Annotated in this window: 49 protein-coding genes and 1 pseudogene (1 of these 50 running past the window's edge); 11 read left to right on the top strand and 39 right to left on the bottom strand. The window is 42.7% G+C overall.

Annotated elements, in window-relative coordinates; genetic code table 11:
• The 6 genes from J5566_RS04455 to J5566_RS04430 form a co-directional block, all read right to left on the bottom strand.
• Positions 1 to 965, bottom strand: the beginning of a protein-coding gene (locus tag J5566_RS04455; protein WP_208562264.1) for a ZmpA/ZmpB/ZmpC family metallo-endopeptidase. It extends 4762 nt beyond the left edge of the window; 965 of the gene's 5727 nt are visible here — the first part of the coding sequence; the start codon lies at positions 963 to 965; the stop codon falls past the left edge of the window.
• 156 nt (positions 966 to 1121) lie between these two features.
• Positions 1122 to 1757 (bottom strand): Maf family protein, encoded by a 636-nt coding sequence (locus tag J5566_RS04450; RefSeq protein WP_208562263.1) that lies wholly within the window; start codon positions 1755 to 1757, stop codon positions 1122 to 1124.
• A 185-nt stretch (positions 1758 to 1942) separates the two neighbouring features.
• The gene (locus tag J5566_RS04445) at positions 1943 to 2878 is read right to left on the bottom strand and encodes a hypothetical protein (RefSeq protein WP_208562262.1); all 936 of its coding nucleotides are present in this window, start codon (positions 2876 to 2878) and stop codon (positions 1943 to 1945) included.
• 246 nt (positions 2879 to 3124) lie between these two features.
• Positions 3125 to 5362 (bottom strand): DNA internalization-related competence protein ComEC/Rec2, encoded by a 2238-nt coding sequence (locus J5566_RS04440; RefSeq protein WP_208562261.1) that lies wholly within the window; start codon positions 5360 to 5362, stop codon positions 3125 to 3127.
• A complete protein-coding gene (locus J5566_RS04435; protein ID WP_208562260.1) occupies positions 5346 to 5996 on the bottom strand; it encodes a helix-hairpin-helix domain-containing protein in 651 nt (216 codons plus the stop codon). The genes J5566_RS04440 and J5566_RS04435 overlap by 17 nt, the downstream gene beginning before the upstream one ends.
• A 67-nt stretch (positions 5997 to 6063) precedes the next feature.
• Positions 6064 to 6807, bottom strand: coding sequence for a lysophospholipid acyltransferase family protein (locus J5566_RS04430; protein ID WP_208562259.1), 744 nt, complete (start codon positions 6805 to 6807; stop codon positions 6064 to 6066).
• 91 nt (positions 6808 to 6898) lie between these two features.
• Here J5566_RS04430 and J5566_RS04425 point away from each other — a divergent pair, with 91 nt between their 5' ends.
• The 3 genes from J5566_RS04425 to J5566_RS04415 are packed head-to-tail and all read left to right on the top strand — an operon-like array spanning position 6899 to position 8265.
• A complete protein-coding gene (locus tag J5566_RS04425) occupies positions 6899 to 7648 on the top strand; it encodes a tRNA1(Val) (adenine(37)-N6)-methyltransferase (RefSeq protein WP_208562258.1) in 750 nt (249 codons plus the stop codon).
• A complete protein-coding gene (locus J5566_RS04420; RefSeq protein WP_208562257.1) occupies positions 7638 to 7907 on the top strand; it encodes a GIY-YIG nuclease family protein in 270 nt (89 codons plus the stop codon). Before J5566_RS04425 ends, J5566_RS04420 begins: the two co-directional genes overlap by 11 nt.
• Positions 7897 to 8265: a potassium channel family protein gene (locus tag J5566_RS04415; protein WP_208562416.1), complete on the top strand. Its 369-nt coding sequence runs from the start codon at positions 7897 to 7899 to the stop codon at positions 8263 to 8265. The genes J5566_RS04420 and J5566_RS04415 overlap by 11 nt, the downstream gene beginning before the upstream one ends.
• Here the strand turns inward: J5566_RS04415 and J5566_RS04410 are convergent.
• The 24 genes and pseudogenes from J5566_RS04410 to yycF form a co-directional block, all read right to left on the bottom strand.
• Positions 8262 to 9392 (bottom strand): chloride channel protein, encoded by a 1131-nt coding sequence (locus J5566_RS04410; protein WP_208562256.1) that lies wholly within the window; start codon positions 9390 to 9392, stop codon positions 8262 to 8264. The two genes, J5566_RS04415 and J5566_RS04410, sit on opposite strands and share 4 nt — an antisense overlap.
• A gap of 124 nt (positions 9393 to 9516) precedes the next feature.
• A complete protein-coding gene (locus J5566_RS04405) occupies positions 9517 to 10029 on the bottom strand; it encodes an HdeD family acid-resistance protein (protein ID WP_208562255.1) in 513 nt (170 codons plus the stop codon).
• Between the two features lie 26 nt (positions 10030 to 10055).
• Positions 10056 to 10658, bottom strand: coding sequence for a TetR/AcrR family transcriptional regulator (locus J5566_RS04400; RefSeq protein WP_208562254.1), 603 nt, complete (start codon positions 10656 to 10658; stop codon positions 10056 to 10058).
• Positions 10659 to 10760: 102 nt separating this feature from the next.
• Entirely contained in the window at positions 10761 to 11372 is a 612-nt protein-coding gene (locus tag J5566_RS04395) for an FMN-dependent NADH-azoreductase (RefSeq protein WP_208562253.1), read from the bottom strand.
• A gap of 120 nt (positions 11373 to 11492) precedes the next feature.
• Positions 11493 to 11900 (bottom strand): GNAT family N-acetyltransferase, encoded by a 408-nt coding sequence (locus J5566_RS04390; RefSeq protein ID WP_208562252.1) that lies wholly within the window; start codon positions 11898 to 11900, stop codon positions 11493 to 11495.
• A 220-nt stretch (positions 11901 to 12120) separates the two neighbouring features.
• Entirely contained in the window at positions 12121 to 18390 is a 6270-nt protein-coding gene (locus J5566_RS04385) for a mucin-binding protein (protein ID WP_208562251.1), read from the bottom strand.
• A 361-nt stretch (positions 18391 to 18751) separates the two neighbouring features.
• Positions 18752 to 20323 (bottom strand): DEAD/DEAH box helicase, encoded by a 1572-nt coding sequence (locus J5566_RS04380; protein WP_208562250.1) that lies wholly within the window; start codon positions 20321 to 20323, stop codon positions 18752 to 18754.
• Between the two features lie 301 nt (positions 20324 to 20624).
• Positions 20625 to 21624: pseudogene (locus J5566_RS04375) on the bottom strand (LacI family DNA-binding transcriptional regulator).
• Positions 21625 to 21777: 153 nt separating this feature from the next.
• Positions 21778 to 22968: a glycoside hydrolase family 88 protein gene (locus tag J5566_RS04370; protein WP_208562249.1), complete on the bottom strand. Its 1191-nt coding sequence runs from the start codon at positions 22966 to 22968 to the stop codon at positions 21778 to 21780.
• A gap of 36 nt (positions 22969 to 23004) precedes the next feature.
• Positions 23005 to 23382, bottom strand: coding sequence for a PTS sugar transporter subunit IIA (locus tag J5566_RS04365; RefSeq protein ID WP_208562248.1), 378 nt, complete (start codon positions 23380 to 23382; stop codon positions 23005 to 23007).
• A 379-nt stretch (positions 23383 to 23761) separates the two neighbouring features.
• The gene (locus tag J5566_RS04360) at positions 23762 to 24145 is read right to left on the bottom strand and encodes a PH domain-containing protein (protein WP_172044294.1); all 384 of its coding nucleotides are present in this window, start codon (positions 24143 to 24145) and stop codon (positions 23762 to 23764) included.
• An 86-nt stretch (positions 24146 to 24231) separates the two neighbouring features.
• Complete coding sequence (locus J5566_RS04355; RefSeq protein ID WP_208562247.1) at positions 24232 to 25833, bottom strand: ATP-binding cassette domain-containing protein; 1602 nt, start codon at positions 25831 to 25833, stop codon at positions 24232 to 24234.
• A gap of 355 nt (positions 25834 to 26188) precedes the next feature.
• Positions 26189 to 27733 (bottom strand): peptide chain release factor 3, encoded by a 1545-nt coding sequence (locus tag J5566_RS04350; RefSeq protein WP_105107860.1) that lies wholly within the window; start codon positions 27731 to 27733, stop codon positions 26189 to 26191.
• A gap of 144 nt (positions 27734 to 27877) precedes the next feature.
• On the bottom strand, positions 27878 to 28564 hold the full coding sequence (locus tag J5566_RS04345) for a TIGR02206 family membrane protein (RefSeq protein WP_208562246.1): 687 nt from the start codon (positions 28562 to 28564) through the stop codon (positions 27878 to 27880).
• Positions 28565 to 28648: 84 nt separating this feature from the next.
• Positions 28649 to 30016 carry a UDP-N-acetylmuramoyl-tripeptide--D-alanyl-D-alanine ligase gene (locus J5566_RS04340; protein WP_208562245.1) on the bottom strand — a complete coding sequence of 456 codons (1368 nt, stop codon included), beginning with the start codon at positions 30014 to 30016 and terminating at the stop codon, positions 28649 to 28651.
• 201 nt (positions 30017 to 30217) lie between these two features.
• Positions 30218 to 30886: an ABC transporter ATP-binding protein gene (locus J5566_RS04335; protein ID WP_208562244.1), complete on the bottom strand. Its 669-nt coding sequence runs from the start codon at positions 30884 to 30886 to the stop codon at positions 30218 to 30220.
• 9 nt (positions 30887 to 30895) lie between these two features.
• On the bottom strand, positions 30896 to 31966 hold the full coding sequence (locus J5566_RS04330; RefSeq protein WP_208562243.1) for an ABC transporter permease: 1071 nt from the start codon (positions 31964 to 31966) through the stop codon (positions 30896 to 30898).
• On the bottom strand, positions 31957 to 32346 hold the full coding sequence (locus J5566_RS04325) for an OsmC family protein (RefSeq protein WP_208562242.1): 390 nt from the start codon (positions 32344 to 32346) through the stop codon (positions 31957 to 31959). Before J5566_RS04325 ends, J5566_RS04330 begins: the two co-directional genes overlap by 10 nt.
• A 102-nt stretch (positions 32347 to 32448) precedes the next feature.
• Positions 32449 to 33495 carry a D-alanine--D-alanine ligase gene (locus tag J5566_RS04320; RefSeq protein ID WP_208562241.1) on the bottom strand — a complete coding sequence of 349 codons (1047 nt, stop codon included), beginning with the start codon at positions 33493 to 33495 and terminating at the stop codon, positions 32449 to 32451.
• Positions 33496 to 33577: 82 nt separating this feature from the next.
• Positions 33578 to 34174, bottom strand: coding sequence for a recombination mediator RecR (gene recR / locus J5566_RS04315; protein WP_014637682.1), 597 nt, complete (start codon positions 34172 to 34174; stop codon positions 33578 to 33580).
• Between the two features lie 8 nt (positions 34175 to 34182).
• Positions 34183 to 36255 carry a penicillin-binding protein PBP2B gene (pbp2b, locus tag J5566_RS04310; RefSeq protein WP_208562240.1) on the bottom strand — a complete coding sequence of 691 codons (2073 nt, stop codon included), beginning with the start codon at positions 36253 to 36255 and terminating at the stop codon, positions 34183 to 34185.
• Positions 36256 to 36393: 138 nt separating this feature from the next.
• Complete coding sequence (locus tag J5566_RS04305; protein ID WP_208562239.1) at positions 36394 to 37197, bottom strand: MBL fold metallo-hydrolase; 804 nt, start codon at positions 37195 to 37197, stop codon at positions 36394 to 36396.
• A 6-nt stretch (positions 37198 to 37203) separates the two neighbouring features.
• Entirely contained in the window at positions 37204 to 38553 is a 1350-nt protein-coding gene (vicK, locus tag J5566_RS04300; protein WP_208562238.1) for a cell wall metabolism sensor histidine kinase VicK, read from the bottom strand.
• Entirely contained in the window at positions 38546 to 39250 is a 705-nt protein-coding gene (yycF, locus tag J5566_RS04295) for a response regulator YycF (RefSeq protein WP_202848347.1), read from the bottom strand. Before yycF ends, vicK begins: the two co-directional genes overlap by 8 nt.
• A 175-nt stretch (positions 39251 to 39425) precedes the next feature.
• On the opposite strand from yycF, the gene J5566_RS04290 reads away from it, so the two are divergent.
• The 6 genes from J5566_RS04290 (at position 39426) to J5566_RS04265 (ending at position 43588) form a co-directional block, all read left to right on the top strand.
• Positions 39426 to 40187: an amino acid ABC transporter ATP-binding protein gene (locus J5566_RS04290; protein WP_208562237.1), complete on the top strand. Its 762-nt coding sequence runs from the start codon at positions 39426 to 39428 to the stop codon at positions 40185 to 40187.
• Positions 40188 to 40197: 10 nt separating this feature from the next.
• Positions 40198 to 41037 (top strand): transporter substrate-binding domain-containing protein, encoded by an 840-nt coding sequence (locus J5566_RS04285; protein WP_208562236.1) that lies wholly within the window; start codon positions 40198 to 40200, stop codon positions 41035 to 41037.
• Positions 41038 to 41051: 14 nt separating this feature from the next.
• Positions 41052 to 41750 carry an amino acid ABC transporter permease gene (locus tag J5566_RS04280; RefSeq protein ID WP_208562235.1) on the top strand — a complete coding sequence of 233 codons (699 nt, stop codon included), beginning with the start codon at positions 41052 to 41054 and terminating at the stop codon, positions 41748 to 41750.
• A gap of 14 nt (positions 41751 to 41764) precedes the next feature.
• Positions 41765 to 42424, top strand: a complete 660-nt coding sequence (locus tag J5566_RS04275; RefSeq protein ID WP_208562234.1) for an amino acid ABC transporter permease — start codon at positions 41765 to 41767, stop codon at positions 42422 to 42424.
• Positions 42425 to 42546: 122 nt separating this feature from the next.
• Entirely contained in the window at positions 42547 to 42822 is a 276-nt protein-coding gene (locus J5566_RS10665) for an acyltransferase family protein (RefSeq protein WP_208562233.1), read from the top strand.
• Positions 42764 to 43588, top strand: coding sequence for an acyltransferase family protein (locus tag J5566_RS04265; RefSeq protein ID WP_208562232.1), 825 nt, complete (start codon positions 42764 to 42766; stop codon positions 43586 to 43588). Before J5566_RS10665 ends, J5566_RS04265 begins: the two co-directional genes overlap by 59 nt.
• Positions 43589 to 43670: 82 nt before the next feature.
• On the opposite strand, the gene thrS is transcribed toward J5566_RS04265, so the two are convergent.
• The 6 genes from thrS to ccpA all read right to left on the bottom strand — a co-directional run bounded on the left by thrS (position 43671) and on the right by ccpA (position 50130).
• Positions 43671 to 45620, bottom strand: coding sequence for a threonine--tRNA ligase (thrS, locus tag J5566_RS04260; protein WP_208562231.1), 1950 nt, complete (start codon positions 45618 to 45620; stop codon positions 43671 to 43673).
• Positions 45621 to 45770: 150 nt separating this feature from the next.
• Positions 45771 to 46088 (bottom strand): MazG-like protein, encoded by a 318-nt coding sequence (locus J5566_RS04255; RefSeq protein ID WP_208562230.1) that lies wholly within the window; start codon positions 46086 to 46088, stop codon positions 45771 to 45773.
• A gap of 259 nt (positions 46089 to 46347) precedes the next feature.
• Positions 46348 to 46722 (bottom strand): hypothetical protein, encoded by a 375-nt coding sequence (locus tag J5566_RS04250; protein WP_208562229.1) that lies wholly within the window; start codon positions 46720 to 46722, stop codon positions 46348 to 46350.
• Between the two features lie 11 nt (positions 46723 to 46733).
• Entirely contained in the window at positions 46734 to 48047 is a 1314-nt protein-coding gene (locus J5566_RS04245) for a glycosyltransferase family 4 protein (RefSeq protein ID WP_208562228.1), read from the bottom strand.
• The gene (locus tag J5566_RS04240) at positions 48048 to 49046 is read right to left on the bottom strand and encodes a glycosyltransferase family 4 protein (protein WP_208562227.1); all 999 of its coding nucleotides are present in this window, start codon (positions 49044 to 49046) and stop codon (positions 48048 to 48050) included.
• 82 nt (positions 49047 to 49128) lie between these two features.
• Entirely contained in the window at positions 49129 to 50130 is a 1002-nt protein-coding gene (gene ccpA / locus J5566_RS04235) for a catabolite control protein A (RefSeq protein ID WP_279630952.1), read from the bottom strand.
• 169 nt (positions 50131 to 50299) lie between these two features.
• Between ccpA and J5566_RS04230 the strand changes: the two genes are divergently transcribed.
• A complete protein-coding gene (locus J5566_RS04230; protein WP_208562225.1) occupies positions 50300 to 51385 on the top strand; it encodes a M24 family metallopeptidase in 1086 nt (361 codons plus the stop codon).
• A 40-nt stretch (positions 51386 to 51425) separates the two neighbouring features.
• Here J5566_RS04230 and tgt read toward each other — a convergent pair whose 3' ends face one another.
• On the bottom strand, positions 51426 to 52568 hold the full coding sequence (tgt, locus tag J5566_RS04225; RefSeq protein ID WP_172028712.1) for a tRNA guanosine(34) transglycosylase Tgt: 1143 nt from the start codon (positions 52566 to 52568) through the stop codon (positions 51426 to 51428).
• 289 nt (positions 52569 to 52857) lie between these two features.
• On the opposite strand from tgt, the gene J5566_RS04220 reads away from it, so the two are divergent.
• Complete coding sequence (locus tag J5566_RS04220) at positions 52858 to 53736, top strand: DUF975 family protein (RefSeq protein WP_208562224.1); 879 nt, start codon at positions 52858 to 52860, stop codon at positions 53734 to 53736.
• A 13-nt stretch (positions 53737 to 53749) separates the two neighbouring features.
• Here J5566_RS04220 and J5566_RS04215 read toward each other — a convergent pair whose 3' ends face one another.
• Positions 53750 to 54997, bottom strand: coding sequence for an iron reductase (locus J5566_RS04215; RefSeq protein WP_208562415.1), 1248 nt, complete (start codon positions 54995 to 54997; stop codon positions 53750 to 53752).
• Positions 54998 to 55128: 131 nt separating this feature from the next.
• Positions 55129 to 57420, bottom strand: a complete 2292-nt coding sequence (locus tag J5566_RS04210) for a hypothetical protein (protein ID WP_172066364.1) — start codon at positions 57418 to 57420, stop codon at positions 55129 to 55131.
• Positions 57421 to 57671 lie beyond the last annotated feature (251 nt).

Below are 57671 nucleotides of genomic sequence, written 5' to 3'. Positions count from 1 at the left end.
TTGTTGGCTTTTACAGTAGCGGTATCGACTGCCGTTGATTTCTCAAAAACACCTGTCAGAATAGTATCGAGATTGGTCTGGACGGTTCCAAAATTCTCTCGCATATCCAGCTGGTCCATATAGACCTGTCGCTTGCGATTGGCCAACTCTTCAGCCGTTGGCTCTTGCCCATTCTTCTCTCTCTTCAACTCCTGGGCAATAGCCAAGCCATCTAAGAAACGTTCCGTATGATTTAAGCCATCATAGAGACTTTCATAGGTGACTGCTTTTAGGTCAGATGAAACAGCAGTGACCAAATCAGCTACATTTTGACTGTTCTTAATTGTTGGGGTGTTGGCTGTAGTGGCCGCTTCTACTTGACTGGTACCATCTGCATAGACTTCTTGCACTTGGGTCACGGTTTGCTGGGAAAGGCTGGTCACTAGTTCCCCATTGGCATCCAATGGTAGACTGGCAATCACTGTTTGATCTGCCACACTCCGTGCCATTCGACTACGGAATTGTGGTTGTGACACAGGTACTGCCTCTGGTGTTGGCACTTCTTCTGAGATATTGTCAGTCTGATCCAGTCCTACTGGAGACTCAGTGATAGCTTGGTCTGGGAGGACTGGTGCTTCCGACATCCCCTGGCTTACTGCGACCTCTACCTCATCCAGACCTGCTTCTGCGATAGGTTGCTCTGCTGAAGTTACCGCTACTGGTGTTGGCACCGTCTGACCTTCAAGAGACTGCTCAACAGGTACTGGATCCTGCGACGAATTTTCCACTAGGGTTGGGGTAGCAGAAAGGCTCGCTTGACTTTCCTCGACATTACTAACTTGCTGAATTGACACTTCCTCACTGGACAATTCAGCAGCCTGAACGGTTGCCGAATTGGTTACAACAAACCCGATCGAAAGTGCTACAGAAACCACTCCTACAGCGTACTTCCGAATTCCAAAATGAATCTTTCTCTCTCCTCGCATATATCCTCCAACTTCGACTTGATATATCTATGATATCAATGTTAATATACAACACTTATTCTATCATACTCCATTTACAGTCTCCTAAAAATAAGCCCTGCCTTCTAAATGCTAGAAGGCAGGGCCGAACATTATGTATCACTACAATCTAATAACTTACTGTCGCTCCGCTATTCTTCGAGCAGTCTCCGCAACTGGCAGGCCAATAATGGTGTGAATATCGCCTGCCACATGGCTAATAAAACGGGGATCCAGTTCCTGAAAACCATAAGCACCAGCCTTATCCATGGGCGATCCAGAAGCCAGATAGCTGTCAACCGCTTCCTGCAAGTCGGGATACCAGTCCACAAACTCAATCTCCGCAACAGTATAGAAAACTTCCAGATAATTCTTTGCCCGCAAGCAGACAGAAGTCACCACTTCATGCTTCTTACCGAAGTAGGACAGGAGCATGGCACGTGCTTCCGTCTCATCGCCAGGCTTGTTATAAACCTGATCTTCAAAAACGACAATGGTATCCGCAGAAATATAGAGCACTCCCTCTTCCAAGTCGCAATCTGACTTGGCCTTGGAAATCTCACAACAGGTCTTGGCAGCCCGCGTCAGAAAATCATCTGCGGCAAAGCGTTCCATAAACAATTCCTCGATTCCTCGCTCATCTACCTCAACCGCAGCAATCTCAGGCTTCAAAAATTCCAATAATTGCTTACGACGGGGCGAGGTGCTCAAGAGGACAACTTTCTCAATCAGAGGCTTTGTTCCATCTTTCTCATAATCAACAATATACTTCATAGCTACTCCTTATCTGTTGTTTTCCATTATAACAGAATTTCCAAGTAGTGACTATCACTCCTTCACCGTTTCAATCTTCCACTCCTTCCAGCCTCTAAAGCGAATGGCTCCTTGCTGGTCGATGCAATACTAAACAAATGATTAGCAAGAAAAAATTTAAAAGGTCACATCAAAAAATGCGACCATTATTTTTTCAGAATAGAGTACATTGTATTAGCGATTGCTAGGTTTTTCGCAAACTTTATCTCTTGTTGAAGCATTTCTTGGTGCTGGTTTACTTGCATATATTGACGTTCTTGGTAAAATAAGTTGATAGCCTCTTGAAGACTATTTACTCTTCCTTGACGGTAATATTGATACAGTGTTCCAAAGAATAATGTACTACTTTCACTACCTTGTTGCTGAATTAGCGGATGCTCTTTCGCCTTTCGTAAGGTAAATTCAGCTGCTTCTTGAGCTAGCTGTAGTTGTTGATGAACTACTTTCTGATTGGAAAGTTTATTTTTTTGCAAATAGATCCAAGCTCCAATTGGTACAGCTGGTATTATGAGTACTTTGACATAATCAAAAATACTATAATAAGAAATTTCAGGAATAATTTTAAACATCACTAAGATTGAAAGGGCAATAATCGGTAAAACCCATCTCCCTTTTTTCCTATTCCACTCTCCGGTTTCTCTTATTTTTTGCAACCATAGTGCTACCGACTCATACCTACTGATGAGAATCGTTGCATCAATAATAAACTGCTGCATAACATCAGTCTCACTATGAGACTTCCTCAAAGTTTGGTAAAAAGTTGCAAACCAATTTTCAGAGGAACAAACTTCACTTACTAAAGGTTTTTGAAATAAACCATCACCGAACATGGCACTAGATCGATTATAGGTTTCAAGAATCTCCAAATCTCTTGAAGAAAAATGAATCTTACCCTGCAAATATTCTTCATATGACGTAGTTAATTCATCCCAATCGTTCCTAAATCGAGGGGGTACACTATAGTCAACTTGCTCTTCTAAAACTCTTTGTTTTTGAAAACTCGTTTCCTCCATCCACTTTCTTATCTTTGCATAGTCCTCAGGAGTATAAGACCCTAATTCTGTCCAAATCAAATCACTCATATACCATCACTCCTTAGTGTTACCTATTTTCAATCCACTTATTAGAACAATTTTGACATTGATAGTATGTCTCTGGTTTCTCTCCACTTGAAAATAGTAATCCCGAGTGATTATCTCCAATTTTAACAACACTATGACTTCCACATTTTGGACACATACTTTTTCCCTCCAACAGTACTATTAGGAAGTATTGACTGGTAAGTCAATACTTGATATGCATAGTATATCAAGCTTTTTCTAAAACCATCACTCCTTCACCGTCTCAATCGTCCACTCCTTCCAGCCTCTAAAGCGAATAGCTCCTTGCTGGTCTGTGCGATAGACTTGAATATTGCGACTATCAAATCGTTCCAAGGTTTCTTGGTGGGGGTGTTTGTAGCGATTGTTTTCTCCAGCTGATATCAGGGCAATCTTGGCACCGATATGGTCTAAAAATTCTGGATAGGAAGAGCCTTTTGAACCATGGTGACCGGCTTTGAGGACATCGACAGGCAGATTAGGATAGGTTGCTATCAAGTCCAACTCCCCTTGCTCCAGATCTCCTGTAAAGAGAAAGTTAGTTTCCAACAAGCGACCGTAAAGAACAATAGAGTCATTATTGCCACCGTCTCCTGTCTCATCTGGATAGAGGACTTCCAGATAGGAGTCAAAAATCGGCAAGCGGTCGCCCACTTTCACCACATGGACAGGCACATTGATTTTTTTCAGAGTTGCTACAAAGTCAGGCACCGTCAGACTTCCCGGCGACACGACAATCCGACCAATTTGCACCTGCTTAGCCACTTCCAGCACATCGCCCACATGGTCAGTATCGGTGTGAGTCAGCACTAGACTATCAATCCTGTCCACGCCCCGACTATGCAGATAGGGAATCAAAGTCCGCTCTGCATTTGCCTGCCGAGATCGCTCCTGCCACGCTTCCTTGGCCGCGAAATCGACTCGACCGCCCACATCAATCAGGACCGTCCGCCCCCGCATATCCCGCAAAAAGATGCTGTCCCCCTGCCCGATGTCCACCACCGTCACCTCGTTTTCCAGCGGGTGTTTGGTGATGAAAAATAGCAGAGCGAGGACCAGGCTTAGTCCTAGGAGCCATTTCTTCCTCCTGTGGAAATCATAGAGTAAGAAAAGACAGACCAGCAAAAGCAAGAGGACCAGCTCAGACGGCTTGCCCAGTATCCAAGGTCGCAAGCCCAAATCCGCCACCCAGACAATGATTTTTTCCATAAAGACAAAAAATCCGTTGACCCAAGTCATCTTGACAACTGGCGACAGGAGAAAAATGACCGACAAGCCTGGCAAGAGCAGAACATCAAAGACAAAGGAAAATAAAAAAGTCAAGAGAATAGACAGGGGCTGAAAGGCATAGAAATAGGTCATGAGCACCGGCAAAATTCCTAGCGAAATACTGAGGCTCTCCACCGCGGTCTTTTTGACCTGCCCCAAGTCTTCAAAATCAAAAACCGTCAGCAAAAAAGCATAGGTAAAGGTCAAGACACCGCCAGCTGTCAACAGAAATCGGGGCAGAATCAGGAGACAGACAAAGACCGTCGCCGCAAAGTTGTCCAACTTCCGCAAGCCCAGATTACCCAGAATTTTTTGGACCAAGGACCGCACTACCGACACAGAAAAGCCAGTTAAGCCCGCATAGACAAGGGAAAAGGGAATCTGCAACTTATTCACCGTTTCCTTGGTCAAGCCCAAACGCAGTAACATCCAACGAAACTTGTCGATGAAAAATCCAACCTGCATACCAGACAGGGCAAAGAGATGAATGATTCCTAGACTGGAATAGAGGTCGCTCATCTGGTCGAAATTACTATCCAGCTCACCAAATAAAAGCCCTGTCATGTAGTGACTCATAGGAGCTGGAAAATTGGTTTTGATATAGACCAAGGCCTGCCTCCGCCAGCTTGACAGCCAGTCAAAGACATTCCATGACTGGACTGGGACAATCTTCTTTATCGCAGAAATCTTAACTGTCCGATAGATGCCCTGTGTTTTCAGATAGGCCTGATAGTCAAAGCCCTTGAAATTCCGCTGACCAGCTGGCAGACTGACCTCTGCTTCCACTTCTAGCTGGACCAGATCTGTCAGCGTTTGAAAATAAGCTTGCTCCTCCTGACTGGCTAATTTGTAAAACACCTGATAGGTTTCTCCGTCAGCCCGACCACGAAAAGACAAGTTGTCGCCATTGATGTCTATGGTATCTGGAATGACCTGCACAGTTGTGACTTGCTCTGGGGCTGACTGGTCTGTCCGCTCCCATTGGACCTTTTGGTAGCAGAAAAACAGACCACATAGGGCTAAAAGCGGTAGCGTCTTGAGAAAAACTGTCTCGCCTTGCCGAATCCAAAAAACAACTGCTGCCAAACTCAACAGGCCCATTGTCAACAAGGAGAAAGAGTGGACTGCAAAGTAGGCCGCCACCACCAAAAGAGCCAGGTGAATGGGCTGACAGGGGAGCTTACTCAACCGTGACATAAGGTCGGATACTTTCCATTGTCTTGTCGCCGATACCCGATACATTGTTGAGGTCGTCTACCGACTGGAAGCCGCCGTTGGCCTCACGATAGGCGATAATGTCCGCCGCCCGCTTGGCACCTATGCCCGAAATGGTCTGCAGGTCTGCCTCGGTCGCCGTGTTGAGATTGACCTTGCTTTCATTTCCTTTTTGAGAAATAGCCGAGCTGGCAGTCGTGCTAGCCACCACCGAGATATTTTCTTCCTTGCTGGCCACATAGACCACCGCTTCGTCGCTGAGCTTCTGAGCCAGATTGACCGACTTAGGATCTGCCTGACTGGTCAAGCCGCCAGCCGCCTCAACAGCATCATTGACACGCGCACCAGCTTCTAAAGTGTAGAGTCCTGGTTTTTCCACCGCTCCCTTGACATCAACGACCAGCTGGCTGGGCTCTTCACTGGTTTCCGAGCTAGACTCCTCAGCCTGCTCCTGACTGCTCGACGTTTGCTCGGTCTGGGGAAAATCAGTTAGACCTGTCTGGTCAGACTTAGCCGGCTGATTGAAGAATAAAAATGTTCCTACAAGCACAACAGCTACTAATGGAATCGCAAACTGCCATTTGTATTCTTTAAGTAATTCTTTGTATTTCTCCATATTCTACCTCCACTTGTTTTATTCGAAAAACATACAAAAAAACCCGCAAGTTGCGAGTTTAAAAAATTTACTTATCGAGTTGAGTGCTTGGTTGCCAGAAGAAGCTAGCAAGGTAGCTAAAGATATAGGTCAGACCCAAGATAAGAGCAACCAGTAAAAGAACTGGGATACGATAGATATAGGTCAAGAAATTTGGCTTTTTCTTGGTCTGGAAAGAGGCTGCGTAATCGTCCAAGCGTTTGAACTCAGCCTCGATACGGCTAGTTACTTCTGCTGTACCTGCATCGTCCATTCGCTTGATGTCTGAAACATAGATAGGATTTCCAAAAGCCACATCGATTCGCTCACCAGCTAAGAGTCCTTTGATAGTCATGGGACCCACATAGGTTGCTGGCATGAGCTTGACCTTGGCTGACTTGGCAATGACCGCCACACCACCTTTTAGCTCAGATGAATGACGACTTCCAGAAGGAAACATGACCAGCGAACGGTCACTTTTTTTCAACATGTTAACTGGATACTTGATGGCTGCCATACCAGGATTTTCACGGTCAATGGGAAAGGCGCCACATTTTGAAATCCACCAGCCAAACCCACGGTCCTTGAAGAGTTCTTTTTTAGCCATAAAGATGAACTGCTTAGGAGCAGCCGCATAGCCTAGAAAAACTGGGTCCCAGAAGGTTTTGTGCGGGGCGATGAGGATATAATTTTCCTCCTGTGGCAAGATATTATCCCTATCATGGTAGTGAATATTGCCATTAATTGCCCAAAGTAAAAATGTCAGTAGAGTTCGTAGATAGGAATAAAACATCATCTTCTCCTTTTCAGTTCTTCTATTATACCACACTTTTACCGAGAGAAAAATATACAACTACATCTCCAGGTTATGCTATAATAATCTCATGCACAATCCAGTTTTATTAGACGGAGAGCGGATTGACCAGCTCTTCTCGACAGATGTTCAGATTATTCAAAATCGGGAGGTGTTTAGCTACTCGATCGACAGTGTCCTCCTCTCACGTTTTCCAAAAATGCCTGCTCAGAAGGGGCTGATTGTTGATCTTTGTAGTGGAAATGGGGCGGTGGGCCTCTTTGCCTCCACACGCACCAAGGCTCAGATTATTCAGGTCGAGTTGCAGGAACGGCTTGCTGACATGAACCGACGTTCCATCACCCTCAATGGTCTGGAGGAACGGGTTTCGGTTATCAATGATGACTTGGCAAACCTGCCCCAGTATGATTTGCGGTCCAAGGTGGATTTGATGCTCTGCAATCCTCCCTACTTCAAGGTGGATAAACAGTCAAACCTCAATGAAAGCGAGCATTATCTTCTGGCCAGACACGAAATCGCGACCAACCTAGACAGTATCTGCCAGGTGGCCCAACAGGTACTCAAATCCAATGGTCGCTTGGCCATGGTCCACAGGCCCGACCGATTTTTAGATATTTTGGACACACTAAGAACCTACAAGCTGGCTCCCAAACGTATCCAGTTTGTCTATCCCAAGGCCAGCAAGGAGGCCAATATGTTGCTGATTGAGGCTATCAAGGACGGCTCGGTGGACGGTCTGCACATCCTGCCACCTCTGGTTGTCCATGAGGAAAACGGCGACTATACTCCTGCTATTCATGAGATTTATTATGGAAAATAAGGCCTACTTTTATGTCTTAGAATGTGCCGACGGGAGTCTTTATACTGGTTATACGACTGATGTGGAGAAGCGGCTTGCTACCCATAATCGTGGGAAAGGGGCCAAGTACACCCGCGGACGCCTACCTGTCAGCCTGGTCTATCAAGAAACCTTTGCTAGTAAGCAGGAAGCCATGTCTGCCGAAGCTTTGTTTAAGAAACGCAGTCGGCAGAGTAAATTAGATTATATTGCAGAAAGCAGAAAAAATGATACAAAATAAGAAACAAAGCCACCGCCTTCGCATCATTTGGCATATCTTGAGAGTGACTGGCTTCGCCACTTTTCTCACTTCCTTTTTCAGTTTTATCTTTCTTGCAGCTGGATTACTGCTCTGGTTGGAGCCAGATTTTACTAGCTATGGGGACAGTCTCTGGTACAGCTTTGTCACAGCGACGACTGTTGGCTATGGAGATTTGCTAGTCACCACTGCTTTTGGACGGATTATCAGCATTATCTTAGCTATTTACGGCATTCTCTTTTTGGGGAGCCTGTCTGGATTGGTCGTCAGCTACTATACTGAGGTCAGCAAGCATTATTCTTTAGCAATCGAACAGGACAAGCAAAAAACTGGCTCTTAAGAACCAGTTTTTTCTTGTTTTTGATGGCCTAGCCAGTATTTTCTGCCTGCAATTGTCAAACCAATTACTAGCAAGGAAACTGGTAGGAGCTGAAGTGGGAAGAAGAGACTGATAAATATACCTGCCAGCCATTCCTTTTCAAGCAGAGCAATGGCCATAGACAAGCTCACGACCAAAACGACAAACAGACTGTCTGCTTGTGGAAAAAGCTGTGCCACCGCAAATCCATGCAAAAAAGCAGCAAAGGTTACCGGAAAAATATCTCCACCAGTCCAACCTGTCCATAGACAAAAGTCTAAGAAAAGCAATTTGGCAAAAGATAGAAGGATGAGAGTAAGAATAGGAGTCTCCATTCCCACTTCCACAATGGAATGCAGGCTGTGTTGCCCAGAGAAAAGCAGGGTCGGAGCCAGCATGGTCACTAGGAAAATGCTTAAGGCTCCAAGGCTAATCTTGATAGATAAGGAAAGATTTAACCTGTCTAAACGTGCACGAATAAAAGGTTTCAACCAAGAATAACCTTTTCCTACTAAAAATCCATAGAAACAAAGTGGCAAGAAGATAAGAATATCTGTCAAAGTCCAACTTGTTTCACCTAACTTAGTGACAAAATACGGCTGGTCTGTCAATCGCATCATGAGCCAAAAGACAAACAAACCATTGGCAATCAACAAATTGCGTAATCGTTTCCCTGTCTGCTTTTGACTGCTGGGATAAGGCAAAAGATAAGCGCTAGGATGAAATAGATAATTTATCCACTTTCCTATCCCCTGTCCTCTCAACTTCTCCCAGTTGGCTTCCAGATAACGTAACTTATCCGCCTGCCAGATGGAATAGGCAATCACTGCTCCAAGAAGAGGTGCTTCCGGACCAACACCAGCACCCGAAACCAAAATGACCAGTGCCAAAACTAAATTACGCCAGGTATTCTGATAAGCCACCGTTCCTTCATGTCCCAATTCATGAAGCAAATCATGACTGGTCTTAGGCAAATTCCCCCACTTAGTTTTTAGAAGAATGACCAAACAAGTTAAAATAACCAAGATCAGAATCGAATAGACCGTTTCAAAATGAAACTGATGAGGCAGACTTTCCCATAAAAAGTGACTAATAACCTTTTCAGCCATGATAAACCCATACGAAACCAAGGCAATGACACTACTGTAAACCAAACCAATGGCGGTCAGGTGAATTTCTTTTTTTTTCGAACATACTCTACCTACAAGAAAGAGGCAGTATCGCCTCTTTTCATTATTTTATTTTGAAAAATTGAACAACCGCTACAATCCCTTGATAAATAAAGACAAAGGCAATGGTGTAGCTGATCAAGAATCCTGTCATCAATGGGTGGCCCATCATGATTAAACCTGCAATGATTCCCAAAATTCCCATCCATACAAGTGGTGTGCCGACTGACTTATCTGTCTTACGAACCTTGAAACCAACAATTGTTTTGGTAATTCCGTTGCTCAAAGCCCAGAATGAAATGATGAATGGCACAAAGGTTACCAGTTCGATAAAACTACCTGAGAACAAGGCAAGGGCCAAGATAAGCGTTACAATCCCGCCAAACAAGTTCCAACCATGATTTTCTTCTGCTTTAAAATAATTCACAATCTCAGAAATCCCCTGAACTGCAAATACAAGTGCAAACAAGAAAGTCATTGAAGCAAGACTAATAGCCGGATTCACCAACATTTGAAAACCAGCAAATACAGAAAAGATACCCGCAAGCAATAATAACCATTTCCAATTTTTTGACATTTCTGTCTACCCCTTTTTTTAAGGAACTAGTCCTTAATGATTCCATACACCATCATATCCAAAACCTGTGATAATTGATTTTCGTAGCCCGATACCAAATCTGTCAAACTGCTGTCTGACGAAACGGTTAGATAGTAAGAACGAAACATGTCCTGAATCAAGCGTAGATAGGCCATGGCCTTCTTTTCATCAATATGGTCTTTCAGTTTGGATTCTAATAGTAATTTTTGACAAACCTGTTCATTCAAGTCTAAAAATACAGCCTTCTGAGGTGCTATTTCCACCTCCAACTCTTTTGGTGTTGCAATCATAGCTTCAAAGAAAATATGACTATGCTCTGGAAAGTCCCGATAAAATTGGTGTCGTCTTTCCATATAAGCAGCCAGAGTTGGCACTTGACCATCTTCCCCCAAAAAGATGGTCAAGGCTTTTTCAAAACTCTCCTGAACACAAGTCAGGTAGAGGTCAGCTTTCCCTGAGAAATTGTGGTACAAGACACCTTTTGAAATCCCATCTACCTTACAAAGTTCATTGATGATAAATCCCTTGTAACCCTTGGCAGCAAATTCCCTCAATCCTGCGGCAATGATCATTTCTCTGCGAAGTCTCGTTTTTTCTTCTTTTCTCATGATCTTCCCTCCGATTTATTATTATAGACCACTTGGTCTATAATGTCAACAGTAAATATCTTTCAACAAAAAAAGGAGTTGGCTGAGCCAAATCCGATTTACTTAAAATCTTTCTAAAATCCGATCAATTTTAGCCATTGCCTCTTCAAAAATAGCCTGAGCCTGGCTCGGATCGGCAGATTGCCCTTCGATAAAGACCTGATGAATGTCTTCAAAGCCTAAAAATTCAAAGATAGACTTGATGTACTGGGCAGCTGGATCCTGACCTGCATAAACACCACCATTGGACTGGATGTGCAGGAGCTTCTTATCTTTGACCAGTCCGATAGAGCCTTCTGGGCCATACTTAAAAGTCAGACCTGCTACATTGATGGTATTGACCCAAGATACCAACTGACTGGGCACATTGAGGTTCCAAAGGGGATTGACGACGACAATCTTATCAGCTGCAAGAAATTGCTGGGTCAAAGCGTTGTAACGGCCCAATAGCTCTGCTTGCTCAAGACTGATACTCTCGCCTTTTTTCGCAGCTCCCATGGCCTCTAACAAGGATTTATCCAAGGCAGGAATCTGGTCTTCAAAGACATCCACAACTTCTATCTGATCTTCTGGGTGCAAACTGGCGTAACGAGTTTGAAACTCTTCCAAGGCCCGCAAGGCGTAAGACTTTTGTGCATTAAGTGGGTGGGCTTTTACGATTAATAGACTTGCCATTGTTTTTCTCCTTGTTACTAATTATTGATAATTATATTCTACTCTTTTTGATTTATTATTCAAATCATCTGCTCAAAGCAAGAAGCTGGTCAACCATCCTCTCCATTTCTAAATCATTCCCTATTTTAAATAAGTAAAAGCAACACAGCCTAGACTGTCCACATCCGTGAAACCGAGTGCTTCATAGAAAGATCGTGTTTTCTTAGTATTGTCCGTCAAGAGATGGAGCTGATAGATCTCTGAAAAGTGTGTAATGGCTTGTTCCAGGAGTTGGCGTCCAATCCCTTGTCGCTGATAAGCGGGCAGGACTAAAATATCCTGAATGAAAACAATGGAATAGCCATCACCTACTGCTCGTAACAAACCTACAAGTTGCTCTCCATCAAAGGCAGCCAAAACCAATAGAGTATTTTCTAAAGCTTTTTGCAACCGTTCTGGACAAGCAGTGTAGTTTGTCCAACCCACAGAGGCATAGAGGTCTAGGACAGCTTGAAAATCAAGTTGAGGATTTTGTTTGTAAGTAATCATGTCTTTCTCCTTTGTAATGTTTTTAGAATACAAAGTCTTTATCCATTGTCAAAACGCCCATGATCAACCCTCCTAATTTCACTGTATTTAGTATAGCAAAAAAACATCAATTATTAAAGGAATTATAGGAAATCAGGGACATTTGATGGTCTTCTAAGTGGGGTTCCGGTGAAAAAAAAACAAGAGAGGAAAATCCTCTCTTGTTCATGTACACTGAGAACTACTCTTCTCTATGAACTTTCACAACCATACCGATTGTAGCTAATAACAAGCTAAGCCCTGTCATCCAGATAATATCTGCACTACTATCACCTGTATTTGGCAAAGTGCTTGGACTTGTTTTTTCTACTTTCGAAGTATTAGACTGACTCGGTGAGGTTGGATGTGTAGGTAGAACTGGTTCAAATGGTACATAAGTAATCGGTACATCATCTGATGGATCTGATGGAACCGGTGGCAAATTGTAACCCTTACTTGGATCATTTGGATCGACTGGGGTCAATGGTGTGACACCGTCTGGTCCAACTGGAACATAGCCTGGAATATGAGGCAGAACTGGTAGGTCGGTACCTGGTTTACCTGGATCCGTTGGATGGTTTGGATACGGAATAGGGGTCACAGGCTGACCTGGGATGTTTGGTACCCAAGCACCTAGTTTCTTATAAACTACAGTAATAGACTGATCTATATCTGTCACAGTAAAGGTATGAGCTGCTACACTTGCTGTTTCCGTATAGTATCCCAAGATGATTGGAGATGGAACAGCTGGCACAGTCTGATCCTCAGACCAAGCACCATAAGTTACTTGGCCAGTTACAAGATTAACAGTAGCACTTCGTTTAAAGCTTGCTGTCTGCGTAACGATTAGCGGACTACCATCTGAATTCAAGACTGGACTTCCATCCTCATACACATACTTGATGGTCCGTGTCACTGTTTGATTGAGGTCACTTTCCTTCAAGCCATCTGGCCATTTCGGTCCGTCTGGATTATTCGGATCCACTGGCGTAACTGGGGTCTGTGGAGTATCTGGGGTGATAGAGACAACCTTAGCTTTCACAATGACAGTGAAAGTCTGAGGGGTATCCTTATCTGTATCAAATACTTGTCCACCTTCCTTGGTGAAGCCATCTGTCACGACCTCATAACCTTGGTTAGTCAATTCGGTAATACGTGCTGTGGTGGTGTAATTAATTGGCTCACCTGACTTACCGATCACTTCATCAATGCCACCCAACTGCTGACCATTCTCATCTTGATAGGTGATGGTCGCTTTTTGAGCGTCTTTGACATATCTTACGATGACTTCTTTATCTGCTGCAGTAGCTGGCACGTCTAGTTCTGCTTCTACACTTGCTTTGTCTGCTGTGTAGCCTGCAATAGCTGGAGTATCTACCTTATCGAAGTCGTCATCTGTTGATGTCCAGTCGCCATAAGTCACTTCTTTAGTTACCAGGTTAACGGTCGCAGTACGTTTGTAGGTCAAGGTTTCTACGACATCTGGCTGAGCTTCTGATCCGTCTTCGTATTGGTACTTGATGGTACGTTTTACTGTTTCGTTCAGATCTGTTGCTTTCACTCCGTCTGGCCACTCTGGTCCGTCTGGGTTGCCTGGATCTACCTCAGTGCCTGGATCTTTCGGATCTTCTGGTGTGACTGTTACTACTTTTGCTCTGACTACTACTTCGAATGTTTGGTCTGTAGCTTTGTCTGTGTCGTATACTTGTCCACCATCTTTAGTGAAGCCGTCACTTACTACTTCGTATCCTTGGTTAGTGAGTTCAGTGATACGAGCTGTTGTGGTGTAGTTGATTGGCTCGCCTGACTTACCTGTTACCTCATCAATAGCTCCTAGCTGTTGATCACCTTCATCTTTGTATGTGATGGTCGCTTTTTGGGCGTCTTTGACATAAGTCACGATGACTTCTTTGTCTGCTGCAGTAGCTGGCACGTCTAGTTCTGCTTCGACACTTGCCTTGTCTGGAGTGTAACCTGCAATAGCTGGTGTGTCTACTTTGTCGAAGTCATCATCAGCTGAGGTCCATTCACCATAGGTCACTTCTTTAGTCACTAGGTTGACGGTCGCAGTACGTTTGTAAGTCAAGGTTTCTACGACATCATCCTTAGCCTGGCTTCCATCTTCGTATTGGTACTTGATAGTACGTGTTACAGTCTCATTTAAGTCTGTAGCTTTGACTCCATCTGGCCATTCTGGTCCGTCTGGATTACCTGGGTCAACCTCAGTACCTGGATTCTTCGGATCTTCTGGTGTAACTGTCACCACTTTAGCTCTCACAACAACGGTGAAGGTCTGGTCAGTGGTCTTATCCGTATCGAAGACTTGTCCACCTTCTCTAGTAAAGCCATCTGTCACAACTTCATAACCTTGGTTGATGAGCTCTGTGATACGGGCTGTCGTGGTGTAGTTGATTGGCTCGCCTGACTTACCTGTGACTTCATCGACAGTACCCAGTTGATTACCACCTTCATCTTGGTATGTGATGGTGGCTTTTTGTGCATCCTTGACATAAGTCACGATAACTTCCTTGTCTGGTGCTTCTGCTGGCACATCTGCTTCAGCTGCCACACTTGCCTTGTCTGGTGTGTAACCTGCGATTGCTTCTGTATCTACTTTGTCAAATGCATTATCTGTAGAAGTCCACTCACCATAGGTCACTTCTTTAGTCACTAGGTTGACGGTCGCAGTACGTTTGTAAGTCAAGGTTTCTACGACATCATCCTTAGCCTGGCTTCCATCTTCGTATTGGTACTTGATAGTACGTGTTACAGTCTCATTTAAGTCTGTAGCTTTGACTCCATCTGGCCATTCTGGTCCGTCTGGATTACCTGGGTCAACCTCAGTACCTGGATTCTTCGGATCTTCTGGTGTAACTGTCACCACTTTAGCTCTCACAACAACGGTGAAGGTCTGGTCAGTGGTCTTATCCGTATCGAAGACTTGTCCACCTTCTCTAGTAAAGCCATCTGTCACAACTTCATAACCTTGGTTGATGAGCTCTGTGATACGGGCTGTCGTGGTGTAGTTGATTGGCTCGCCTGACTTACCTGTGACTTCATCGACAGTACCCAGTTGATTACCACCTTCATCTTGGTATGTGATGGTGGCTTTTTGTGCATCCTTGACATAAGTCACGATAACTTCCTTGTCTGGTGCTTCTGCTGGCACATCTGCTTCAGCTGCCACACTTGCCTTGTCTGGTGTGTAACCTGCGATTGCTTCTGTATCTACCTGGTTGAAGTCGTCATCAGTTGAGAACCACGGAGTATAGGCAAGAGCTCCAGTAACGACATTTACCTTAGCAGTACGAGTGAATGTTAGTGTTTCTTCAACTGTTGGTCTAGCCTCTGCTCCACCCTCATACTGATACTTGATAGTACGCTTAACGCTCTCGTTCAAATCAGTAGCACGTACTCCTTCTGGATATTTCGGTCCTGTTGGATTAGTTGGATCTAAAGGAGTATTCGGTTCTTTTGGAGCATCGGGAGTTACCGTCTTAATTCTTTCACGTAGGACAATTTTAAATACCTGGCTTGGATCTTGTCCATCAATGTCATTAACACTATCAAATGTCGCTGCAGCATTCATGAAATTATCACTGACTATCTCATAGCCATCATTTAATTTGTCACGGAGGTAGTCGTTAGTTGCTGTCGTTGAAATAGCAGAACCTTTTCTATCTTGCTCAATAAAACTCGTATCAAGGACTTCTGGTCCTTCTTGATTATTCTCAACATTAACTGTTTTTGTATAAATTTCTATCTTAGCCTTAGCTGCCTTTTCATAAACATAGGTCAGTTCCTTCAACGTATCACGTTCAATATTACCTGTCTCTTCAGACACTTTAACAATGTGACGCAATTCGGCTGTATTTTCAGTAACTGGTTTTAGGGCAGATGTTGTTGAATCTACTTGTTTAAACAAATAGCGGGTACCATTTATTGTCTTCTCAGTATCACGGAGTGATGCTGTATTATATTGGGTACCCGTTGTACCGTGGTCAACTAAGGTTACACTTTGCAATATAGGTTGACCTGTCTCATCGACATAATGGACGACAACCCCACCTTTTTCGGCATAGTAATAGGTCACATGCTGTTCATTAGAAACATTGTCATTAACCATACGAAGTGTAGCACCACCAAAGCCGAATGCCTTTCCATCTTTACCTTTTAAGCTGACAGCTTTGTGTTCTGGAATAAAGAAATTACCTTCTGGGAAAGATTCTCCATTCTTACTAAGGAGCATTGTTTCACCAGTAATAACATTGGTAAACGTATGAGGATCTGTTTTGAAACTTTCAAACTGATGTTTGGAAGTATAGCTATACCTACCTTCCAATGTATTCACTGCACCTGGAACAATTTCCTCAGATGTAAAGAATTTGATAAAGTTTTCTGATGTAAGGTCTGCTTCCGTAATATTTGTTTTTCTATCAAGCGCTAATCTATTTGGTCCATCTGGATTCAGTAGGTAAATATGTGCTTTGTGGGTACCGTCTTTTTGGGTAACTTCCAAGACACGCACCAAATTGTGCGTCATGATACTTTGAATCGTTTTTGCTCCGACCTTGTAATCTGCTGCCAAATCTCCCTGTAGAACAGTCGGCACATCTTCGGCAATTAGCTCATATTTATCAAAATCTAACGCACCTGCAATAGTATAACTATCTCCAGTTAATGCTCCTTTTTGGATATAGGTAGCTAGCGTTTCTTCTGCTCTCTTTTCTGTAGCTTTTACGACATATTTCGTTTCTTGTGTCGTACGAACCGGAACTAAAACATTAAAAATATTCAGTTCTGTCCCAACAGAATTTGGACTAACCTTATCATAAATGACTGTATTGACATTGCCACCATTAGGGTTGTTGATTTTTAAGTTTTTGCTTGTAGAATTACTCGGATCTGGGGTGAATTGAAAACGATATGTATAACCAGCGTTCTCATATTGAGATAAGGTATTAAACTTAGCTGTAGAACCTTGGGCAATCTCTATCGATTCTAAAATTTTATTATTCTGACGCTTATCAACTAAATCTGCATATACCTTGTTGATTTCTCCTTCTTTAGAGATAGAAAATTGGAAGAAGTAATCTTTATTATATTTGTTATTAAATGTCGTTGTCTTGTTTGGTTCTATCTGAGAATTCAAACTTAATACCATAAAGACTTCTCGTCCATCAGGTAGCGTTGTTTTATACGCTGTAGGTACTGCTGTTGTTGCTTCTGCTACACTTGCATCACCAGCTGCTACATCCAAACCTGTATTAGCAGCCTTAACTTCGTCCGGAATAACCCATTCAGTAGTTACATAAGAAACTGTATTTGTACTTCTTGGTGCATTTTCGATAGTCCTAAAACCACTTGTCCCTTCCGCATCGCCACTAGCTGTAACGGTCGTTTCTGTCAGCGGATTATCCTTCTCATCTTTTTTACGCGTCACAGCAAAAGAAAGAATATTGGTTTCATTTTCTGCTACAACTTTAGTTATGACATTTGGCTGATCATCTGCAAGACTATAGCCTGAATCTAGCTTGTCTGCAGTGACAGTTACTTCCGTCTTTGCTACTTCATCAGTAGTCGTAACAGAAACATAGCCTACTTGACCAAGCTTCTTCTCTTCACCAGTTTCCACATCGGTTTGAACAACCTTATATGGAATATGTACTGTCCGTTCGCTTACTGGTTCTACAAATTCTTTCGATAACTCTGTCAGGGACGGTGAAATAGGGACTGACACTTCTGTCTTGACCACTTCTTCAACGACTACCCTTTCCTCAGCCCTACCTTCTACACCTGCTGAACTAGGCTGACTAACATTCTCTACTTGAGGGGAAACTGTATCTTCAGTAAGTTCCGTACTGCTACTATCAATTTTCTCAATGCGGAAGGTTATAAGATTATCCACACCTTCAAGGATATCTACTGTCTGCTGAGCAGCCTGGTCTACTACCAAACGATAACCCTCTGGTAATGTAGAACCTTGTACCAGACTGTAGCTAGCTTGCTGATCAACAGTTGTCACCTCCATGGATAAGGTTTCTGATGAAATTACCTCATTCATAGGGTCAATATAGCGGACAGTATAGGAAATTACAGCTTGTCTAGACAAAGCCTCTTCTTCCACAGGGTGATTTGGGTCTGACTGGACTTCTTCACTTTGCAAAACGTCAGCTGGTTGAACTGGTTCTGTGACCACTTCTTCCTTTACAGCTTCACTAACAGGCAAAAGTGTCGATGTTTCAGGCGAAACTTCTTCTGAAAGTGGCAAGCCATCTGATCTTTCTTCACTCACAACGACTTCCTGCCCAAGAGGAGAAACAGGTATTTCCTCGCTAGCACTTACCTTAGTCCCTGTACCAAGAACCAGCGATACACCTAAAAGTATGCTGGCAGCGCCAAAATGAAATTTTCTGATTGAAAACCGCTGTCTTGCAGCATACCAATCGAAACCTTTCTTTCCTTTTTTCATAAATGGACCTCTTTTCATTATATTGATATTGTTTTTTGAAAAACATATATATTAACATTTTGTGAAGGTTTTTTCAAGGAATTATGTGCAATTTTAAGTAAATATAATAGACTTTACGTGGGTTTGTAGCGTATATGTATACACACACACACACACACACACATATATATATATATATATATATGTGTGTGTGTGGTTTATTAAGGAATTTAACCGTCTAAATTAATAGATATTTTATCCAACTGCTAAAAATTTTGAGCATGTTCTTTATCGCGAATTCTTCATGTTTTAGAATATGCATTTATGAACAACAAAAAAGAGTACCTTCTCTTAGAAAATACTCCTTGTAAAAATATACTTTTTATCTCTCACCCTTATTGCGAATTACAAAGCCTGTTTGCTTTTCACTTGAGGTGCGTTGGTGTGGTTTTTTGTTGTCTTGACGGCGGTTGTCACGTTTGAACTTGTCATCGCGACGGTTGCGGTCTCCACGGCGTCCTCCGCGATCACGATTTCGGTCACCGTCACGACGGCCACCACGATCACGGTCGCGACCTCCACGTCCACCTTTGCCCTTGGCTTGACCAGGAGCAAACTTGAATGGCAGTGGTTTTTCACGCGCGATTTCCACTTCTGGCAAGCTATCTGGATCTTGTACGGTCAGGCTGAGTACGTAGAGTGCAAGCTCTTCAGGGGTAAATTCGGCCGCCAACTTAACTGCGTCTTTCTTAAACTTATCAAAGTTTCCACGAATGGTCTCGTCTGCGAAGTCACGCTCAATCTTTTTCAGAGCAACTTTTTTCTTCGCTTCAAAAGCCTCTTCAGCTGTCGCAGGCTTGAGCCCCTTCATACGTTTCTTGGTCAACTCTTCGATGATAGCCAAGTAACCCATTTCATTTGGCGAAACAAAGGTGATCGATTGACCAGACTGGCCAGCACGACCTGTACGTCCGATACGGTGCACGTAACTTTCAGGGTCTTGTGGAATATCGTAGTTATAGACATGCGTTACACCTGAGATATCCAAACCACGTGCTGCTACGTCCGTCGCAACGAGGACATCAATTTGATCTCCCTTGAAATCGCGGATAACACGCAGGCGTTTATTTTGGTCCAAATCTCCGTGGATACCTTCTGCACGGAAACCACGCAGTTTGAGTCCACGCGTCAATTCGTCAACACGGCGTTTGGTACGACCGAAGACGATAGACAATTCTGGCTGGTCAACATCCATGAGGCGAGTCATGGTGTCGAATTTTTCATTCTCTTTGACACGGATATAGTATTGATCCACGTTGACGTTGGTCAATTCCTTGGCTGCAATCTTAACGTGCTCGGGCTCTTTCATGAACTTGACACCGATACGCTTGATTGGCTCAGGCATGGTCGCAGAAAATAGAAGGGTCTGGCGACTCGCTGGCACACGTTCGATGATGGCTTCAATATCATCCAAGAAGCCCATGTTAAGCATTTCATCCGCTTCGTCAAGAATGAGGGTTTCAACTCCGTCAAGCTTGAGAGCCTTTCTCTTAATCAAGTCCAAGAGACGACCAGGTGTACCAACTACGATATGGGCACCTGAACGAAGGGCCTTGATTTGTTTTTCAATGCTAGAACCGCCGTAAACAGAGCGAACTTTTACACCCTTCTCACGACCAAATTTGAAGAGTTCTTCCTGGCTTTGCACCGCCAACTCACGTGTTGGGGCAATAATTAAGGCTTGAATAGCTTGATTGTCAATGTCAATCTTGTTGAGGGTTGGCAGACCAAAAGCTGCGGTTTTCCCTGTCCCCGTCTGGGCCTGACCAATCACATCCTTGCCTTCCAAAGCAAGCGGAATAGTCTGCTCCTGAATTGGTGACGGCGTTTCAAAACCAGCCTTCTCAACGGCAAGCAAAATGTCTTCTGATAGATTTAATTCAGTAAATTTCAATGTATTCTCTTTTCTAAAAGGCAGTGCGAAGCTACCTTATCTCACTTTTTTGTAACAATTATTTCCACTGGCAGCGAACTAACCAGTATCAGACTTGCAACTTACCTAGTATAACACATTCTAAACGTAAAGGTTGGCTTTTGCCTTGAAAATCAAAATAATACGTTTTCATAAAAAGCAATCCCTTGCGAGATTGCTTGATTTTACTTCAATTCTTTTTTCTCAATAACTACAAAGTGATAGTATTCCACAAAAACAAGATTAACAAGACCTTAAAGAGAACGGTGGAAAAACTTCGAAGCTATTTGGTCGATTCTTTCCATTGAGTTATGCATTCAATGACACGATGAATCGGTTCTTGATTTTGATCTCTCAATTGACTGATAAGAGTCTCTGCTGCACTTTCCCCCAATTTTATCCCATCATGAACAATTGTCGAAATGGCTGGTGTAGAAAAATCCGTCCACTCACTATTTTCAAACCCAATCAATCCAGTCTTTGGAAAAGCAATTTCCATCTTCTTCATCAAGTGATAGACATGTGGCAACGCCCAAATATTAACAACAACAATCAGGGTTTCCTTGTCCTGGTTCAAATGCTCTTGCAAGAAGGCTTCCACTTCCTCATTTGAAAAGACCTGATCTGAAAGGATGTACTCTGAAAATGTTTTATTATTATCTGTCACAGCATCGATAAAACCAGCAACTTTTTCCAGTCTAGTCGAATGTCGACTAGTTTCTGCAGAAATCAAGATAAATTCTTTGTAGCCCTTGTCAATCATTTGACTAACGGCTTCATAAACGGCATGATAAAGATCGGACTTAACCCAACTCGAACGATGTTCAAAGATTTGACTGTCAAAAAAGACTAAACCGCCAGTTTGTTGCAAAAGATTACTGTATTTTCGAATCGTTGCACTAGGCTGGATGATAAAACCTTCTACCCCTTGTAACAACATAGAATCCAAGATTTTTTCTTCCACTTCCACTTGAAACTTACTTTTTCCTAGCAAGACTTGGTAGCCCTGTTTTCGTGCTTCTTGTTCAATACCTGCAATCACTTGACTGGTAATGGGATGGTCAATCTCCCCAACTAAGACACCGATTAAGCCCGTTTTTTTTCGAATTCAAGCTCCTCGCCAAGGCACTCGGTCGGTAGTTGGTCTCCTTGATAACGGCTTCAATCCGCTCTCTGGTCTCAGACGACATTTTCTCAAACTTTCCATTCAGATAGAAAGAAACTGTTGTTTTTGATGTTTGAGCTAGTTGTGCTATATCTTTGATGGTTAACTTCCTGGTCACCCGCTCTTCCCCTCCTTCATTAGGGATATTATATCACAGGATGGCGTTTGACTCTACAATTACTTATTTATGTAAGGAATGACATAAGTTTTTGATGGATGATTTCTTGCTTGTTAACAAGACAAAAACACGCCAAAGAGCGTGTCCTTCATTTTATTTCCAGAAAGATTGCCAATCTTTTGTAAACCGAACCAAGGCTTCCAGATAGAAATAATCTCCAAAAATAGTTCCTTGATTCACACCTTTAGATTCTTGCCAAGAATAGACTCCTTGTAACAAGAGTGGTTCACCTGCCACCTGTTGGTGGTTACGATAGTTGGTCAAGATGGAACGTAACATATCGTGCATGGCATAGCGATAGGTTTCCTTATCTTCATCAATTTCAGGGAGGTATTTCAACATCTCATGTATACCACAAATAGCGATTACCGTTGCTGACGAATCCTTGGCCTGATCATCTCCATCTCCAAATAGGAGATCCCAATAAGAAACATGGTCTTCAGGTAATTCATTTAAGAAATAGTCGGTCACACCTTTGAAGAGGTCGATGCACAAGGAATCCTTGAGGCCTGCATAAGTCAAACTGGTTCCATAAATCGCCCAAGCCTGACCTCGTGCCCAAGACGTATCATCGCTGAATCCTCTTCTAGTCACACCATGTGAGGGTCGTCCTGTTTCAGGGTCAAAGTAGAAGGAACGGAAAGTCGATGAATCACTACGAATCACGGTCTTCACAGATGTGTGGAAATGCTGGCGTGCTATTTCGAGATAAGACTGATTACCAGTTTCTTTGTAAGCAAAAAATAGGAGTTGAAGGTTCATCAAGCCTTCAATCATCAGACGAAACTCTGCGACATCCCCCACTGCACCAAGTGCTTGAATAAATTGCCCCTTTTCTTGGTAGCGGTCCGCTAAGGCTTGGGCCGCCAACAAGGCAGTTTCACGAGCCTCAAGACTTCCTGTTGAACGGTAATCTGCCACACAAGAAAGCTGATAAAGCATACCAATATGGTGAGATAGAGTTAGTGAGGGCTGGGCCAAATACTCTCGCATCAACTTGCTATACTCCTGCCCCTTGACTTTAAAATAGTCATCCTTGGTCAGATCATAAGCCAACCAAATCAAGCCCGGCCAAAAGCCATTTGTCCATTTCATTTCTTGATGAGGACTATACAGATAGTCATTGGTATAGGAGGATGGAAAAACACCATCAAATCGCTCACAATTCAACCTCACTTGATCCACAGCCTGGGCCAAGGCTTCCTCTAAATCACTCATAGTCAAAAGTGGGTATTGCTTGTACTCTTCCGATCGAAAAATCGGGTCAATCCATATTTCTCTCATTGTATTTCTCCCTATAAGGTAAAACGTTTTACCCACTTACAAGCTTTGGATAGCATTTTTACCGCTATTAACCAGTTTACTCGCCAGTTGGTCTAGATCAGAATCTAGTTTCAAAAAGTTTGCTTCCAACAACATAGACAAGTTCAAACCTGACACCAAACGTGATGACACATTTGGAAATTTCTCTTGTACTACTCCAACAGACTTGAAGGGAATTCCCACCATCAAGTCACTCAAAAACAAGACAGATTCTTGTCCCAAAACCGCTTGTTCTAAGGCTTCTTCCAGTTGTTTCACAGTCGTACCTTCACAGAAATCAATAGCTTGAACTCCTGTGCTGTCTCCCGTAATCAACTCTAAGGCCTGTAAAAATCCACTGGCTAACTGACCATGTGCGACTAGAATAATTTTCATAGTTCCCCCCTTTTCAGTTTTACCAGTTAACCTACTACTTTATTGTAAGCTAGTTACCTTGCATTGTCAATACTTTTTCAATATATTTTGAAAGCGTTTCATTTTATGCAACAAACCAGTTTACTTTAGTATTGTTTTTCATATACATTTACATAAGAAAAAGGACAAATTCTTGGCTATCATCCAGTATTTGTCTATATTTTTATATACAAATTGAGTTGATCACCATCCAAACACCTGATAGCGATAGAATAATTTTTTTGCCGTTAGGGAGGTTTGACTGAAAAGTCAAACCTTGTTATATGTAGTATAACAAGGTTTTTGTCAAGTATTTAGTCTTGAAAAGATAAAAAAACCGCATCAGCGATTTTTTTATTGCTTATTTGCCCAAAACTGCAGCGGCAAGGGCTTTTTGAATGGCGATAACACTCTTGTCACTCTTGAATTGCAGGGTTTCTGCTGGTTCTGCAGCAGATGAAATCCAAATCTTCAATTCAGCATCCATATCAAAATGACCGGAGGTTTCAACCGTAAATCGTGAAATCGAACGATAGGGAATAGACTTGTAGGAAACCTTCTTACCTGACATTCCTTGTTTGTCCACCAGAATCAAGCGATACTCGGTAAAGACAATTAGGTCGCGGACCAAACTAAAGGCCATTTCTACCTGTTCCGCATCCAGAAGGATGTCTGCCAACTCTTGCTCTACCTTGTCATTATTCATCTGCGAGGCATTACCCATCAAACCTGAAAATAAACCCATGTGTTTACTCCTTTTTTACTTTTCCTTATTTTACCGAAAAATTTGGAATAAAAAAAGCAAAAACCCCAGAAGAGTTTTTGCTGCTGTCAAACTGATAGATGGACCTGCTCATCAAAGAGTGCTAAAAAACTTTCCTCCTGGGAGTGTGTCACAACAATCACCAGTTTGTCCCTTATTTTCTCGAGACTATCTGCAATCAATTGTTCGCTTTGAGAATCTAAACCTGTTGTAGGTTCATCAAATAAAAAGACTTCTGCATCACGGTAAAGGGCACGCGCCAAATCAAACCGTCTCTCTTCCCCACCTGATAATTGCTGAGAAGAGGTCAAGAGAGTAGCAAATCCATCTCCCTGCCGATAGAACCAGTCCTCTAAACCAACTTGCCGCAAGCAACCCATTGCTTTATTCTCATCTAAGGGCGCAAACAAGGTCAAATTATCCCCGATGCTAGCTGTAAATAGATTGGTTTTCTGCGGTAGGTAGTAAATTTTCCGAAAGAGGGCAAGCTGATCCAGTTCTGCCAGATTCCTCTGGTTGACCAGGACTCTTCCAGCCTCTGGTTTCTGAATCCCCAGCAAGAGGCGGAGCAAGGTCGTCTTCCCACTCCCGCTCTTGCCCAAGATAGCATATTTTTTATTGGCGTGAAAAAGATAAGAAAAATTCTCCACAATCAGATGGTCTTGATAGCGACAATCAATCCCTTCCAGAGCAAGGCTCGTAATGGATTCCTTCAAAACTGGCTTGGCAGCTTGACCTTCTTCCTTCCTATTTAAGAGACCTGTCAACTCCTCCACAACCGTCCGACTAGAAAGATAATCCGTCAGCAAGCCTGACATGGTTTGGATAGGACCTGCTACAGTTCCCATCAGGGTTGTCATAGCAATCAAATCCGAAATGTTCAGCAGACCTTGGAAGACAAATATCCCTCCAATAATCCAGGAACCTGAATAGACTACGCTGCTCAAACTGTAGGAAACCGCATAGGTCTGGGATTGTTTTTGGGCAAAACGGTTAGCACGCCTAGTGTATTCCTGACTAGATACCGCCAGCTTTTCTTGAAAAACTGGCGTGATGGTGCTGATGCGGATAAAAGAGAGAGCTTCTACAAACTCACTAAACAAGGCGAGATAGGCATTCTTCTCCTCCTGACTGTCCTTTGTCACACGAGCTAAAATCCCCTTATTAATCACCGGAGCCAAAAATGGAATAAAGCAGAGCGCCAACATGATCATAGCCATGGTTCCTTGAAGGTAGAGAGCCCCTATCAAGGAAAAACTAAAGACTAATATGCTTGTCACCATGGATAGAAGCGGCGTTAGATAGGTAGTTTCTAAGATGTTCAGATGATGAACCAAGACATGGACCTTATCTGCCTGACTGTCTTTTGCTGCCTCTCCTAAGTCCTCACGCGCATAGACAGTCACTAATTGATTGCGCGTCTCTTCCATAATCTGATTGATCAACTTAAATTTTAGATAGCGCGGCAGATAGTCAAAATAGCCGTCACATAAAAAGAATACCACTGCAATCACCGAACTGGTCATAAATGCCTTTTGGTCACCAGATAAGGCCGCTTCCGAAACTCGCGCATAAATAAAACCCGTTGCCGCTAAAATCAGAGCATAGACCACCGACACAGCAATATAAGAAACTATTGCCAACTTGCATTTTCTAAGGTAGTAAAACAAAGTTCAGACCTCCAATCCATTTCCATTTATACTACTATAGTATATTATACTAATATTTTTTTTGCAATGATAACAAAATGAAAAAAAGCCAGGACTTGCCTGACTTATTATAGGATTGATTGGATTGACTGAAGACTGTTTCACTCCCCCGAACTGTTTCACTCCACTGAACCTTAGCCATTGGTAAGCCGTCTCCCGTCGGCTCTCATCTCCAACTAGAAAAGGTTCACTGAACCTCGACGCAGTAGGTCTCAGCCAATCATCCTTCACTTCGTTTGGATTCTTGGGAGACCCTTGCGGAGGTAGTGCGACGAAATCGAGTTTGCAAAGCAAACTACCGATTTCTGCACTACTCTCACATCTTCTCTTCCAACTCCACGTCCGGATACTTGTCCGCGAACCAGCGGAGGGCAAAGTCGTTTTCAAAGAGGAAGACTGGTTGATCAAAGCGGTCTTTGGCTAGGATATTGCGGCTTGAAGACATGCGTTCATCCAGGTCTTCTGGCTTGATCCAACGAACAGTCTTTTTGCCCATTGGGGTCATAACTACCTCAGCATTGTACTCACCTTCCATGCGGTGTTTGAAAACTTCAAACTGGAGCTGACCAACAGCCCCCAGCATATACTCGCCTGTCTGGTAGTTCTTGTAGAGCTGGATAGCACCTTCTTGGACCAGTTGCTCGATTCCCTTGTGGAAGGATTTTTGTTTCATGACGTTTTTGGCAGAAACTTTCATGAAAATTTCAGGTGTGAAAGTCGGTAGCGGCTCGAATTCAAACTTGTTCTTGCCTACGGTCAGGGTATCTCCTACCTGATAGGTTCCTGTATCGTAAACCCCGATAATATCCCCCGCAACTGCATTTTCCACATTCTCACGGCTTTCTGCCATGAACTGGGTCACGTTGGACAACTTAGCCCCCTTGCCTGTACGAGGCAGGTTAACCGCCATACCGCGTTCAAATTCGCCCGAAACCACACGGACAAAGGCAATGCGGTCGCGGTGACGAGGGTCCATGTTGGCTTGGATTTTGAAGACAAAGCCTGAAAAATCTTTATTGAGCGGGTCAATGACATCCCCTGTCGTTGTCTTGTGACCATGTGGCTCTGGAGCAAATTCCAAGAAGGTGTCCAGGAAGGTCTGCACACCAAAGTTTGTCAGGGCTGAGCCAAAGAAAACAGGTGTCAAATCGCCGTCCAAAATCGCCTGCTCTGAAAATTCATTCCCAGCTTCCGCCAGAAGTTCAATATCATCCAGAACTTGTGCATAAAAGGGGTTAGAACCAAAGAGCTTGTCACCCTCGTCCAAGCTTGCAAAACGCTCATCACTACGGTAGAGTTCCAAGCGTTTGTTATGGAGGTCATAGAGTCCCTCGAAGGATTTCCCCATACCGATTGGCCAGTTCATTGGATAGCTGGCGATGCCCAAGACTTCTTCCAACTCTTGCAACAAATCAAGTGGCTCACGACCGTCACGGTCCAACTTGTTGATAAAAGTGAAAACAGGAATGTTGCGGTGCTTAACAACCTCAAAGAGCTTTTTGGTCTGGGCCTCGATACCCTTGGCAGAGTCCACCACCATGACAGCCGCATCCACCGCCATCAAGGTCCGATAGGTATCCTCAGAGAAGTCCTCGTGCCCTGGTGTATCTAGGATATTGACCCGCTTGCCCGCGTAGTCAAACTGCATAACAGACGAGGTAACAGAGATACCACGCTGCTTCTCGATATCCATCCAGTCAGACTTGGCAAAGTTACCAGTCTTTTTCCCCTTGACCGTCCCAGCCTCGCGAATCTCGCCCCCAAAGTAGAGCAACTGCTCGGTAATGGTGGTCTTACCCGCGTCCGGGTGAGAGATAATCGCAAAGGTGCGGCGTTTCTTAATTTCTTCTTGTAGTGACATGATAGTTATTCCTTTTTCTTTGGTCCATAGCAGAGCTGACTTCTTCTTTTGCCTACCAAATCAAAAGAGTACAAAAAAAGAGAGCACCTACTGCAACTCTCTTATTATATCGGAAATAATGGAATTTTTCAAACACTTGGAAGGTCATTCTTGTAAGATAAAACCTTCATGTTTCTTCCAATAAGATAGAAAAGCCTCTTGGGTCATTTCAATAGCTAGCACCAAACCCAAGTTTACAACAATAAAGTTCAGACTAGCTATCTGGCTATTGACTAGGGGCAAGTGACTTAGAAAACCATAGTTTCCTCCTGTAAATACATTGACCATAAAAATCACACTATTCATCAGCAATGTCCAAGAAAGAATCTGTTTCAGAGAAAGTTTTTCAAAGGACTGCTCACCCAGCAAATATACCAAGGCATTGACAGCCAAAGCATAATGTCCAACCACATAGGTGAAAAAAGTAAGATGAGGAAAAGGGTATGGGTCAAATACTGGATGTAAAAATGCCAGTACTGAGCCAAACAGCCCTAAATAAGCAAAATAACGCTTGATTGCTCCTGGTTTTCCAAACAAAAGAACCAAAATAGCCAGACGACAATGATAAAAGGGAAGACTTTCATACAAAGGAATAGACTGTACGATATGCCAGGTATATAGACTAACAACTTGAATGGCTAGAAGAATGTAAAACAAGCTTATAAACCATCTTTTCTGATAGAATTTCAAACTTAGAAATAGGAAACATAGCAAAAGTAAAATGAAGCCCATTTGCTCAAAACTCGATAAATCAGGACCTTGTGAAATATGATTGGTAAAGAATTCTGTCATATTGTCCCTCCTAGCTACTATTTAATTAGTATATCAAATTAGTCAATAATTGACAAGGATAACAAAAAATGAGAGGTGTCACTCTCATTTCTCACATTCTAAAATATCAAGGACTTTAGCTAGCTGCATTGAGTTAGAACCCTTGAACAGAATTTGATCATTGGCCCCTAAAACTGACTGAACCTGTTTAATCAAGTCTTCAAACTGATCCTGCTCCGCATTTTTCCTAAAGAAATAAACCTTACCAATCGGGAACATCTGACTAGCTAGCTGGGACAAGCCTTCAATATCCTGACCGTAGAAAATGACGGTGTCTAGCAGATCAGGCGACAGGCTCAGAATCATCTGATTGTGGAGATCGACGGACTGACTACCCAGTTCTTTCATGTCTGCCAAAACGGCGATTTTCTTGCCGCTTTCATTGGCTGGAATGCTAGAGAAGGTTTCCAAAATCAAGCGCATGGCCGTTGGATTGGCGTTGTAGACATCGCTGAGAATATCTGCTCCGTTTGCTGCCTTCTTCCACTCGGTGCGGTTGCGGGTCAAGTTCAGACCAGCTAGGGCTGACTTAATTGCCTCATCAGGCACATCCAAGGTCTTACCCACATAGCTTGCTACCATGGCATTGGTGGCATTGTACTTGCCCGTTACTGGGAGGAAAATGTCGCCGTCCATAAAGTTGACTGTGAAGGTCAGGCTCTCCTTGGACTCGACCAGACTAGTCACCTGCAAATCAGCCTGCTCACCGAAGCGAATGAGTTCTACATGGCTCGGCAAGAGCTTATCCGCAATCGGATCTGCTGGGATTAAGAGTTTACTACCTGGCTCCATTCCATCTGCAATCTGTAATTTTCCTTTGGCAATCTCTTCTCGTGAGCCGAAAAATTCCAAATGGGCTTCACCAAAAAGGGTAATAACAGACAGACTTGGTTTGGCAATTTCAGATAGGAGATGAATGTCACCCAAGTGGTCTTGCCCCATTTCCAAGACCAGTTTTTCCGTATCATCTGGCATATGGAGGACTGTGTAAGGCAGACCAATTTCGTTGTTGTAGTTGCCTTGTGTCTTGTAAGTCTTGTAAGTCGTCGCCAGAACATCGTGAATCATGTCCTTGGTGGTCGTTTTACCGTTTGATCCTGTCACAGCAATGACTTCTACCCCTGTTTTCTCTAGGTAGTAGGCCGCTAATTGTTGAAGCGCAGCCAAGCAGTCATCTACTAGGATGTGGGGAACATCAAGGCTGACTTCCGAAAGGGTTACTGCACAGCCATTTTCAAAAGCAACAGGAATAAAGTCATGACCGTCACGCGCACCTTTGAGGGGAACAAAAAGATCCCCTTCTGTAATCAAGCGACTGTCAAACTCCACCTTGTTAAGGGCTCTATCGGGATAAAGACTAATATCATTTTTTGCGCCCAAGACCTGAGCGACTTCGTGTAGGGTTAATTTCATTGTTTTCTCCAATAAACTAAAGGCTAGTTTCACCCCCACACCGCTTCTCAAAATTTGCGTCAACATCTCAGCGCAGTAGTTGATTGGCAGATTTGTTCGTGTTTTACACTCCAAATCTGTCCTAATCAACTGTGCGGGGGCGGGAAAACGAACTCTATTTTTGACCTTTCGAGTTCTTTCCCGCTCCCATTATACCATTTTTTATCGAACTTGAGTGAGGACACCATCTTTCATCTCATATACCTTGTCGCATTTTTCAATCATGCGCTGGTCATGTGTTACCATGATAATGGATTTGTTCCGTTCTTTGGCTTCCTTAGCTAATAACTCAACCACTTCAAAAGCGCGATTACTGTCTAGACTGGCTGTTGGTTCATCAGCTAGAATCAAAGCTGGATCGTTATAAAGTGCACGGGCAATGGCAACCCGCTGCCGCTCCCCACCTGACAAATCTTTAGGAAACTTGTTTTTCAGGTGCTCCACACCCAGCTCTGACAAGAGTTGCTGACGTTTTTCCTTATTGGTTTTCTTATTGACCCGATCGACTAGCTCCAACTGCTTCTCAACCGTTAAAAACGGGATCAGATTTGAGGATTGAAGGACGAAGCCGATGTCGCGATAGCGGAGCTGGGCCCGTTTTTTCTCAGGCAAGTTAGAGTAGTCGGACTGGTTGATACGGACCGTTCCAGCTGTAGGTGTCTGCAAACCACCTGCCAAGGTTAAAAAGGTGGATTTACCAGACCCAGAAGGTCCAATAATAGCCACAAACTCCCCCTCTTCAATCGAGAAATTCGTCGGCTTCAAAGCTGTAATGGTCTGACTTCCGTCTTGGAAGGTCTTGCTAATATTTTCAAAAGATAAAGTTTTCATCGTCCCCTCCTAAGCCAAATTCTTCAATGGGTCAACCTTGAAAATCGAGCGAACGGAGAAACTAGCTCCGAGAACCGCAAAGAAAATCAAACCAAGGCTGATGACCAGATAGAAGGTCCAGTTATTCTCAAAAGGCACCGCTGTTGGCAACACCAGTGAGGACAGATAGGTACCCAAAAGTCCCAAGCCTGTGCCGATCCCTGATAAGAGGAAGGTTTGGGCAAAAACAGAACCAGAAATGTAGGTATTGGATAAACCCTGAATCTTCATCAAACCAAAAATGGCTGACTTCTGTGTCGTCAGGACATAGATGAAAATCCCGATGACAATAGCAGAAATGGCAATCAAGAAGCCAATCATAAAGCCAAAGGTCATGTTTTGAGCCTTATAGCCCGGCAGATTTTCGATAAAGTCTGCAATGGCAACGGATTCCAAGCTATCTGGTACTTCTGTCACCTGACCACGCACCACAATAGCACTGGCTAGGTTGCCTGTTTGCTGGCCGCTGGCCTGCATGATAGCCAAGAAGTCTTCAAAGGTCATATAGACAAGAGGTGCCACTCCAAAGTAAGCATTTTCCGTATAGCCGACAATGGTCACCTGCTGGTCTGTTCCTGACAAGTAGATCTTATCACCTAGACCAAATCCCTCTACTTCTGATAAAGTTTGGTCAACCACTACTTCTCCTTTTTCTTCATAGAGGCGACCTTCTACGATGTTGGGCTCCAAGAAACTACCTGCCTCAACACCAAAAATATTGACTTTTTCCTTGTCGTCAGAGCTGGCATTTTCTTCTACCCAAGCCACTCCAGCTTGTTGGCGGATGAGTGCCTTTTGGTCTGCTTGAACTTGGTCAACTAGGCTGGCATCAAATTTAGAAGTGCTGAGTAGGCGGTTACTTTCTGAGTTGAGCAAAACATAGTCTGCCTGCCACTTGTCAACAGCGGTACGATTTTCCTGCATGAGCCCGTAAGCCAAACCTGTCAAGAAAAAGACCAGATAGGAAATCAGGACTAAAAGTCCCAATATCAAACCGTAACGCAACTTGTTTTGCCGCATTTCTTCAATTGCTAAAAACATATTTTCTCCTCTTCTAACAGGTAAAAATCCACGTCATAACCAATGTCATCACTCAAAAGAGCTTTTACCTTGCACTTCTGCTCTACATAGGATAAAATTGCCTCCTGCTTTTCTGCAGAAACCTGCTCAGCTAGGCCTATTTGCAGTTCAAATGTTCTGTCGTCTAGCTGACAAGAAACGTGAACAGGCATGGTCTTATTGCCTTCTTGGCTGGCATAATAGCCTTGCACACACATGGTAACACAGGCAGCCAAGCTGATATTGACCAGACTGACAGGCGTTTCTCCCTGATCGGTAACCCCAAAGGTCCGAACTGGGTCTCCATAACCTTGAGAAAGAGCCTGAAACAAGCCTACTCCTTTTACTGTCGTTTGATACATACTTACCTCCACATACTTGTTCTCATTCTATTCCTTTTTGCAAACCTTTGCAAGAAAATGAACTAGAAAAAGATTGGAAAATTTCCAATCTTTTCATTTTCATTAAATCAAATGACTTTCGCGTTTTTCAAACATTTCCTTAGCCAGTCGAACCAGCTCTTCAATCAAATCTGGATAGGCCAAGCCCATATTATCCCAAAGGAGTGGATACATGGACCACTGGGTAAATCCTGGCATGGTGTTGAGCTCATTGAGGAAGATGTCGCCGTCTTCTGTCAGGAAGAAGTCACAGCGAGAAAGACCACAGCCACCGATGGCACGGAAGGCCTTGGCAGCATTGTCACGCATGGTATCCATAATAGACTCGTCAATCTTAGCTGGGATTTCCATGGTGATTTTGTTATCGATGTATTTGGCATCGTAGTCATAAAAAGCAACGTCTTTGACTACTTCACCTGGAAGCGTGGTTTTCACGTCAGCATTTCCCAAAAGACCGACCTCAATCTCACGGGCAACAACACCCTGCTCAACTAGAACGCGGCTGTCATACTTGAAGGCGAGGTCAAGAGCTGCCTGAAGTTCCTCTAGGTCCTCCGCTTTAGAGATACCAACGCTGGAACCCATATTAGCCGGCTTTACAAAGACCGGATAAGTCAACTTTTCTTCAATTTCTGCGATCTTGGCGTCAATCGGCTCCCCCTCAATCACTGCCACATAGGGCACTTGGGCAATGCCAGCAGATTCCAAAACACGCTTGGTAGTGATTTTGTCCATAGCAAGACTGGAAGACAAGATATTAGTGCCAACATAAGGCATACGAAGCACTTCCAAGAAGCCTTGGATAGAGCCGTCTTCACCCATTGGACCGTGGAGGACAGGGAAGACAACCGCATTTTCTTCATAAATATCACTCGGACGAACCTTCTGTTCTACAATAATCGCCGCATTGGTCATCAGTTTTTCATCAGCTGACGGTGTTTGAGAAAATTCTTGGGTCTTGATAAAATCGCCAGTCTGAGTGATGAAGTAGGTTTTTACTAAAAATTTATCATAGTTAACCGCACGCATAACACTTTCAGCCGATAAAACCGACACTTCGCGTTCTGCTGAACGGCCACCATAAAGTAAAATCAGTGTTTCTTTTGACATATTTTTTCCTTTTCTAATTCGAAAACATCTATGCTAAGTATAACATAGTTTTTATCTGATCGGCAGAACGAGGACTAATATACTATAATTCTGTCCTGTTCTCGATGGCACGCAGGAGGGTAACTTCATCCGCGTATTCAATGTCACTTCCGACTGCCAATCCTCTTGCCAGGCGAGTAACCTTGATACCTGCTGGCTTTAGGACACGTGAGATGTACATGGATGTCGCTTCACCATCTGCTGTCGCATTGGTCGCTACAATGACTTCTGTCACTTCATTTTCCATCAAACGAGTTAGCAAGGTCTTTAAGTTAATATCGTCTGGTCCAATGCCATTCATCGGGGAAATCAAGCCATGCAAGACATGGTAAAGACCGTGGTATTCTTGGATATTTTCCAAGGCTGTCACATCTCGACTGTCTTCTACAATTAAAATGGTCGACTGGTCACGGCTGGTATCTTGACAAATACCGCAAGGGTCCTGGTCTGTCAGATTGCCGCAAATGGAACAATAGGTCAAATCTCTTTTAGCCGCCAGGAGATTTTTAGCAAATTCGTTGACCACATCATCTTCCATACCGATGGTATAAAAGGCTAGACGTGTAGCTGTTTTAATACCGATTCCTGGTAGTTTCGAATAACTGTCAATCAATTTAGCTATGGGAGTTGGGTAGAGCATAAGCCTCCTTAATTCATTGGATAAAGTGAATTGTATAAATTTATTATTTCATTCGTAATAGACATAGTGGTTGTTGAACTCAAGTTTGTCAAATTAGGAAAAATAACTGCTACTGCAATTTGAGGATTGTCACTTGGTGCGTAGGCAACAATATTTGTATTGATTGCAGTTACAACGTCACCCGATGGAGTTGTCGCGAATGACTCGGCGGTACCAGTTTTTGCACTAATCGAAACCGTTGCACCATAGCCAATTGCATTTCCTGTATTAAAACTTCCGCCTCCATTTACAACTTGATAAAATCCTTGACGAAGGAGAGCCATTTCATCAGCTGAAATATTGACTTGATTCATCTCTTTACCAGAAACTGTTTCAATCAAATCTCCCAATCCACCTTGGGGATTATTTCCATAGATACCTTCTACAAGATGAGGAGAAATCCTTTTTCCATTATTTGCTACTGTCGCTACATATTGAGCCATCTGCATCGGTGTATAGTTATCAAACTGTCCAAATGCATTCATAATAAAGTTTGCGGTGGAATATTCTTCTGGTAAGAAACCTGTTGATTCAAGTGGTAAGTCAATTCCTGTTGGAGCACCTAATCCATATTCCGCAAAAGTAGAACGAAGTTTTGTCATCGCATTTGTCAATGCATCTCCATCGTTCAAAAACATATTTGGCGAATAGGTTTGACCTAATAACCCCAAAGCAATTTTTACCATGTAAGCGTTTGAAGAATATTCTAACGCCTGTGTAACATCCAGATTCATACTACCATAAGCACCATACCAAGACGTTATTGGAGCAGAACCTGCAAAATAAATCGGTTCATCTAATAATACCTGATTTCCTGAGATAATGCCATTCTCCCAACCAGATGAAATAGTTGCACCCTTGACAATAGAACCTGGTGTAAAGACGCTTGTGATAGTTCCAAGAGCATCCTCGGTAATACTACTTGTCCCCTTTTCATGTTTATAACCCGACATGGCCAGCACTGCACCAGTAGTCGGTTCTAAAGCTACAGCATATACACCATCTGAATAGAGTGCGCTTCCGGTTGATAACTCACTTTCAAAGTATTTCTTCAATATGGCATTGACACCATCTTGGAAAGCCAAATCAATGGTCAACTTAATATTGTTACCCTTGCTTCCTTCCTGTATCGTTTCAATACTTTCGACATTGCCATTTCGGTCCAGATTGATTTCTTTCTTTTCTCTGGTCCCTTGCAAGACTTCTTCATACTGCTTTTCCAAGTAAGCTGTACCGACACGATCGTTGAGTGAATAGCCTTTTGCCAAATACTCCGCCGCATCTTCCTGGGGAAGTCCTGCCTGTTGACTGGTTACTGTTCCGATGATCGAAGCCAAGGTAGTTCCAAGAATAATCCGTTCCCAACTGGTTGTGGTAGAAATCCCAGATAATTGTTCTTCGTGAGCTGCAATTAGAGCCACTTGTTCTGCCGACAGGGCATCCGTTACCAAGTTAACCGTCTCAAAAAAGGAGGCTCCATTCATCTGTGAATAGAGTTCAACTGCCTTTAATTCTTCATCAGAGTACTGAAGTAAATCCTTGTCAAGACTCGCAGCTGCATTGGAGTAAATCACAGACTCGCTAAGATTGTTACCATCCGTATCGTAGCGCTGATCTGAGGGCAAGGCTGCAACCACTTGACGGTAAATCTCTGGATCCGCCAAATAATAATCTGCCTTGTCTCGTTCTGATACCTGAACATCCGATACCGAAACATACTCCAGTAATTTTTGTGCAACTGTCCGCATTTCCAAGGCCGTCATAGTATTGGAACGGGTAAAAGATGCCACCTGTTTCATTTCATTTTCAACCAAGGCTTGGCCTTTGGCATCATAGATTTGCCCCCGAACAGAGCTAGTTGTAATCACTTTTTGACTAGCACTGGCCAATTTACTTGCGTAGTAATCCTTGTTGACCAACTGCATATCTGCCAAACGACCAATCAAAACCATAAATAACAAAATAACCGTTGCAAAAAGGATATTCAAGCGATTTGGGATAACTTGGTCATCCCGCTTATTGTCCTGTTTTTTCTTCGCCAAACTCTTACCTCATTCTAGAAAAGTACAATTTTAATTATAACACAAGGAAGACTGATTTTTCTATTTCCTCATCACTTGCATTCCGAAAAATATTCCCTAAACTTACAAAAAAGAAGACCTCAACTGAGATCTTGCTTTTTAAATTTTGGTTAAAGCTGTCGCGGTATCTGGAGAAGTGTCAAACACATGGAAGTCTGTGCCCACCCCTAAATCAGCCTGCGCCAACTGATTGACCATGGTCATGTGGGCCAACTCCTTGATATTGTTTTCCTTGGAAAGATGGCCAAGGTAAATTTTCTTGGTTTTATTACCCAAAGAACGAAGCATAGCATCTGCCCCATCTTCGTTACACAGGTGGCCCTTGTCAGATAAAATCCGTTGCTTAAGATTCCAAGAGTAAGAACCCGAACGCAGGATCTCAATGTCATGATTAGATTCAATCAAGTAAGCATCCGCATTTTCTACCAAGCCAACCATTCTGTCACTGACATAACCTGTGTCTGTCAAAAGGACAAAGGATTTGTTATCCTTAATAAAACGGTAAAACTGGGGATTGGCCGCATCGTGGCTAACGCCAAAAGACTGGATATCCAGATCACCAAAAGTCTTCATGGTACCGAGTTCGAAGATATGCTTCTGGGCAACATCGATTTTCCCCAATTTGGACTCCATTGCCTGCCAAGTCTCCTTGTTGGCATAGATATCCAGACCGTATTTTCGAGCTAGGACACCGATACCATGGATGTGGTCGCTGTGTTCGTGCGTCACGAAGATGGCATCTAAATCCTCTGGTTTGCGATCAATTTCTGCCAAAAGGCTAGTGATTTTTTTCCCCGAAAGCCCTGCATCGACCAAGAGTTTTTTCTTATCCGTTTCCAGATAGAAGCAATTACCGCTCGAGCCAGAGGCTAATATACTGTAGTTAAATCCCTGTCCTATCATAATCTCCTATTCTTCCTCAGTTGCTTCATCCCAGTCATCAAAGCTGATATCCTTGCTATAAGGCAAGACGATGGTAAAGGTCGAACCATGACCATATTCACTCTTGGCCCAGATAAAGCCCTGGTGCTGTTTGATAATTTCTTTAGCAATCGCCAATCCTAAACCAGTACCGCCCTGAGCCCGAGAGCGAGCCTTGTCAACTCGATAAAAGCGATCAAAGATCCGAGGCAAATCTGCCTTAGGAATGCCTAGACCTTCATCGGAAATTGACACAATCAACTGAGAGTCGGTTGTCTTCATGCTGAAGGTAATCTTGCCCCCGTCTGGCGAATACTTGATGGCATTGTTTAAGATATTGTCGATTACCTGGGTCATTTTATCTGTATCAATCTCAACCCAAATCGGTGTAATCTGATAATCACGGACAATGCTATACTCCTTATCGGTTGATTGACTTTTCATTTGATCAAAACGGTTGAGAATAAAGGTCACAAAGGCTGTAAAATTTATCAACTCCACATCCATGGTTCCCACCTGGTTATCAATACGCGATAAACTCAAGAGGTCTGAGATCATTCGCATCATGCGGTTGGTTTCTTCCAAAGACACTTTGACAAAACTTGGGGCAACCGCCTCTGTCAAAGCCCCTTCATCAAGCGCCTCCAGATAGGACTTAACCGAGGTAAGAGGCGTTCGCAGTTCATGACTGACATTGGATACAAAGAGGCGTCGTTCTCGTTCTTCCTTGGCCTGCTCTGTCATGTCGTGTAAGACCACAACCAAGCCAGAAATCAAGCCACTCTCACTCCGAATTGTCGCAAAATTAGCACGAAGGGTCAAAAATTCCCCATTTTCATTTGCATGCTCCAAAACAACCTCAGGCGTTTGGGCCAAGAGTTCTCGGAAGCTATACTTGTCACCCAATTCTAAAATCTCAATCAGACTGGCATTTTCCCCTGATTTTGCCGACAGCCCCAGTTGCTTTTGGGCCATATCATTGATCATAATGACCCGCCCCGAGCGATCCGTTGCCATCACCCCATCGCTCATATAGGATAGGATAGAAGAAAGTCGTGTTTTTTCTTGGGTTAGGTTATCCTGGGTCAGGCGAATCACTTCTGACAGATCATTCAAGGAATTGGTCATATCAGTGATTTCAGGGCTTCCTCTTAAATCCAGGACTTCTGAGTAGTCACCAGAAATCAAAGACTGAACCTTTGCATTGAGGAGTTTAATTTGCCGATTGTCCTTGTGGTTTTCCAAAAGCAGCACTGTCAAGGCGATGACAAAGCCGATGATGATCACAATGAACCAAAATTCTGCCGTTGTGATCAGATAACGTAATTGATTAATCATTTCCTTTTATATAGTAACCTACACCACGGCGGGTCAAAATGTATTCTGGCCGGCTTGGTAGGTCTTCAATTTTTTCACGCAGACGACGGACTGTCACATCGACTGTACGAACATCTCCGAAGTAATCATAGCCCCAGACCGTTTCAAGCAAGTGTTCCCGTGTCATCACCTGTCCCAAATGATTAGCCAGATGGTGCAGTAGCTCAAACTCACGGTGAGTCAATTCCAACTCTTTCCCGTGCTTTTTGGCAACAAAGGCATCTGGTACAATGACCAAATCACCAATGACAATTTCAGGAGTCCCTTGGTTGTCGCTATCGACTTGGGTCTCAGACAATTCACTACGGCGCAATAGAGCCTTGACACGCGCCTGCAATTCACGATTTGAAAATGGCTTGGTCACATAATCATCTGCCCCGATTTCCAATCCGATAACCTTATCAAATTCACTGTCCTTAGCCGACAACATCAAAATCGGCACATTGCTGGTCTTACGAATTGTACGTGCCACTTCTAGCCCATCAATTTCAGGCAACATCAAATCCAAAATCACAATATCTGGAAATTCTGCTTCAAATCGTTCCAAAGCTTCTTTCCCATCGAAGGCCGTCACGACTTCATAGCCCTCTCTGGTCATGTTAAACTTGATAATATCTGAGATCGGTCTCTCATCATCAACAACTAGTATTTTTTTCATGTTAACACCTTTGCATACTTTTTTACTATTATACCAAAAACCTTTACGGTTGACACTTTACAAGTTTATGTCATATTTTATTACATGAATAACATTAAATTTTCTGAAAATACTTGACATTCATTTGGTCCAATGATAAGATGAGGCATACTTATTAAAAGGACAGGAGAATACTATGGCCTTAGTTGAATTTAAAAACGTCAATAAATACTACGGAGACTATCATGCCCTCCGCAATATCAATCTTTCTTTTGAAAAAGGACAGGTCGTTGTTTTACTTGGACCATCTGGCTCTGGAAAATCAACCCTTATCCGTACCATCAATGGTTTAGAAGCGATTGATGAGGGAAGCCTAGTGGTAAATGGCCACGATATCTCATCTACTTCTATCAAAGAATTAGTAGACCTTCGCAAAGAAGTCGGCATGGTTTTCCAACACTTCAACCTCTATCCACACAAGACAGTGTTAGAAAATGTCACTTTGGCTCCAATCAAAGTCTTGGGAATTGATAAGGCAACTGCTGAAAAAACAGCCCAAAAATATCTTGAATTTGTAAACCTTTGGGACCGCAAGGATTCATACCCTGCCATGCTTTCTGGTGGACAAAAACAACGAGTTGCCATCGCTCGCGGCTTAGCTATGAAACCTGAGCTTCTTCTCTTCGATGAGCCAACATCTGCTCTGGACCCAGAAACCATTGGTGATGTACTGGCTGTTATGCAAAAATTAGCACGCGATGGGATGAACATGATTGTCGTAACCCACGAAATGGGCTTTGCCCGTGAAGTAGCTGACCGTATCATCTTCATGGCTGAAGGAGAGGTCTTAGTCGATACAACAGATGTCAATGATTTCTTCGATAATCCAACTGAGCCTCGTGCCAAGCAATTCCTCAGCAAGATTATCAACCACGAATCCGACAAGGTAAAACTCTAGGAGGCCACCTATGACTGATAAGAAAATGAATCTCTTCTTGGCCATCCGCCTCCTGATTATTAGTTGCCTAACCCTCTTTTTCATCCACCAACCTGTCGCTCAGACAGAAACACCTGCCGAACTCTCTACTAGCGATCAAGTTCAAGCTATCATCGATAGAGGCGTGCTCCGCGTCGGAGTGAAACAGGACGTCCCTAACTTTGGTTATCTCAACCCTGATACTGGTGAGTTCGAGGGTATGGAGATAGACATTGCTCGAAAAATTGCAGATGAATTAGGTGTAGATATCGAATTTACTCCCGTTACAGCGCAAACCCGAGGACCACTCTTAGATAACGGTCAAGTGGATATGGTCATCGCAACCTTCACCATAACCGAAGAACGCAAGTTGCTCTACAATTTCACAACTCCTTACTATACTGACGCTGTCGGTTTCTTGGTTAACAAGGATAGTGGAATCAAGACTTTCACAGATTTGGATGGTAAAACAATCGGTGTAGCTCAGGGTTCCATTACACGCGCCCTCATCTCTGAACTCGCAGACAAATATGGTATCTCTGTCAATTTTGCAGAGCTTGGTTCTTATCCAGAACTCTCTGTCTCGCTACGTGCTCACCGTACAGACGCATTTTCTGTAGACCAATCTATCCTTTCTGGGTATATCAGCTCGAAATCTGAACTCATGGACTTTAGCTTCTCAGCTTCTGACTATGGAATTGTTACTAAATTATCTAACAAAGACCTTAACGACTACTTAAATAGTCTCGTAGAAAAATGGACTGCCGATGGTAGCCTACAAAGCATCTATGATGCCAATGGTCTAGAACCAGTAACAGAAACTGACGAATAGAAAGGTGAAACAATATGACAGTTTTAACAACTAGTCCTTACGCTTGGGAGAATTGGGTCAGTTATTTCAAGGATTTTCCGACCTTTTTCCAAGGTTTTCTCTTTACCTTAGCCATTTCTGTCGGTGCCTTTATCATGGCCATGTTTTTAGGAATTGTCTTTGGTAGCCTCTCTTCAAGTAAAAATAAAGTTTTAAAAATCATCGCACGTGTCTATGTTGAATACTATCAGAACACTCCGCTTTTGGTTCAGTTCATGATTGTTTATTATGGACTTCCACTGATTTCAAATTATGTTCTCATGCCGTCCATCTACTGGACAGCTGTTATCTGCGTCGGACTCTATCACGGTGCCTATATCGCAGAGGTCGTTCGTGCTGGAATTGAGGCAGTGCCAACAGGTCAAACAGAAGCTGCTCTTTCTCAGGGCTTTACTCAGGCGGAAACCATGCGGTTGATCATCTTGCCACAGGCTATTCCGACGATTCTGCCACCATTGACTAATCAGGTGGTGAACTTGATAAAAAATACGGCTACGGTAGCTATTATCTCTGGTGCTGACATCATGTTTATGACCAAATCCTGGTCTGCTATGAATGCCAACTACATCCCCGCCTTTGCTGGCGCTGCTTTCCTTTACTTCATCATGTGTTTCCCTGTTGCAAGCTGGGGACGCCATATTGAAGAAAAGAATAAGTCAGCATTTTCACACTAAAAGGAGGTTGAACGATGAATTATGTTTTAGAGTTACTCAAGCCTTCAACCTTCCAACTCTTATGGGGTGGTTTGAAGTTAACCCTTTATATCTCTAGCATTTCGGTGGTTCTATCCGTTCTCTTTGGCATGATTTTAGCCATCATGCGAAATGGAAAAAATCCAATTTTCAAGTGGATTGCAACGATTTATATCGAATTTGTTCGAAATGTACCAAACTTGCTCTGGATTTTCACCGTTTTCTTAGTCTTCCAAATGAAGTCAACGCCCGCTGGTATTACCGCTTTTACTATTTTTACCACGGCAGCCATGGCCGAGATTATCCGTGGTGGTCTAAACGCCGTCGGACCGGGCCAGACTGAAGCTGGTTTGTCACAGGGTTTTACCCCAGTGCAAATCATGGTCTATATCATCATGCCACAGGCTATCCGTAAGATGCTACCAGCTATCATCTCACAGATCGTAACGGTTATCAAGGATACCAGTTTCCTCTACTCCGTTATCGCTTTGCAAGAGCTTTTCGGTGCCAGCCAAATCCTAATGGGACGCCATTTTGAGGCGGAACAAGTTTTTGCCCTCTATCTCATGGTTGCTCTCATATACTTTGTCATCAACTTCGCCATCTCAAGCCTGTCACGTTATGTGGCTAAGTCTTGGGCGAGCAGTATTGAATAAACAATCTGAACCAGTTTTCTACAGAAAGCTGGTTTTATGATATAATCAAAGAAAATGTACTCAAACCATTTTGGAAATGGTTCTGTTCCCAAATAGTTTAGAGTTAAATAAAGGAGAAACTGATGAAACGACTTACCTACATTGACCAACTGAAAGGTTTTGGAATTTTAGCTGTCTTATTTCTGCATACAGTCGGTTATATCCGAAACGCTCTTCCATATACCGATATCCCCCTTTGGCGACTAGAAGCTTGGCTACACTCTTTCCTTATGCCATTTTTTGTATTTGTCAGTGGCTTTAGTTTCTATCATTTTTACCTAAAACCAAAGTCTAGAAACAATGCTTATATATATACATATATATCGACTGTTGCAAATATACGCAGTCTTTGGCAGTAGTATTGTAATTAGCAAAATCCTCTTTTCAAGCTATACCGTTGATAAAGTAGACCCAAGTCACTTCCTTTCTAATTTTCTCCTCCCAGATACATCTATGTGGTACATTTGGTTTTTAACCCTCATGACCATCACAACTCTTATTCTCCATCGGTTGCAACTAACAGAACCAGTTTCACTGATTTGCATTGGTCTTTTTGCACTATTCGCTACACTATTTGGTGGTCCCTTAAATATTAGCAACTTACCAATTGGATTACAACACCTGACTTCTTTACCACTATTTTATTTTTTAGGTATTTATTTTGCCAAGAAAGAAATTCACAAGAAAATGGTTAGACAGACCGTTTTTCACAGTTTAGCAGGTCTGGTAACAGTATTCTATCTCATCTATTTACAGTCCTACCAAACCTACCCAAGTCAGCAACTGCCATTTCACACCTTCCTACGATATGCAAACGGACTAGCTATGACCTACCTGATTGTTTCTATCATAATCACTCTGGAAAGAAGTTTACCTACTATTATTGCCTGGTTTGGTCAGTATTCTCTTTACTTCTATCTAGTACATACCTACATCCTGACAATTCTTACTCTTCTCATAAAGAAATATTTTTTAAATTTTTCTACATCTGTACTCCTCCTCATGAGTTTTGGGTTGCTCCTTATCATCAATTCCTTAGTCTTGTTTATCGTAAAAAGGGTTCCTATATTGGATAAAGTATTTCAAGGAAAGGTGATTTCCTACCCTCAAAAGAAGCACGAATAGCATGTATACTGCACTCCCAGCCAATCGGTTGGGAGTTTTGGCTGTCAAAAAAGAAGCCCTTTCGGACTTCTCCTTATAGTTATTATTCAGCATCAGTTGGACGTGACTTGCGGGCAATATCTGCTAAGATGTGGTCCACAAATTCTGCGACAGATTGAGTTTGTGTTGCCTTGCTTCCGTAACGACGGACGTTTACTGCATTGTCTTCCATTTCCTTGTCCCCGACGATGAGCTGGTATGGAATCTTGCTGGTCTGGCTCTGACGAATCTTGTATTGCATCTTCTCGTTCCGCTCATCTACGTGTACGCGAACGCCACGGTCTTGCAATTCTTTTGCAACCTTCCAAGCGTAGTCCAAGTGAGCTTCCACAGAGATTGGAATCATAGTCACTTGGGTTGGAGCCAACCAAGTTGGGAAGGCACCCTTGTAGGTTTCAATCAAAATGGCTGTGAAGCGTTCCATAGTTGAGATAACACCACGGTGAATCATAACTGGGCGGTGTTCTTCACCATCAGCACCAATATAGGTCAAACCAAAACGTTCTGGCAAGAGGAAGTCCAACTGAATGGTTGACAGGGTTTCTTCGTTACCAAGGGCCGTTTTCACTTGGATATCCAATTTCGGACCGTAGAAGGCAGCTTCACCCTCAGCTTCAAAGTAGTCCACACCCATTTCATCCATGGCACCTTTCAACATGCGCTGGGCATTTTCCCACATCTCATCGTTATCATAGTACTTCTCTTTGTCCTCTGGGTCACGATAAGACAGGCGGAAACGATAGTCGTTTAGGTTGAAATCTGCGTACACATCGATAATCAACTGGAGAGCTTTTTTGAACTCTTCTTGGATTTGCTCAGGTGTCACGAAAATATGACCGTCGTTGAGAGTCATCTCACGCACCCGTTGCAAACCAGTCAATGCACCTGATTTCTCATAGCGGTGCATCATACCAAGCTCAGCGATACGCACTGGCAATTCACGATACGAACGCACATGGTTTTTATAAACTTGAATGTGGTGCGGACAGTTCATCGGACGAAGCACAAACTCCTCACCGTCGCCCATGTCCATAGTTGGGAACATATCTTCTGAGTAGTGCTCCCAGTGACCTGAGGTCTTGTAGAGCTCAACGGAAGCCAACGGTGGCGTATAAACGTGCTGATAACCTGAAGCCAACTCCTTGTCTGTGATGTAACGCTCTAATGTACGACGGATAGTCGCCCCATTTGGCAACCAGAATGGCAAGCCTTGACCAACTTCTTGGCTAATCATGAAGAGATCCAATTCCTTACCAAGTTTACGGTGGTCACGCTCTTTGGCTTCTTCACGCATTTGAAGGTAAGCCTTGAGGTCTTTCTTGTCAAACCAAGCTGTACCATAAACCCGTTGCATCATGGGATTTTCGCTCTTACCACGCCAGTAAGCACCTGCCACATTGAGCAATTCAAAAATCTGGATACGGCCTGTTGACGGAACGTGTGGGCCACGGCAAAGGTCAACGTATTCACCCTGAGTATAGATGGTCAAACCACCCTCATCATCAGAATGTTCATGAATGAGTTCCAGCTTGTATGGATCATTTTTGAAAATCTCAAGAGCTTCTTCCTTAGTTACCTCACGGCGTTCAGAAGGGAAGTTTTCCTTGACAATTTTAGCCATTTCTTCCTGAATACGTGGCAGGTCTTCATTTGAAATCTGACCAGCCGCATTGTCCGTATCATAGTAGAAACCATCCTGAATGGCTGGACCAACGCCCAACTTGATGTCTGGGAAAAGACGACGAGCCGCTTGGGCAAACAAGTGGGCTGCTGAATGACGTAAGATTGGCAAGGCATCTTCATGGTCAGGCGTTACGATTTCAAGCGTCCCATCCTCTTCAATGGCACGAGTAGTATCAATCAATTTACCATTGAACTTACCAGCAAGCGCCTTTTTCGCCAAAGACTTGCTGATGCTCTCCGCAATTTCAACAGTTGTCACACCAGCTTGGTACTCACGAACAGCACCATCTGGGAAAGTAATTTTAAGCATAATATAAGATATAAAGGGCGTTAAGCGGACACAGCCAAAATAGGAAACAGAACGACGACGCAAGCGTCTTGTTCTCGTTTATCTTTTTGGCCCAGTCCGTAGCCCGTATTCAGTTCAACCAAATACGGAGACCCTAGTCCTTTCTATTTTTTATTTTTTAATCCCCAATAACTCTTCTTTTTGAGCTAAAAAGGTTTCCATTTCTTTTTGAATATCAATATCCAGTCGATCGGCTAATTCGATCAACCACCAGATATTTTCAGACATTTTTTGCTCCAAGGTATAGGGCGTTTCATCATAGTAACGACCTTGTTTGGTCATAATCAGGCGGTTCATGTTGCCAATATCATTGGTCAAAGCCAAAAGGTCCTCCTCGATGGACCACTCTTTGTCGTGGTGCTTGAGTTCCAACTCTTTATAGGCTCTTCGCACATCTTGGCACCGTTTTAATAAGTCATCAGGTAGCATAACTACTCCTCCAAAAGAAAATACGACATCCTCACAAAAGGACGTCGTAACGTGGTTCCACCTTGGTTCGCAGTCACGCCAAAAAAAGCCCGACTACCTCGAACGGCGATAAGGGAACCACCCTTTTATGTTTGCATAAAATCATACCGAGTAGTGTCAATCCTATCCTCTATGTGCTTGCACCGACCGCACACTCTCTCAAAGATTTCCTAGAATTGATAAGTCTCTACGCACTATTATAGCAGGATTTCCTGATTTTTCAAGGATTTTTATGAGATTTTCCATTACTAATTATCTTCCTAATTAAGACCCCCACTCCTGCACCGATAAAACTCACGAGAATGTATGGAATAAGGTAGATTTCTGCGCCCTCTGCATTTGGGAAAATCAGGGTATCGACTGGCAAATACAGTAGACCAATCACAAGTGGGAACCACCAAGAAAAGCCGTTCTTTATAGAATAGATTGTCGAGACAAGAAAAATAAAGACCGGCTGGTAGATGATAATTAAGTTAATCAAAAGCCCTTTTATGGTATAGTCATCTAGCGGAGAATACATGATCAACAACGGTACAAGATAGTAGACCAACAAAACTGGTAATATGTACCAAATGAGTTTTCTTACTACCTTCATCTTCATTCCTCCTAGTCAAAGAAATTACGGACTGAGCGCACCTGTTGAACAGATTTTTTCAAAATCTTTACTGTGCGATCCGAAGAAGTAACTAGTACCCTTCTTGGCAGAGAGATAGCTCCCTTAATCAAGGATTCTGCAACGGAATCCTCATTGATATGTTGCTTTCGAAAATCATGAGAAATTTTCAAATCCAAATAAAACTCATAGACCCGTCGTCCGAAGTTTGTGGAGGAGATTTCATACAGCTTCCTCTCTAAATGGAAGTCGTTCATAGCCGGGGTCAACAAGATTGCATCTAAAACAGCATCTGCCAAATCAACCTCACGTTGATACAAGGTACCAAACATCTTATCCGAAATGACATTGTTCAAATAAGAATTGGCGTGAGCAATAATCGGTGTACCTGAAGCCAAGCTCTCTAAGAAAGTCAGCCCTTGAGTCTCACTGGTCGAAGCAGAAATAAAGAAGTCCGCCGCCTTATAATAAAGGGCTGTTTCACTAGGCGCAATCATGCCTGTCATCTGGATGACATTTGTCATTTGAACTTGGTCAATCAAGGATTGCAACTCTTCTGAGTATGGACCTCCACCGACAATGACCAACTTGACCTTTGGATTTTCTTGCACAATACGCGGCATAGCCTTGACAATTGCCTGGATATTTTTTTCATGAGAAATTCGAGATAGACTAAGTAACATGGTCTCATCCGAAGCGATTCCTAAGTGCTGTCGTAACTCCGCGACATCTTCCTGACTGATTTCAGGCCGATCGAACTTGACTAAGTCAATCCCCGTCGGAATTACACGTTTCTCAATAGGAACCTGGTAGGTCGTCAACAACTCATCGACAATCTCGCTTGGACAAATGACCCCATCCAAATCACGAAGATAAGCACGAACCAAATACTTGATCATACTTGGCCGAATCAAACGCCCTTTAGCAATATAATGGACATAGTCTTCATACTGGGTATGATAGGTATGGAGCACAGGAATATCTAATTCTTTGGCAATCATTTTCCCCAAAATCCCCAATGAAAACTCCGTCTGAGTGTGAATAATGTCTAGCTTATAGCGCTGGGCGATTTTCAAGGCATCTGTAAAGCCAGCATAGGCAACCCTACGATCCTTAAAGCCGATAAAAGGTACACTAGGAATGCGGATAATATCCCAATCCTCATAGCGATTGACATCCTCATCTGTCGTCGTAAAGATAAAAACAGTATGTCCTTGCTTTTCCAATTCCGCCTTCAAGGTCCGAATAGACGTCGCCACCCCGGACACTTGTGGAAAATAAGTATCTGTAAATAATCCAATTCGCATCTACATCTCCCTTACTCTCTCATAAGCTTCTACTAGCTGGTTAGATACCTTATCAATCGACCGACTGACCGCCACCTGATAGCCGGCTTCTCGCTTATCAACCTTCTTATCCAAGATTGCCTGCAAAGAGGCTACAAAATCATCAACTGAGCGTCCAAGCTCCACCTGACTGCCATCAATCCATCCTTCATAAACCGGAATGTCCCTCAAGACCACATGTTGACGACTAGCCAAGGCCTCTAAAACAACAATTCCTTCTGTCTCTTCATAAGAAGGGAAAAAGAAGGCACTAGCAGCTGTCATAGCTCCTTGGTAAACAGCCCCTTTGAAATATCCTGGGAAGGAGACATTTTCTGGATGGTCTCCCTCAACAATTTTTCGAATATAGGATGGAATCATCCATTTATTGATGGAACCAAACCAGATAAAACGGACATGAGGCATCCGCTCTGCTACTTTAACAAAATCCTCAATCCCCTTACGTCGAAAATACAAGCCAGCCGAAATAACAACCGGTTGATTTTCTTCAATGCCAAAATGCTGACGAAAAACCGATTCCTTATGTGCATCTTGTTGGTACTTATTCAAGTCAATACCATTTGACACAGCTACAATCGGTGTCGTCACTCCATATGACTCAATTAATCGCTTGGAGTAGGGAGAAGGCGTGATGATAAAATCCGCCTTCTGGTACATGCTTGCTAGGTATTTTCCTACATATGGCGCCAAGACATTTGAACCAATGAAGGAATTTTGAAAATCCTCTCGGGTTGAGTGGCCATGAAGTATCACCTTTTTCCCACGACGCTTCGCAGCACGCAAAAGCAACCAACTACGTGGTCCGTAGGTGTTGATATGGATAACATCGTAATCTCCTAAAAGATCCGTTGTGTAAGGAATGCCTGCCTTATCCAAGGCTTCCATCTGGTGTTGAAGTGCACGACCAATTCCTGATTTTTCAAGAACGGTCTTGCCTTCTAGGTATAACAAAACTTTCATAGTTTCATTATAATAGAAATCTGAAAAAAATGATATGGTCAACCTATTTTTTACAAAAGAAAAGAAGGGAGTTTCCCTTCCTTTACTTGGTTGATTTACGTAGCTTAATACCGTGATTCAAAAGTACCTCACGATTTTCCAACTCTTCCTTATGCATAATCTTGGTCAACATCCGCATCGCAATCGCACCGATATCGTACAATGGCTGATTAATAGAAGATAGGTTTGGACGGGTGAATTTTGTGACAACAGAATCATCGCTTGTGATAATTTCGAAGTCCTCTGGTATCTTAATCCCCTTGTCCGCTATACCATTAAGCAACCCAGCTGCAATTTCATCTTCTGCTACATAGGCAGCTGTTGCTCCTGAGTTTAGAATGCGATCAGCAAGTGCATAGCCTTCTTCGTATTTGTACTTAGATTCAAAGACAAGACCTTCATTAAATTCCAAACCATTTGCTTTTAAGCCATCTTTATAACCTGTCAGACGGACTTTTCCATTGATATCATCCACAAGCGGACCAGACACAAAGGCAATCTTTTGATTGTGTTTTGCCAACAGATCTACTGCATCTTTAGTAGCTAAGGCATAGTCAATGTTGACACTTGGTAACTGATGCTCCAAATCAACTGTACCTGCTAGTACAATTGGTGTCCGAGAGCGTGAAAACTCTGCACGAATCTTGTCTGTCAAATGGTAGCCCATGAAGATAATGCCGTCCACCTGTTTAGAGAAGAGTGTATTGACAACATTGATTTCCTTCTCATCGTTCTCATCACTATTAGCGAGAACGATATTGTATTTATACATGTCAGCAATATCATCAATCCCTTTTGCCAAGGTTGCAAAGTAAGCATTTGCGATGTTTGGAATAACCACGCCCACTGTTGTTGTTTTCTTACTTGCCAACCCCCGTGCAACAGCGTTAGGACGGTAATCCAAACGATCAATAACTTCCAATACCTTCTTACGAGTATTTTCTTTCACATTTTTATTTCCGTTGACCACACGACTGACTGTGGCCATTGAGACGCCTGCTTCTCGGGCGACGTCGTAAATCGTTACTGTATCATCTGTATTCAGCATACGCATATCCTTTCAAATTTAATATATTGTATGAAAATTACGCTTTCACTCGTATATAGTTTATCATTTTTTGAAACCACTTTCAAGTGAAAAATTCAACTTTTTCTTTTCCCCTTGCATTTTTTTTCATTTTTTGGAAAAATAGAGGTATAGAAAGAGGTGGACTATGTCTAAAATCAACCGTATCAAGACTTATTTAGAAGAAAATCAAATGGATTTGGCCATTTTTTCTGACCCAGTCAGCATTTATTATCTCACCGGTTTTCACAATGATCCCCATGAACGCCACATGATGCTCTTTGTCATGCCGGATGCTGAGTCTCTACTCTTCCTTCCGGCCCTCGATATGGAACGGGCGGTGGCTACCGTTGACTTTGCGGTGGCTGGCTACATGGATTCTGAAAATCCTTGGCAAATCATCAAGAGTAAATTGCCACAGAAACATTTTCAGAAAATCGGTGCGGAGTTTGACAATCTCAACCTGACTCGCTACTATGGTTTGCAATCCATTTTCAATCAAGCCTTCACAGATTTGACACCGCTTATCAATACTATGAAATTGATTAAGTCACGAGATGAGATTGAAAAGATGTTGGTGGCAGGGGCATTTGCTGACAAGGCCATGCAGGTAGGTTTTGACAATATTTCCCTAAATGTGACAGAAACAGACATCATTGCTCAGATTGAATTTGAGATGAAGAAACAGGGCATTTCCAAGATGAGTTTTGATACCATGGTCTTGACAGGTAACAATGCTGCAAACCCTCACGGTATCCCAGGAACAAACCGCATCGAAAACGATGCTCTGCTATTGTTCGACCTAGGCGTCGAAACCTTGGGCTACACCTCTGATATGACGCGGACGGTCGCTGTCGGAAAACCTGACCAATTTAAAAAGGATATTTATAACCTAACTCTTGAAGCCCACATGGCAGCGGTCAATATGATCAAGCCTGGTGTGACAGCAGGTGAGATTGACTACGCTGCTCGCTCTGTCATTGAGAAGGCTGGTTATAGTGACTACTTCAACCACCGTCTTGGGCACGGTCTGGGCATGAGTGTGCACGAGTTCCCATCTATTATGGAAGGAAATGACTTGGTTATCGAGGAAGGCATGTGCTTCTCTGTTGAGCCTGGTATCTACATTCCTGGAAAAGTCGGTGTGCGGATTGAAGACTGTGGTTATGTGACCAAGAATGGCTTTGAAGTCTTTACCAAGACACCGAAAGAACTTTTGTATTTTGATGTATAAAAAGAAAACCTCCTACTATTTTGTAGGAGGTCATTTTTATTTAAAAGTTTCTACCATTCTTTCCATAACCGTATTTTTCCATAAAGTCTTGACGGAACTCCAACAAATTATCATCCATAATGGCCTGACGGACATTTTTCATCAGGTTGATTAGGAAGAAGAGGTTGTGGTAGCTGGTCAAGCGGATACCAAAGGTTTCGTCTGCCTTGAGCAAATGACGAAGGTAGGCACGGGTATAGTTTTTACAAGTGTAGCAATCACAGTCTGGATCAAGCGGTGTAAAGTCTTCAGCAAACTGGGCATTTTTTACCACCAAGCGACCTTGGCTGGTCATACAGGTACCGTTACGAGCGATACGGGTTGGCAACACGCAGTCAAACATATCGACACCACGGATGACCGCATCAATCAAACTGTCTGGCGCCCCAACTCCCATGAGGTAGCGTGGCTTGTTCTCAGGTAACAATGGCGTCGTGAAGTCCAATACCGCATTCATTTCGTCATGGGTTTCACCAACAGCTAGACCGCCGATTGAATAACCTGGGAAATCCATGCTGACCAGATCCTGAGCAGACTGACGACGGAGGTCTTCAAATCCAGCCCCTTGCACGATTCCAAATAATCCCTGGTCATGCGGACGTCGGTGGGCCTTGAGGCCACGCTCTGCCCAACGGCTGGTTCTTTCAATGGATTTTTTAACATAATCATAAGGCTGATAGAACTGTGGACACTCATCAAAGCTCATCATGATGTCTGAGCCAAGATTGTTTTGAATGGAAATAGCCTTTTCAGGTGACAGGAACATCTTGCTGCCGTTGAGGTGGTTCTTGAAGGTCACCCCTTCTTCTGAGATATTGCGGCTATCGGCCAAAGAATAGACCTGAAAACCACCTGAGTCAGTCAGGATAGGCTGGTCCCAGTTCATAAACTTATGCAAGCCACCTGCCTGAGCAATCAGCTCGTCACCTGGACGGAGCCAAAGGTGATAGGTGTTGGATAGGATAATGCCTGAGCCCATTTCCTTCAATTCTTCAGGCGACATGGTTTTAACGGTTGCCTGGGTCCCTACGGGCATAAACATTGGGGTTGGGAAGGTGCCGTGAGGGGTGATAATCTCCCCTAAACGAGCACCTGTGTGCTTTTCTTTCTTAATCAAGCGGTACTTGATTGGTAGATCTGTCATGGTTACCTCCAACTAGGAAAAACAGTCCTAGGAAAATTTTATTAGGGGCTGGGCTCAAGCCCAGCTCCACTACTCAGAGTTTGTGTCAACATCTCAGCGCAGTGGTTGATTGGCAGATTTGTTCGTGTATTACACTCCAAATCTGACCTAATCAACTGTGCGGGGGTGGGAAGACGAACTCTTTTTTAGACCAGTCGAGTTCTTTCCCACTCCCAGCATGTTCCAGTCTATCAAAAAAAGCCTAGCTTGTCACTACATTCTATGCTAAAATGTCAGAAGGAGGACTTCTATGCACAGTTTATTTTCCCTAACACGTATTCGTGCTAAGGCACGCCAAACTTTACAAGAGACGGCTGGTATCTTTTTCTTGCCTCTTTGGGCTGTTTTCTTAGGTTTAACCATTCAATTTATCAGCTCACGTAGCCAGGATCCTGCAACGATTGTCGCGGTTGCCAATCAAGATGGTGCCCCTTGGCAATACCTTTCGGCTTCCATCGGTTTTCCGATTTTCTCTGGAATCCTACTGAGCTTTCTCTATCTGTCCATTTCTTATACCCTTTTTCAGATCTTATATAAGGGTAAGACCCAGACAGGCTTTAAGGATGGCTTGGCGATTTTTCAACATCCAGAGTTTGGCAAGATTGTTACAACCTATTTCACCAAAACCTTTTTCCTATTTCTCTGGGGTCTGCCACTTTTGATTGGTAGCTTCTTATTGATAGGCGCATCGGTTTTTGTTGTCTTTTATATGGTGTCAAATAATATCAGTCAGCCAGAGTTGATTCCTGACGCAGTTCTTGCGACCTTTGGTCTTGGATTTTTTGGTGGCCTCTTGCTCAGTTTGATTGGTTTTGCTTTGTATTTTCCACAATACTATGCCTATTCCTTAGTGGAAATTCTACTCTTTCAAGCACTAGATCAAGGTCACTACTCAGGCGCCAGAAAACTACTCAAACAGTCTCGTTTGTTTATGCGTGGTTATAAGGTAAAACGCTTTTTACTAGACCTTTCCTTTGTCGGTTGGTTTATCCTTATTTCCTTGACCTTTGGTATGGTGGGCGTTTATGTGCTACCGTACTATTATGCAAGTCAATGGCATTTCTACCAGACCATCCTTGAAACCAATAGCATCCTTTCTCAAATCATCGAAAAAAATACCTTGGCTTAGCCAAGGTATTTTTTTACCAACCAAATTCTTCGTAAAAAATTTGGCCTTTAGGTACACCATTTTTTTGTAGATTTTTCATCCAATAACGAGCCATAGCAGGTGGTCCACTTACCAAGACGGTTAAGCCTGTCAGGTCATTTGGAAGGCTAGATAGAATCTCTTTTTCTTCAAATGGACCAATTTTGCGATGAACCTTAAACTGTTCCCGTTCTTGACTCCATTTTTCAAATCGGTCTCCATAAATCAGAGCTGCTTCTGTTGTTGCACCATGAAAGACAGTTGTCGGAATTTCTGGATGGGCTTCCATGACAGAAAGAAGAGGGGTTACACCGATTCCACCTGTAATCATCAAGAGGTGGTCTGGTTGCTGGTCTTGAATGACCGTCTCAAACATACCATATCCACCATCTACCAATACTTTAGCAGGTGCAGTCAGGGTCTGAATGGCTTTTGTGAAATCTCCGTCGCCACGAATGGCCAGGATAATCTCATTGTCTTGATTGGGTGCATTGACCAAAGAAAATGGATGGGGTTCACGCAACCCTTTTTTACCGGGTACGGAAATGAAAACAAAATCTCCTGCTCGCAGTTTAGCGGACAAGGTTGCTGGAACTTGAATGGTCAATTCTACAATATTATCCGCAATCAGTTGACTCCGCACCAACTTACCAACTTGACCCTTGGCAGTTGGTTTGAATTTAGACCATAGATAGGACAGGAAGACAAAGGCTGTCGAAAGGTTGAACAAGACCATAAAGCCAGTAATACTAGAAATGTAGTCAATCAACTGCACATGGACAAAAATCAGGAAAACTGCCAAGAGATTGAGGCGGTGGAGCCAAACTGAGATTTCATGCTTAAAAATGCTTTCCAACTGGAGCTTGATTTTGGCCAAGAGAGGGATACGGCTGGTCAACCAGCCCGCCATAAAGACCATCGAATAAAGAGCAAGACCCAGTAAAATTGCAAAAGCTAGATTTCCTGTCTGCTCAATCAAACCTGAAGATGGCAGGAGATTTTTGTGCATAAAGGCCAGATAAATAGCCACCAAACTAAAGATACCATGGATCATATAGGCTGCTGGCAAACCAATCAAACGATCCAACCATTTTGGCTTGGTTGAGATATAGACTGCTAACAGGAGCCAAACATAGGCGATAATCCCAATCCCGATGCTGCCCTTCATACCAGCGTAAACTGCTGGCAAGCCTGTTGAAAAAGTATAGATGAAGGGAAAGGGGAGGATGAACAAGGCTGTCATCCAAGCCAATCCAAGTGTATAGTTATTTTTTTTGGGAACTATATATCAGTTTACACCAACTACAATATATAGAGTTTCGGTAACATCAAAAAAAAGGCGACTTCCAAGATAGGAAATCGTCTTTTTACTTCTTATTTCAAAAATTCATATTCGAATAAGAAAGGTACAATTTCAGAATTATAATACTCTTTTGTCATTGTTTTCAATGTATTTAAGTGTCCATTTAATTCAGGATAATGGTAAATAATTTTTTCGTCTTCATCTTTTTCAGATGTATTGAGTTCATCTATAATTTGATAAACAGAATATGTTAATTCGGAATTATAGTTCTCTGTTTTTTTAGCTTCCGACAAGACTTTTGTCCACTGTTCAAACAACGCAGTTTCTTTAGTACCTTGCTTCAATTTTTCTAATTTGATAGTTGCTATGGTGTCTCCGTTAGAAGTATCTAATGACAGTTCATTTCGGTAGAACCGCCCGTCAGTACCGTATAGACTTCTCATGTGATTCTGTGTTTCGAGTGTTGTGAATAGCAAAATTTTCAATAGGTCTTGTTCGATTTTATTGCCAGATACAGCATTGTTAAAACGTTCAGAACCATCAGCAGATTTCATGATATTAGCACGCTGTGTCCAGTGTCGATTATAAGTAATGTAGCGACTAGCGGCAAACATTGGAAGTTTCTCTAGGAAATTATCTTTCCTTAATGGAAAATATCCTGCTCCGTTGTACAGACTAGCAACTAAGAGAGAGGAAGCTAAATCAGGATTGTCAAAATTTACTCCAGAAGCTCGTAAATATCCGATTAAATTATCATTTATAATCGTCTGTGAAGTAATTTTATTTGAACCTTCTAGTTTTTTTCCATTTAACCCCAGTACAAAGTCAGAAAATTCATCGTCATTGAATTTTCGTTTGTCATAGTACACGTTACTATATTTAGTATAAATACGATTGATAGTTAAATCTTCTTCTTGTAAGGTTTCGTTATTGACTATATTGAATGCTTCAAGGGTAATATTATCTAATTCTTCATCTACATTTGACCAAAGAATACAAGATACTAACGCATCAATTTTGGTATGAAAATGTTTCCTGTTGAAAGCAAATCCTCGTTCAAATTTTTTATCAATTAGGTGGATTTCCTTCCAATATTTAATAGGGCTATAAATAATATAGCTATCAGTAGGTTGACGAAGATAGTATTTGAAGCCGCTCCAAATAAAGATGTTTCCCATCTCATTTATGCCCATCCCCTTAACTTCTTGCTTCATCTGTTGCATTAAATAACTTTGCTTCCATTCGGATGACGAAGAAGTCTTTTTTGCTTTTTGGTGTTCTATACTGCGTGTATCTGCATAAGGAGGATTTTCATACAGAATAATGGTGGTATTTGGATTATCTATATACTGCTTAATAACCTCATTATTAACATATTCCTCGCTAAGAGCATCTGCTCCACGAACTAGCCCCATATTAAAAGTATCGGCTTTCTCTGTAGGAGGGATAATATGACGAACTTTATCCCCAAGCAATTCAAGTAAAACTTTGTACTCATAATATTCAACTGTTGAAAGAACACAGTGGCTCAACTCTTCATCGCTCATCAATTTTTCAAGGTTTCCAGTTCCAGCACACCTGTCTAAAATGATATAATCATTACCTTCAGGGACACGTTGTATAGCTTGGCGAACTAACTCTAATGACTTTTGAACATAAGGTTCAGGAGTATAAAATGCTCCTAGATTTTTCTTTTGTAATGTATCATTAAGTTTATCCATCAAGTATTGGAACTGAACATTAGTTTCTCCAACATAGGGATTGATGAAATTTTTAAGTTTTTCTGGTTGCCGAATTTCGCCAATAATTTGAACATTACCAGTATAGTCTCCGATGAAATCGGATTTGTTAGCTCCTTTATTTTCACGATAAAAGCGTTCTGCCCAGCCAACAATACAGTTTTCATCTATGTTTATTTTTGTAAATTCTTTTGAACGTAATATAGTAATTAAACGGCTTTCATCAAGTTGACTTCTTCCATATTCTAGAATTTCAATCGGATTGCTCGCAGAAAATCCAGAGTTTTTAAGACTTGCACCACCAAAATATACTCTTTCAATATAAGCTAAATAGTCTTCGCTAGAAAAGACATAGATTTTTTGATTTGTTAGTGACACCAATAAGATATTTTTTGGAATTTCTCGTCCTTTGATTCTCCGAGAAGATAGGTATTTGATGGCTTGGAATAAAACAGTGTTAATATCATTGATGATAACCTTAAATTCTAGTAAATTTCCGTTGACAACGCCATCTGTATAGTCAGAAAGAATATCATCCGTTGTCAGGTTTTTATCAACAAGAGGTAGATAATCTTGATAAAATTTGAGTTGTCCATCGACTTCATTTGAGAAATGACTAGGCATATTGCACCTCACCATTACTCTCTAAAGACAATTCTAAAGGCAACTCAAAAAATTTAACATAAAAAACTTTCTCACAAAAATGTGAAAAAGCCTGTTTTAGAGCTTGACAAAAAACACGTCTGACTACATAATCAGCGTGAGCTGTGAGCTGTGAGCTGTGAGCTGTGAGCTGTGAGCTGTGAGCTGTGAGCTGTGAGCTGTGAGCTGTGAGCTGTGAGCTGTGAGCTGTGAGCTGTGAGCTGTGAGCTGTG

The organism is Streptococcus suis, from assembly GCF_017601095.1.
Taxonomy (GTDB): Bacteria; Bacillota; Bacilli; order Lactobacillales; family Streptococcaceae; genus Streptococcus; species Streptococcus suis_Z.
Note: the sequence above shows the minus strand (reverse complement) of the source record. Positions and strands in the feature narration are given on the sequence as shown.

Coding starts and splice junctions, on each gene's coding strand:
- J5566_RS04255 (WP_208562230.1), bottom strand. CDS start 46,088: ATGCTACCTGATGACTTATTAAAACGGTGCCAAGATGTGCGAAGAGCC.
- vicK (WP_208562238.1), bottom strand. CDS start 38,553: ATGATTAATCAATTACGTTATCTGATCACAACGGCAGAATTTTGGTTC.
- J5566_RS04370 (WP_208562249.1), bottom strand. CDS start 22,968: ATGAGAGAAATATGGATTGACCCGATTTTTCGATCGGAAGAGTACAAG.
- thrS (WP_208562231.1), bottom strand. CDS start 45,620: ATGCTTAAAATTACTTTCCCAGATGGTGCTGTTCGTGAGTACCAAGCT.
- J5566_RS04430 (WP_208562259.1), bottom strand. CDS start 6,807: ATGTTTTATTCCTATCTACGAACTCTACTGACATTTTTACTTTGGGCA.
- J5566_RS10665 (WP_208562233.1), top strand. CDS start 42,547: ATGAAACGACTTACCTACATTGACCAACTGAAAGGTTTTGGAATTTTA.
- J5566_RS04400 (WP_208562254.1), bottom strand. CDS start 10,658: ATGAGAAAAGAAGAAAAAACGAGACTTCGCAGAGAAATGATCATTGCC.
- J5566_RS04265 (WP_208562232.1), top strand. CDS start 42,764: ATGCTTATATATATACATATATATCGACTGTTGCAAATATACGCAGTC.
- J5566_RS04450 (WP_208562263.1), bottom strand. CDS start 1,757: ATGAAGTATATTGTTGATTATGAGAAAGATGGAACAAAGCCTCTGATT.
- J5566_RS04395 (WP_208562253.1), bottom strand. CDS start 11,372: ATGGCAAGTCTATTAATCGTAAAAGCCCACCCACTTAATGCACAAAAG.
- J5566_RS04305 (WP_208562239.1), bottom strand. CDS start 37,197: ATGATAGGACAGGGATTTAACTACAGTATATTAGCCTCTGGCTCGAGC.
- J5566_RS04390 (WP_208562252.1), bottom strand. CDS start 11,900: ATGATTACTTACAAACAAAATCCTCAACTTGATTTTCAAGCTGTCCTA.
- J5566_RS04320 (WP_208562241.1), bottom strand. CDS start 33,495: ATGTCAAAAGAAACACTGATTTTACTTTATGGTGGCCGTTCAGCAGAA.
- yycF (WP_202848347.1), bottom strand. CDS start 39,250: ATGAAAAAAATACTAGTTGTTGATGATGAGAGACCGATCTCAGATATT.
- J5566_RS04215 (WP_208562415.1), bottom strand. CDS start 54,997: ATGACAGCCTTGTTCATCCTCCCCTTTCCCTTCATCTATACTTTTTCA.
- tgt (WP_172028712.1), bottom strand. CDS start 52,568: ATGACAGATCTACCAATCAAGTACCGCTTGATTAAGAAAGAAAAGCAC.
- J5566_RS04350 (WP_105107860.1), bottom strand. CDS start 27,733: ATGTCACTACAAGAAGAAATTAAGAAACGCCGCACCTTTGCGATTATC.
- J5566_RS04445 (WP_208562262.1), bottom strand. CDS start 2,878: ATGAGTGATTTGATTTGGACAGAATTAGGGTCTTATACTCCTGAGGAC.
- J5566_RS04275 (WP_208562234.1), top strand. CDS start 41,765: ATGAATTATGTTTTAGAGTTACTCAAGCCTTCAACCTTCCAACTCTTA.
- J5566_RS04360 (WP_172044294.1), bottom strand. CDS start 24,145: ATGGGTTTATTTTCAGGTTTGATGGGTAATGCCTCGCAGATGAATAAT.
- J5566_RS04210 (WP_172066364.1), bottom strand. CDS start 57,420: ATGCCTAGTCATTTCTCAAATGAAGTCGATGGACAACTCAAATTTTAT.
- J5566_RS04385 (WP_208562251.1), bottom strand. CDS start 18,390: ATGAAAAAAGGAAAGAAAGGTTTCGATTGGTATGCTGCAAGACAGCGG.
- J5566_RS04285 (WP_208562236.1), top strand. CDS start 40,198: ATGACTGATAAGAAAATGAATCTCTTCTTGGCCATCCGCCTCCTGATT.
- J5566_RS04440 (WP_208562261.1), bottom strand. CDS start 5,362: ATGTCACGGTTGAGTAAGCTCCCCTGTCAGCCCATTCACCTGGCTCTT.
- J5566_RS04325 (WP_208562242.1), bottom strand. CDS start 32,346: ATGTATCAAACGACAGTAAAAGGAGTAGGCTTGTTTCAGGCTCTTTCT.
- J5566_RS04405 (WP_208562255.1), bottom strand. CDS start 10,029: ATGTCAAAAAATTGGAAATGGTTATTATTGCTTGCGGGTATCTTTTCT.
- J5566_RS04435 (WP_208562260.1), bottom strand. CDS start 5,996: ATGGAGAAATACAAAGAATTACTTAAAGAATACAAATGGCAGTTTGCG.
- J5566_RS04335 (WP_208562244.1), bottom strand. CDS start 30,886: ATGAAAACTTTATCTTTTGAAAATATTAGCAAGACCTTCCAAGACGGA.
- J5566_RS04220 (WP_208562224.1), top strand. CDS start 52,858: ATGCACAGTTTATTTTCCCTAACACGTATTCGTGCTAAGGCACGCCAA.
- J5566_RS04340 (WP_208562245.1), bottom strand. CDS start 30,016: ATGAAATTAACCCTACACGAAGTCGCTCAGGTCTTGGGCGCAAAAAAT.
- J5566_RS04425 (WP_208562258.1), top strand. CDS start 6,899: ATGCACAATCCAGTTTTATTAGACGGAGAGCGGATTGACCAGCTCTTC.
- J5566_RS04240 (WP_208562227.1), bottom strand. CDS start 49,046: ATGAAAGTTTTGTTATACCTAGAAGGCAAGACCGTTCTTGAAAAATCA.
- J5566_RS04245 (WP_208562228.1), bottom strand. CDS start 48,047: ATGCGAATTGGATTATTTACAGATACTTATTTTCCACAAGTGTCCGGG.
- J5566_RS04290 (WP_208562237.1), top strand. CDS start 39,426: ATGGCCTTAGTTGAATTTAAAAACGTCAATAAATACTACGGAGACTAT.
- J5566_RS04230 (WP_208562225.1), top strand. CDS start 50,300: ATGTCTAAAATCAACCGTATCAAGACTTATTTAGAAGAAAATCAAATG.
- J5566_RS04365 (WP_208562248.1), bottom strand. CDS start 23,382: ATGAAAATTATTCTAGTCGCACATGGTCAGTTAGCCAGTGGATTTTTA.
- J5566_RS04345 (WP_208562246.1), bottom strand. CDS start 28,564: ATGACAGAATTCTTTACCAATCATATTTCACAAGGTCCTGATTTATCG.
- J5566_RS04420 (WP_208562257.1), top strand. CDS start 7,638: ATGGAAAATAAGGCCTACTTTTATGTCTTAGAATGTGCCGACGGGAGT.
- J5566_RS04250 (WP_208562229.1), bottom strand. CDS start 46,722: ATGAAGGTAGTAAGAAAACTCATTTGGTACATATTACCAGTTTTGTTG.
- J5566_RS04280 (WP_208562235.1), top strand. CDS start 41,052: ATGACAGTTTTAACAACTAGTCCTTACGCTTGGGAGAATTGGGTCAGT.
- J5566_RS04410 (WP_208562256.1), bottom strand. CDS start 9,392: ATGGCTGAAAAGGTTATTAGTCACTTTTTATGGGAAAGTCTGCCTCAT.
- recR (WP_014637682.1), bottom strand. CDS start 34,174: ATGCTCTACCCAACTCCCATAGCTAAATTGATTGACAGTTATTCGAAA.
- J5566_RS04330 (WP_208562243.1), bottom strand. CDS start 31,966: ATGTTTTTAGCAATTGAAGAAATGCGGCAAAACAAGTTGCGTTACGGT.